This window comes from Iodobacter fluviatilis (assembly GCF_900451195.1).
In the GTDB taxonomy this organism is placed as follows: domain Bacteria; phylum Pseudomonadota; class Gammaproteobacteria; order Burkholderiales; family Chitinibacteraceae; genus Iodobacter; species Iodobacter fluviatilis.
This window is the reverse complement of the sequence record NZ_UGHR01000004.1, coordinates 57,408-115,078: the sequence shown is the minus strand read 5'-3', so window position 1 is coordinate 115,078 and position 57,671 is coordinate 57,408. Positions and strand designations below refer to the sequence as shown.

The following is a 57,671-nucleotide window of genomic DNA, read 5'->3' as shown; positions in this document are numbered from 1 at the left end:
CAAATGCATCAAGCACGCCTTGCTTTTCATCCGGGTGTAGGCGGCTGGCCCAGCTTTCCAGTACATCTGGAAACTCGTTCACCGAATGAAAACCCAATAAAGACCTGAATTGCTCTGACCACCAGAAAGCATTTTGCGGGTTAACCGGGTTATCCACATCGACTTCCATATCCCACAGGCCTTCAGACAGCATTGCGCTACTTAGCTCGAATCGGGTCAGAGTTTTATCAAGTTCGGCCTCGTGCTTTTTACGCAGGGAGATTCCCTCTAAAGAGCCAGCCACTCTGAGCGGTACGCCTTCGCTATTACGCTGAGTGGCCCCTCTGGCCCTAAACCAGCGATATTGCTTATCTTTGCATTGCAGGCGGTATTCAATATCGTAAGGAGTGCGTCCGCTTCTGTCATTTAAGTGATCGGCAAAGGCAGTTAGTGTGGTGTCTTTATCCTCAGGGTGCAAAAGGTTAGCCCAGCTCCCCAGCACATTGGGAAAATCCCGCTCATCGCTAAACCCCAGCAAATGCCTAAAGGTAGGCGACCACCAGAATACATTAGCGGGATTAACCGGATCACCCGCCACCACGCTCATATCCCAAAGGCCTTCACTTGATGCCCGGTTCACCAGATCAAAACGTGTTTCTAAAGCCGTGTACTGCGCTTGTTCCCTGGCTAATTCTTCCTGCAAAGCGCTTAATTCATCATGTAAAGCGCGTTTTTCATGCAGGGCAGCAGAAAGCTCTTCACTGGTTTTATGCCAGATGCGATGTAATTTATCGCCAATCGCTCGCAGCTTCTCGTCGCCATCCATGGTCCAACGTGGCATATCTCCACGCAAAGCCGCTTCGGCCGCGCTGTCTAATTGGCTAATCAGCCGACTTTGCTTAAAAAACATAGTGCACCTCAATCAATAGCCCGACCCAGACGGGATTTATATCAATCTAGTGCATTGCGGCTGTAGCTCTAAGAAAAAAACAAATATTTTTTACATAATTAGTAATTAATTAATTGCTTCAGTGTATTTTAAACATCAACCACTCGAAACAATTGTAAGTTAAAATCGTAAGCTAACGTCTAACCTCTGCCAGCGGAGTGGTAAATTGTGCGTGCACTTTACCCACCACGGCCCTAGCATCTGCTTCTGATGTGAGGCCCGCCAACACCACCCGATAGCGCCTAGCCTGGCTGCGAATTTTTACCGGATACCCCGCCTGCTGCAAGCGATCATAAAGCACCAAAGCCTCGTCTGCGCTGGCGTAATTGGCCCAGGTAATACGCCACGGTCCTTTTTCAGCAAGTACACCGGCATGGTTTTCTATTTCGGTTTCTGCCGCCCATTTTTTTAGTTTTTCTGGCTCTACTTTCCCAACGGGCAGAGGCTCCTGATCATGCGGGGCAATATAAAAACTTAAAGGCTCGTTCAGCTCCACCTGCGGCCTGCCCTCTGCTGCCACAGATATTTTGCCTTCCAGCAGGCACACCACGTCTTTATCACTATCGGCCTTGCCCCATAAATCGGTACCGCGTATCCCCGCTGTTACGGCGGCCACAGTGACTTTCACCTCACGCTGGCTGTTTTTATTCAATGCATTGGTCGTAAAGCGAAAAGCGCCGGTCACCATTTTTAGCGCAGCCTTAAAAACACTCCCCTCTTTGCCATTGGCTTCATTAAGTTGATCAAGGAATAAATGCGCATTTTCGCCCAGCTTCACCCGGCTCCCTTCGGGTAGCAGCAAGTAAACCCTTGCCCCTGCCCCGGTCGTGATCCGGTCTCCTGGTAAAAGCTGCATCTGGGGTGAGAGTGGTTTTTTTATCTCGCTGCGCTCCACCCATGCAGGCAGCTGCACGGATTCCACAATGGCGGGCCCAGCATGGGCAAGAGAGGCGAGTAATAAACCCATTAAAAGCACTAAACGCATATCAGCTTCCTTCTGAAACCCGAAATCCAGACATTCGGGATATAATCATCGGCTTTGTGTAAGTACAACGGGATTTCCGGCATGATCGAGCTCTATACACCGTCTGACATCGAGGCTGCGGCCCAGCAGCATTGGGAAAAAAATCAGGTTTTTGCGGCCATCGAAAAGGCCGGTCAGCCTAAATACTATTGTCTATCGATGTTCCCTTACCCAAGTGGCAAGCTCCACATGGGCCATGTGCGTAACTACACCATAGGCGATGTACTCTCACGCTTCCACGCTTTGAATGGTTTTAATGTGATGCAGCCTATGGGCTGGGACGCATTTGGCCTGCCTGCTGAAAACGCGGCCATGAAAAACAGCGTAGCGCCTGCAGAGTGGACTTATTCCAATATTGAATACATGAAAACCCAGCTCAAATCTTTGGGCCTGGCTGTCGATTGGAATCGTGAAATTGCCACCTGCAAGCCAGATTACTATCGCTGGGAGCAGTGGCTGTTTACCCGCCTATTTGAAAAAGGCGTGATTTATAAAAAGAGCGGCACCGTAAACTGGGATCCGGTAGATCAAACCGTGCTGGCGAACGAGCAAGTAGTGGATGGCCGCGGCTGGCGCTCTGGCGCTGTGGTTGAAAAGCGCGAAATCCCAATGTATTACTTCAAGATTACCGATTACGCCGAGCAATTGCTGCAAGACTTGGATCAGCTGGATGGCTGGCCAGAGCAGGTTAAAACCATGCAGCGCAATTGGATTGGCAAATCGCGCGGTATGGATGTGACCTTCCCGCTGGCAGAAGCATCAGACGAGATTGAATCACTCACCGTTTACACCACCCGCCCCGACACCCTGATGGGTGCAACTTATGTGGCCGTGGCTGCCGAGCACCCGCTGGCCACTTCAGCAGCCGTGGGCAATGCTGACTTGCAAGCCTTTATTGCCGAATGCAAAAGCGGCTCTGTGGCTGAAGCCGATATGGCAACCATGGAAAAGAAAGGCATGGATTCTGGCCATAAAGTACGCCATCCGCTAACAGGCGATTTACTGCCAGTGTGGGTAGCCAACTATGTGCTGATGAACTACGGCACCGGCGCGGTCATGGCCGTGCCTGCGCACGATGAGCGCGATTTTGCCTTTGCGCATAAATACAATCTGCCACTGAAAGCCGTAATCGAAACCTCTGCTGGCCGCGATGTGGCTGAGCCTTGGCAAGATGCCTACGGCGAGCACGGTATCTTGTTTAATTCCGGCGAGTTTGATGGCCTGAATTTCGAGCAGGCTTACGATGCTATGGCGGCTAAATTGTCCGCTCAAAATGCTGGCGCACCCAAAACTCAGTATCGCCTGCGCGACTGGGGTATTAGCCGTCAACGCTACTGGGGCTGCCCAATCCCTATTATTCATTGCGATGCCTGCGGTGATGTACCCGTACCAGAGCAAGATTTGCCGGTTGTACTGCCAGAAAATGTGATTCCAGATGGTGCTGGCTCGCCTTTGGCCCGTATGCCAGCGTTTTACGAAACAACATGCCCTAAGTGCGGCGCAGCTGCCAAGCGCGAAACCGACACCATGGATACCTTTGTTGAATCCTCATGGTATTACGCCCGCTACGCATCACCAAAATGCGAAACTGGCCTAGTAGACAAAGCCGCATCCGATCATTGGCTGCCGGTTGATCAGTATATCGGCGGAATTGAGCACGCCATTCTGCATCTTTTATATGCGCGCTTCTTCCACAAGCTGATGCGTGACGAAGGCCTAGTTTCTGGCGATGAGCCATTTAAAAAGCTGCTTACACAGGGCATGGTGGTGTGCGAAACGTTCTACCGCGATATGGATAACGGCGGCAAAGACTGGATTAACTTTGCCGATGTAGAAATCGAGCGCGATGCCAAGGGCAAAATGATTTCGGCCACCAGCAAGGCCGATGGCTTGCCAGTGATGGTAGCGGGCGTCGAAAAAATGTCCAAATCCAAAAACAACGGCGTTGATCCGCAAGAGCTAATCGAGCTGTACGGTGCAGATACCGCCCGCCTGTTTATGATGTTTGCCTCGCCACCAGAGCAATCTCTGGAATGGTCTGATGCCGGTGCCGAAGGCGCTCACCGCTTCCTGAAACGCTTCTGGAAGCTGTCGTTTGATCATGTCAGCTCTGGCGTGGTGGCTAAATATACAGCGGGTGAAATCAGCAAGGAGCAAAAAGCACTGCGCTTTGCCCTGCACACCGCCATAGCTAAAATCAGCGATGACTACAGCCGCCGTCAGCAATTTAACACCGTGATTGCAGCGGTCATGGAGCTGCTAAATACTTACTCCGGCATGCTTAATAAAGGCCAACTGGCAGATGCATCCGGCAAGGCAATCGCTCAGGAAGTACTGGAAGCCGCTGCTATTCTGCTTGCCCCTATCGTGCCGCATATTTGCGAAGCAATCTGGGCAGCGCTGGTGCCAGGCTCCAACTTACTGAACCAAAGTTGGCCAGTTGTTGACACCGCAGCGCTGGTGCAAGACGAAATTGAAATGATGATTCAGGTCAACGGTAAACTGCGTGGCAGCATTCGCGTTGCCAAGGACACGCCAAAAGAGCAAATTGAGGCGCTGGCGTTGAGCCATGAGCATGTGCAGAAGTTTATCGAAGGCACGCCGAAGAAAATCATCGTTGTACCTGGCCGTTTAGTCAGTATTGTGGTTTAAAAGGCCACAGCGGCATGGCCGTTGAAACCTGCGGGCAATTAATACGCGGGTTTCAACGGCCATGACCGGCTATTTATCCAACCCGCAGCTAACCATGGGCAAACCTATGCTTAAAGCCTTTATCTCTATGCTTCTGTTTGGCCTGCTGACAGGCTGCGGCTTTCATTTGCGCGGCACCGGGCCGGGCACCTTCCCTTACTCCACCGCCTTTGTGCTAGGGGAAACCAGTGTTGCATATCAGCTAAAACAAAGCCTGACCACTCTGCCGGGTGTCACCGTCACAAGCAGCAAAGCCGCCGTGGTGATCCATATCATCAATGAAAGCACCGAGCAAAAAGTGCTTACGGTAAATAATGCGGGCCGGGTTAGCGAATACCGTCTGTTTTATCGCGTTAATTACAGCGTGCAGGCCGGTGAGCAGCAGCTGATTGAAAATGGCAAATTGCAGCTCAACCGCGATTACAGCTACGACGAAAACAATAGCCTAGGTAAAGACGCGGAAGCAGGGCTTCTGATCACCGATATGCAGCAAGACGCAGCCCAGCAAATTTTGCGCCGCATCAGCGCACTGGCCAAATTGAAAGATGCGCCGTAAATCATCCTCATCCCATCAGCGTAAGGATTAAGCATGCGCCCTGATGATCTGCCCCGCCACCTGAGCAAAGGCCTCGCCGGACTTTACACCCTGCACGGCGATGAAACCCTGCTGGTGCTCGAAGCTGCGCAGCAAATCAGAGATGCAGCAAGAGCTGCTGGCTATGCAGAGCGTGAAGTGCTCACCGTAGAGCCCGGCTTTGCATGGTCTGAGCTGGAAATGCAGGGCAATTCTTTTTCGCTCTTTTCAGATAAAAAACTCATCGAGCTGCGCATCAGCACGGGCAAGCCCGGCATCGATGGCGGCAAAGCCATTGAAGCCTATTGCCAGCGCCTGCCGCCCGACACCATCACCTTAGTCACCTGCCCGCGGCTTGATAAAACGGGCCAGAACAGCAAATGGTTTCAAGCGCTGGCGGCCAAAGGCGAAGTGCTGGAAGCCAAAAATATCGAACACCGCCAGTTACCCGAATGGATAGCCGGTCGACTGGCCCGCCAGCAGCAAAAACTCTCCCCCGAAGCATTGCAATTTTTAGCAGACCGGGTTGAAGGCAATTTGCTGGCCGCTTTTCAAGAAATCCAAAAGCTGGCTCTGCTGCATCCAGAGGGTGAAATCAGCGTCAGCGATTTACAAGCCAGCGTTGCGAACGTGGCGCGCTACGATGTGTTTCAGCTGGGCGCAGCCTTACTTACAGGGGATGCCACCCGCTTTGCCCGTATGCTGGCAGGCCTGCGCGCCGAAGGTGAAGCCCCGCATTTAGTGCTATGGTCATTGGCGGAAGAAATCCGTACCCTCTATCGCCTAGGCCTTGGCAAACAACGCGGCACGCCCACCGCACAGTTATTTAAAGAATTACGTATTTGGGGCGAAAAACAAAAGCTAGTCGAGCCAGCGCTCGCCCGAGTAAAAGCCGCCCAACTAAAAACTGCCCTCGCCCACGCCGCCCTCATCGATCAGATGAATAAGGGCATAGGCAAAGGCGAAGTGTGGGACGAACTCATGGTGATGTGCTTGCCATTATTAAGGAAAAAATAATAACGTGGCAAAATGCCTCTGCTGGTCAAGAAATGAGCAAAATCTTGAACCACAGAGGAAAAGGAGAGCACAGAGTGCCACAGAGAAAATCAAAACAAGCTGTTTTTCTCTGTGAAACTCTGAGTCCTCTGTGCTCTCTTTGGTTCAAGATTTAGCAATCACTGTAAAAGCTTTCAAATCGGGTTTCTCCCGCCCTACACCAAACGCCACTACGACCGACCCAAGCAAATATAAAAAACAGGGCCTTCCCAATGAAAGAACAAATCCTCGTCAACATCACCCCACAAGAAACCCGCGTGGCCACCGTTGAAGATGGTGTGGTTCAGGATATTCATATAGAACGATCAGCCCACCGTGGCCTGGTTGGCAATATTTATTTGGGCGTGGTGAAGCGCGTCTTACCCGGCATGCAAAGCGCCTTTATTGAAATTGGCCTAGAGCGTGCCGCTTTTTTGCATATTGCCGATGTGATCGAGCAACGTCAGCATCCTAATGAAGTGCAAAGAATCGAGCGCATTGTGCACGAAGGCCAGCCGGTGCTGGTGCAAGTCGCCAAAGACCCGATCGGTAGCAAAGGCGCACGGCTCTCTACTCAGATCAGCATTGCAGGGCGCTTTTTAGTTTTTTTACCTCAAGAAAAACATATCGGCATCAGCCAGCGCATCGACAAAGATGGTGAACGCAGCCAGCTAAAAAAACGCCTTGAATTACTGCTGGCCGAATCAAAGCATCAGGGCTATATCATCCGCACCTCGGCCGAACACGCCACGGATGAGGAGCTGACCGCCGATATTCAGTATCTGGATAGAATCTGGGCAGATATCCAGCAAAAATCAGTCACCCTGCCCGCCAGATCGCTGTTATTTCAGGATTTATCGCTGCAATTGCGTGTGTTACGCGATATGGTCAACAGCGAAACCGAAGAAGTGCTGGTCGATTCACGCGAAAATTTTGCCAAAATGAGCGAATTTGCAGGCTCTTTTGTCTCTGATGTTTTGCCACGGGTAAAGCATTACGCTGGCGAGCGGCCCCTGTTTGAATTGTTTGCGGTAGAGGCAGAAATCGAACACGCCATGGTGCGACGGGTTGATCTTAAATTTGGCGGCTACCTGATCATCGATCAGACCGAAGCCATGACCACGGTAGATGTTAATACCGGCGGTTTTGTGGGCACCCGCTCCTTTGATGACACCATTTTCAAAACCAATCTGGAAGCCACACAGGTTATTGCCCGTCAGCTGCGCCTGCGCAATTTAGGCGGCATTATCATTGTCGATTTTATCGATATGGATAATGAAGAGCACAAAACGGCCGTAATGGATGAGCTAAAAAAAGCCATGAGCCGTGACCGTACCAAGGTGACCGTCAGCCCCTTTACCAGCCTTGGCTTAGTAGAAATTACCCGCAAACGCACGCGTGAATCGCTGGCGCATGTGCTTTGCCAAACCTGCCCAACCTGCCAGGGGCGTGGTGAAATCAAAACCGCACAAACCATTTGCTACGAAATTCTGCGTGAAATCCTGCGCGAAGCCCGTCAGTTCAACGCCAAAGAATACCGGATCCTTGCCTCGCAAAGCGTGATTGATATGTTTCTGGATGAAGAATCCGCCAATCTTGCCCAGCTGGCCGACTTTATTCAAAAACCTATCTATTTGCAGGTAGAAAACGCCTATTCCCAGGAAATATTTGACGTGGTTTTGGTGTGAGCAAAACCCAGGCCAATTGGGGCTGGATCATTCCCGCATTGATCGGGGCCGGTATGTTTTTTATTCTTTTTGAAAAAAACATTCTGGCCCCGGGCAATACCGAATGGTTATTACAGGGCGATCCTGCACAAAGCTATCTTGGATGGCTTTTTTTTCGCCAGGATAACACATGGCACTGGCCTTTAGGCTTAAATCCACAATACGGCGGGGTGATTTCCAGCTCAATTGTATTTACCGATTCGATTCCGCTATTTGCTCTATTTTTTAAATTATTATCACCGCTGCTTAGCGAGCATTTCCAATACCAGGGAATATGGATACTGCTCTGCTTTATATTGCAGGGCGCACTCGCCTGGCAATGCGCCAAATACACCACCCAATCATTTTATTACTGCCTTGCCAGCAGTCTTTTACTCTTAGCCAGTGCCCCCATGATGGCAAGAATAGGCGGGGTCGGGCACTTTGCCCTGTCTGCGCACTGGTTAATTCTGGGTGGATTTTGGGCTTATCTCAGCAAGCAAAACAAACTCTGGTATCTCTTTCTCGGGCTGGCAGCACTGATTCACGCCTATTTACTGGCCATGCTACTGCCCATCTGGCTGGCTTCTTTATGGGCTAATCCGCGCCACAGATATCAATCGCTATTATTTATGCCTATCTACATTTATGCACTTTTATATAGCAGCGGCTATTTTTGTATTACTGGCGGGCTGTCTGGCACAGGGCAAATATACTATAGCGCCAATTTGCTTTCTGTTATTGATTCAAAAAACTGGGGCTTATTACACAAGCTACCTTCAGCCTGGCCAGAGCAAAATGATGCGATGAATTATATGGGCACAGGCGCACTGTTTATCTATATCAATCTTATTTTAAACCGCCTTGCCAGATTAATAAAACCCACACAGAATCAATCTGAATCCGCCGATATTCAATGGTGGCCACTTGCAACAGCCTGCAGCCTGCTTGCCCTCTATGCCCTCAGCCCGCTGATAACCTTGGGCTCTTATCATTTAATTGAAATCAAAATGCCCGCAGCAATATCCGCTTTAACGGGTATATTCAGAGCGGTTGGCCGCTTTACCTGGCCCCTGAGCTATTTGCTGATTCTGCTCAGCACCGTATTACTATTAAAAAAATTTAAACCCCGGCACTCTGCCTTTATCTTAAGCCTCGCCTTATTATTACAATTTTCGGATATCTATTGCACCATTGCCACACTAAAACAGGAAGGCATCCCCTCTGGCCTGAGCGGCCCCTCGCCATTAAAATCGCCATTCTGGCAAATGCCCCCACAAGGGCTCAATGCACTTAAAATCTATCCACTGCAACATGCAGACCCGGATTATATTCATCTTGCCAATTGGGCTGCGCAGCATAAAATGAGCATTAACACCGCTTATTTTGCCCGCCATGACGCATCCAAAATACAGCCAGAAAATGAGACTGTATTAAAAGCGCTAAAAGAAGGCAGCATAGACAATAAAACATTGTTTATTATAAAAGACAATGCTTTAATTGAATCACTGAATAACAATAACTATTTCATTCAGAAAGAAGATCATTTTACTCTACTCAGAAAAAAACCTAAATAAAGCACAGTGTGATCCGTGTTCAAAAAAAATTACGACATTCCAATTTTCGCGGCTCAAATATTTCAGATTTTTTTTCAAGCGGCACATCTTTTAACAGAAAATATTTTATATAGTAAATACCTGCTTCAGATATGCTTATTGCTGGTGTATATCAGCTGAGGGTCATTCATGAAACAATGGTTTATTGTACCTGTACAATTACTTGCAGTGATCAGTCTCTGGGCTATCGCTTATTTATTGCTTTATGGCCAGATACAAAAACAAGTTGATACGCACGAAGGAATACCCTACCCCACATTCAGCTGGGCGGCCCCACAGCTTTTACTTAATCACTCGCATTCAATCCAGTCACTCAGCCTACAAGGCTATATTCCCAGCACACAAACATTAAGCATTTTATGCAATCAGGAGCCGCTGCAATCCCAGCTATTCAAGCAGGGCTATTTCACACTCAGCCATCGTTTTAAAAATAGCTGCCCTAATGGCCTATTATCCATTCAATCCAGCTACTCACATATTCCAGCCACAAAAACCGGCTCGCAAGACCAGCGCGTACTTTCCTACCAATTAGGATTGGTGCAAATGAATGGCAAAGATATTGCGTTAACAACATTCATTAAAGCAAGCAGCGGGTTGTATGGGCTGGAAGAAAACTTCAGCAGAATCAACACAACAGAAATATTAAGCCGCAGCCACGATGCAGGCTGGTATCACAAAATAGCCAGTAAAGATTATGCATTTAATGGCGACAGAACCATCCAGCAAACCGTAGCATGGCCTTTTCTTTATCCCTATTCTGTTAAAGCCATTCATGCCATCAGCGGGCTGGATATAGATAAAAGCATGTTGCGCTTTAATCTGATCTGCTCGCTGCTGGCAATGCTCAGCTTGTTTTACCTTGGTAAGCTATTAAACCTAAATACCAGCAGCGCCTTATTGGCTCCCGCATGGTTTGCATTTAACCCTTTTTCTTTCTTTGTTTTTGGCGGCTTTTCCGAATCGCTGTTTATGCTGCTTTTTTCTGCCGCATTAATTTTAACGATTAAAGAAAAATGGATCAGCGCGGCCTTCATGATCAGCGCGATGACTGCATCCCGCTTTATTGGGGGAATTGCTATCCTCTTACTGATGCTCTATTGGCTTTCAATTCATTATCAAAATCAGGGAATCAAAAAAAGCAGCATCATGATCATTAAAATGGGGCTGATTTCAACGCTGGGTATTTTGCTGGATATGGCCGTAAAAGCCCATGCCACGGGCGAACCTTTGGCGGCCTTTCTGGTTCGCTCAGCGTGGAAAATATCGCCTTTGCAATTAGTCACACGTATCTTTGATTTAAGGCTGATTCAGTCTGCGGAGTATCTGCCCGTTCTGCTGCTAGCTATGGGGCTGATGATCTATGCCATTTATATTTGTATATTGTGCATAAAAAATCATATGCATAAAGCGGCACTGATTGCAGGCAGCGGCGCATTAATCCTTGGCACCACGCTTTTAATGAATCCGGAAATCCATTCAGTCGGGCGCTATTCACTTTCACTTGCGCCATGCATTATTGGCATACTGAGTTATGATCGTTTAAAGCAGCAATCCACGGTACTTATTGCTTTAAGCTGCACAATCGGTGCAGCATTTTCCGGCCTGATTATCAGCAATATCTATTCAGGCCTCGCCCCGTTTTAGCCAGATTACAGCTGTTTATTTTTTTGAAATACCCAGATACGGCTGCCAAAATAACTCAGCAAAGGCACCAACAGCAAAGAAAAAAACAAAGCCATGGCTTCATTAAACAAAGCTATTTTTAATAAAAAAGTCAGCAAGATATTATTCGCCAGAAACCCCATGCTTGCGAGCAAAAAAGACTTTGCCAGCGTACTGGGGTGCCAAGAAGCCATCGCAAAAGTCCAATAATTATGCCCAATATATGACAGAACAAAAGCACCCAAAAAAGCACACAAATTTGCCAGATAGACATTCACACCCACGTAAAGCAGTATAAAAGCAATCAATAAATGCAGGCCGGTGGCCGCTAGGCCAACAATTCCAAATTTCATTAATTGCCTAATACTTTGCAGCCATTTTGTAAAAAAAATATTCATCATTTATCTTAATTAAGAAGATGCGGCATCAAATGCTCTGGGGTGATTGATATATTCACCCTTTAAGCGGGGAAGATAGAGCTTCCTCACAATATAGGGCGGGCGGCGTTTTGACTCGATATAAGCCCTGCCTAAATATTCCCCCATAATACCGAGGCCGATCAGCTGCAAACCAGAGAAAAACAAAAACAAGGTAATTAAAGAGGCATAGCCGGGCACATCAATCCCATACACTAAGGTGCGTAATACAATATAAAGTGCATAGATAAATGACACCGATGCCACCATAAACCCTAAATAGCTCCAGATTCGCAGTGGTGTAATAGACAGCGATGTAATTCCCTCTATGGCTAAATTCCAGAGTTTCCAAAGATTAAATTTACTGCTGCCAGAGTTTCTTTCGGCTCTTTTATAATTAAGCGTTGTGGTTTTAAAACCAACCCAGGCAAAAATCCCCTTCATAAAACGCCTGCTTTCCGGCAAAGACATCACCGTATCCACCACCAATCTGTCCATTAAACGAAAATCACCGACATTATCCGGCACATTCACCTCAGACATTTTATTAATAGCTTGATAAAACCAGCGGGCGCTGAGCCGCTTTGCCACGCTATCGCTTGATCTATCACTGCGTCTTGCTAAAACAACCTCATAGCCTTCTTCCCATTTACTGATCATAGGTGCAATCAGCTCAGGCGGATCTTGCAAATCTGCATCCATAGGGATAATGGCATCGCCACTTGCATGGGCAAGACCGGCAGTTAAAGCGGCCTCTTTGCCAAAATTACGAGATAAATCGACCACCAGCAGTTCGGGCATCAGCCTTTGCTGCTCCAGCAAAATAGCCAGTGTTTTATCCGTGCTGCCATCATTCACAGCCACAATCTCCCATGGGCGGGCTAGGCTGCGCAGCGTATCCGAGATGGTGGCCAAAGTATGCAACAGCCCCTCTTCCTCATTAAAAAACGGGATCACGATTGAAATCACAAACCACCCCCTCACCCTATTGAAGAACTATCTTTTTAAGTAAAACCAAGGATACGAGTGCATTTTTACAGGCGGAAATACAAAACAGGCAGCAACTAGATTACTGAAAGAATAGAAGAAAGCAAGAATACCGAAAGATCGTGGCAGGTTTGTGGAGCTTTGTGGACAAACATCCATTTGCCCACCACTGACACACTTCACTCAAAACCCCACTGTGCTGCGCTCAGAAACGAGGCCTGGCAAGGCCATGGCAAAGAAAGCTGGGTATTATTTTGCCAATCTGCCATTCATCCTTTCCGACGAACGTAGGGAAAAACTTCATATAGGCATTTCATATAGGAGAAAAATTTCCTAGATTGATGATTATGCCCAGCACATACTCTGTCCCTATTCTTACAAACGATGCACAGCGCCTCAGATTACAGGCACTGCAGGCAGAGTTTTGTAATGCGTGCAATTTAGTTGCGCCGATCTCGCAGCAACATCGCTGCTGGCATCGCGTGACGCTGCACCATCTGGCCTACAGAGTGCTGCGTGAACAGCACCCCGATTTAGGCGCGCAAATGGCCTGCAATGCTATTTATGCCGTATGCCGTGCCTATCGCACCCTGTATGAACATCCGCAAAGTAAATGGAAAAACCTTCCCGCCGAATCACCCCTGCCTAATTTGCTTTTTTTGGCTTCGGCTCCGGTTTATTTTGACCGCCATACCTTAAGCATTAAAGACAATATTTTATCGATGTTTACTTTAGAAGGGCGATTGAGATTTCAGCTGCAATTACCCGCCGAAGTGATCGAGCGCTTTGCTTCCCATCGCTTAAGAGAAATTGTTTTAACGCAGATTGATCTGCAATATGTACTTAATTTTATTTTTCTGGATATTGATGAAGAATCCCAATCCAGCACCGATGATGAATGGCCAGAGTATTTATTAACCTTAGAATCTCCTCAAACTAATACAGAAAATGTGTAACCTTTTTTAAAAGGAAATAACATGAAAAAGCAAATGCAGCCCCGCTCTGAACTGGCTATTGTATTACATAGTTTACGCCAGCATTTCTGGGTAGCAGGGTTATTCAGTTTCTTTATTAATTTGCTGATGCTGGTTCCTTCCATTTATATGCTACAGGTGTACGACCGAGTATTAGCCAGCAGAAATGAAACCACATTAATCATGATTACCATTATTACCCTTGGTCTGTATGGAATGATGTCTTTACTGGAAATGATACGCTCCAAATTATTGGTTCGCATCAGCAGTAAATTAGATTCACAGCTTAATTCAAGGGTATTTACTGCCGCCTTTGAGCGCAATTTAAAGCAAGGCAATGGTGATGCAGGATTAGCGCTGGCCGATTTAACCAATATCCGCCAGTTTTTAACCGGCCAGGGGCTGTTTGCTTTTTTTGATGCACCTTGGGCTCCTATCTATCTGGCTGTTTTATTTATGCTGGGTGCATTGCTGGGCTGGCTAGCGGTTGTCGGCGCAATTCTTTTAACTGCACTGGCCTATTTCACTGAAATGGTCAGCAAAAAGCCCCTTGCCGAGGCCTCAACCCATGCCAATTTAGCCACGCGCTTTGCCAATAATAATTTACGCAATGCCGAAGTGATTGAAGCCATGGGCATGTTAGACGGCTTAATGAAACGCTGGTATCGCCACCACGGTAAATTTCTGGCCCTGCAGGGGGAAGCCAGTGATAAAGCCGGGGGCATTTCTGCCGTCACTAAATTTACCCGTATCAGCCTGCAATCTCTTATTTTGGGTGCAGGTGCGCTGCTGGTGATTGAGGGCAGCACCACACCGGGCGCAATGATTGCAGGCTCTATTCTGATGGGCCGTGCACTGGCACCCATTGAGCTAGCCATTGGCTCATGGAAGCAATTTATTGGCGTGCGCACGGCCTATTCGCGGCTGCAAGATCTGCTTACTGCCTATCCGGCCCGCAATATCGGCATGAGCCTGCCCCGCCCCAGCGGCCAGCTGCTGGCCGATAATATTTCTGCTGCGATTCCTGGCACCCAAAATATGGTGATCAAGAATATGAATTTCGGCATGGCCGCCGGGCAAATTCTGGGCATTATCGGGCCAAGCGCCTGCGGCAAATCAACACTTGCCCGCCTGCTGGTCGGGGTGTGGCCTACCGTCATGGGCAAGGTCAGGCTGGATGGTGTGGATGTTTATACATGGAGTAAAGCCGAGCTTGGCCCCTATATTGGCTACCTGCCTCAGGATATCGAATTGTTCTCCGGCACGATCGCCGAAAACATTGCCCGCTTTGGTGAAATTGACAGCGAAAAAGTAGTGGCAGCCGCTCAGATGGCGGATGTGCATGAAATGATTTTGCGTCTGCCTCAGGGCTACGATACGGCCATTGGTGAAGGCGGCGCAGGCCTGTCTGGCGGGCAGCGCCAGCGAGTTGGGCTGGCCCGCGCCCTCTACGGCATGCCCAGCCTGATTGTCTTAGATGAGCCTAATGCCAATCTGGATGACAACGGCGAGCGGGCTTTAGTGCAGGCCATCCTAAGGGCCAAAGAAAGCGGCGCTACCGTCGTGCTGATCACTCACCGCACCCATGTTCTGGCCGTAGTAGACCTCTTGCTGGTGATGGCGGATGGCATGCTGAAATATTACGGGCCACGCGATCAGGTATTAGCCGCGCTGACCCCAGCAGTTGCCGCGCAGCCAGAGCAGCAAACCACAGCCTGATGCCTGAGCGCAGCCTGGATATCCCATTTATCCGGCTGCAGGCCTGAGCAAAAAATGATCACTTTATCTTTATTGATTAAAAGGGTTGAGCCATGTTGAAACTAGCCACAAAGAAATCACCCGAACCCATACTCGATGTGAATGATGCATTAACAGATACCAAATCAGTCACCCGTCTGGGCTTATTTATTCTTTTATTTGGCTTGGGTGGCTTTTTAATTTGGGCGATATTTGCCCCATTAGATGAAGGCGTGCCCACTAATGGCGTGGTTTCGGTTGAAAGTAAACGCAAAGCCATTCAGCATTTACAAGGCGGAGTGATTTCTAAAATACTGGTCAAAGAAGGCGCAGAAGTACAGGCTAATCAACCTTTAGTATTACTCGATCAAACCCAGATTAATGCCGTGCTATCCACAGTACAAAATAATTACTGGCAAACGCAGGCCCTTGCAGACCGGCTTTATGCAGAGCTGAAACACGCACCCAAAATCAACTTTAATGAAAAGCTGCTTAAAGCCACAAATCCGCAAGCTAAAGAAATCATGAATACGCAAATGCAATTATTTGATACCCGCCGCACGGTATTAGTAAATGAAGGCAATATTTTGCAGCAAAGCATTGCAGGAATTAACGAGCAAATCACCGGGCTTCGTGCATTAAAAGACGGCCGTAAACAACAAATGAGCTTGTTAGAAAAAGATATCGCCGGTTTAAGAGAGCTGGTCAATGATGGCTATGCCCCGCGCTCGCGCCTATTTGAAATGGAGCGCTTATTTGCCCAGCTTTCTGGCGAATATGGCGAAGGGCTTGGGCGGATCGAACAAGCCAGCCGGCAAAAAGGTGAGTTAAGCCTAAAAATCCTGCAGCGCACCCAGGAATTTGATAAAGAAGCCGAAACACAATACAGCCAGATCCAGGGTGATTTAAATCGCTGGAGCAATGAAATCAAAGCAAAAGAAGAAGATCTCTCACGCTCTGTATTGCGCTCCCCCGCTGCGGGCCGCGTGGTTGGGATGAATGTGCATACCGTTGGCGGGATTATCCGCCCAGGTGAAACACTGATGGAAATCGTGCCCGAAAACGATGAATTAGTAATTGAAATTCAACTTCCACCCCATCTGATTGATAAGGTTCATCCTGGCCTCTTGGCGGATATCCGCTTCTCATCCTTAGGTAATAAAGGCACGCCGCCTATTTTAGAAGGCGAGCTGACCAGCATCTCGGCCGACCGCATTGTTGATCCACGCGGCAATGCCTATTTCAGCGCCAAAGTAGTGGTAACTAAAAATGGGCTCGCCAAGCTGAGTAAGGAAAAACTCGCCATCCAGCCTGGTATGTCCACCGAAGTGATCATTAAAACAGGCGAGCGCAGCCTGCTGGATTACATCGTGCGCCCACTGCTTAACCGCCTTGCCTTTTCCTTCACAGAAAAATAAGGGGATCTCGATGCGAACCAAGATCTGCTTACTCTCACTCTTTATTTGCTCTGCGCTTCATGCGGCAGAATTAGCCAGCCTTTACCCAAAAGCGGTACAAAACGACAGCCGTTATGCCATCGCCAGGGCTCAAAATCTGGCGGCACAGGAAATTGTCCCCATCGCCAGAGCGGGACTGCTGCCCAATTTATCCATCTCGGCCCAAGGCAGCCGTGAATGGGTGAATACAGAGTTTGATGTTGAGGTGGGCAAAAGCACGCAAACCATTTCAAGAGACTATCTATATAACGGCCAGACTTATGCCGCCACGCTGGTACAGCCACTTTTTAAAATGGCCGCATGGGATAATTTATCTCAGGCCGAATTCCAGCAAAAAGAAGCCAACCACGCGCTGGAGCGCAGCCAGCAAGAGCTGATTATGCGCCTGGCCCAGCAATACCTGGATGTGCAGCTTGCCTTTGATAAGCTGCAGCTCTTGAACGAGCAGAAAAAGGCGTATCAGGAACAAAAAACCCAGGCCAGCAAATGGTTTGCAGCGGGCTATGGCACCATCACCGATGTCAATGAAGCGCAGAATCGTCTGGATTTTGTTGACGCCGATATTCTTTCGGCAGAGGCCGCACATAGCAATAAACTGCATGAGCTGAGCGTTACCGTAGGCGAGCCGATGAATTATCTGCCCCACCGTAAACCCAGCGCAATGCAGGCAGATCTGCATCTGCGCTATCCCCTGAACGAGTGGCTGGAGCAGGCAAAAAAATATAATCCAGTGCTGTTTGAGCGCCAAGCCTCTGTGGATGCGGCTCAGCTGGAAATCAGTAAAAGCAATGATCAGCACCTGCCTACAGTGGATTTGCGCTTACGCACCAGCTACGAAGAAAGCCCCAGCTACAGCACCGTCGATAATGTCATCAAATCCAATAGCATTATGGTTTACGCCAGTATCCCCATTTTTTCTGGCGGCGAAATCAATGCCCGCAGCAAGCGTGCCGTTGCCCAGCACACGGCCGCCAGTGAAGATCAGCGCAATATGCTGCAACAGGTAGAGCTTGGGCTGCGCCAGCAATACCTTGATCTCAGCTCTAATTCAGCGCAAATCAAAGCACTGCAAGAAGCCGTTCGCTCTGGTGATGTGCTGATTCAATCTACCCGTAAAGGCATTCAATCGGGCGTACGCAGCAATGTGGATTTACTCAACGCCCAAAGCCGCTTTTTTGAAGCACAGCAAAAACATACCGCAGCGCAGTACACCTACTTAAGCGGCTATATCCGGCTGAAGTTTTATGCCGGCACTTTGCAGGAAACTGACTTAAACACCTTGGATCTGGCCTTGCGCTAACAAAAAGCACCCGGCCATTGCCCCGGAGCAAAGGCGGTAGCAGGCATAACGGCAGTCAATCCGCTGATTGATTTTATCTAAATCACCTTGATTCACTCAAAAGAGAGATAAAGCATGAGTAACTGGACGGCAGGCTATGTTGCAGATATTGCTTACACCTATGGCTATTACGCTGAACTGAATCCTCACCGGGTGAAAATGGCGTTTTTAAGTGCCGGGCTGGCCTGCCCAGAAATAGGCACGGCATGCGAGCTGGGCTTTGGTCAGGGCGTCAGTGCCAATTTGCATGCCGCCGCCAGCACTATCCAGTGGTATGGCACCGATTTTAATCCATCGCAGGCGAGCTTTGCCCAAGAGCTGGCCAGGGCCTCTCATTCTGAAGCACGGCTGTTTGATGAGTCTTTTGCAGATTTTGCCGCGCGCAGTGATTTACCAGAATTTGATTTCATTGGCCTGCATGGCATCTGGAGCTGGATCTCGGATGAAAACCGCGCAGTGATTGTAGAATTTATTCGCCGCAAATTAAAAGTCGGCGGCGTGTTATATATCAGCTATAACACCCAGCCTGGCTGGGCCAATTTTGCCCCGATGCGGCACTTAATGACTCAGCACGCAGAAGTGGCAGGAGTTGAAGGCAATGGGATTGTCAGCCGCATCAATGGCGCACTGGATTTCACAGAAAAGCTGCTGGCTACCGAGCCGCTTTATGCCAGAGCCAACCCGCATGTGCACGAGCGGATCAAAAAACTGAAAGAGCAAAACCGCCATTATTTAGCGCATGAATACTTTAACCGCGACTGGCTGCCCATGCATTTTTCCACCATGGCCGAATGGCTGGAGCCTGCCAAGCTCAGCTTTGCCTGCTCCGCTCATTATTTAGACCAGATTGATTCCATTAATTTAAGTAATGAGCAACAACAGTTTTTAGAAAATATCCCCAACCCCATGTTCCGCGAAACAGTGCGCGATTTTATGGTGAACCAGCAGTTTCGCCGTGATTACTGGGTACGTGGCCCGCGCAAGCTGGGCAATATCAAGCAAACAGAATTACTGCGTCAGCAGCGGATTATCCTGATCCAACACCGGCCCGATGTGTCGCTCACCGCCACAGGCAGCTTGGGTGAGGCCAATATGCAAGAGGCCGTTTATGCCCCTATTTTAGATACGCTGGCAGATCATCAGATCATGACACTAGGGCAAATTGAGCAAATCACAGGCCAAAGCTTTGTGAAAATCTTGCAAGCCATCTATGTATTAATCGGCAGCGGCAGTCTGGTAACGGTTCAGAGTGACGATGAAATTGCCAAAGCCAAACCCCGGTGCGAACAGCTGAATCTGCACCTTTGCACACAAGCGCGGGCCAGCAACGAAGTAAGCTACTTGGCCAGCCCGGTATTGGGCGGCGGCGTGCCTGTTGGCCGCTTTCAGCAAATCTTTTTACTGGCCAGACAAGAGGGCAAGCATCAGCCCGAAGAATGGGCTCAATATGCTTGGCAGCTATTAGTGCGGCAAGAGCAAAGATTATTGCTGGAAGGTAAAACCATCAATTCAGAAGAAGACAATCTCAATCAGCTCAGAAAATGGGCCCATACCTTTGCAGATAAGGAATTAAAAATCCTAAAAGCACTGGGCGTTGCCTGATGACTTCAGGCGGCACTTCTGCTCTGTAGCTTGCCGCTTTGTAAAGGGGGGTGAGGGAAATACCTTTCACTCAAGGGTTTTGACCTTAGCTTCCCCCATAGTAAAAGGGGGATTGTGGGGTAATGCCGTTCACTTAAGGTATTGGTTTTGCTTCCCCCTTTGTAAAAGGGGGATTGAGGGGGATTTTCCTTTGGTTTTTTGCTTATTTAAGCTCAGCGTCAACTGCAAATCCCCCCTAGCCCCCCTTTTTCAAAGGGGGGAACTCAAGCAAAACGGCTTAAGTGAACGGCATTTGGGATTTGAGGGGGATTTGCTTTTAGTTTTTTGCTTATTTATGCCCAACATCAACTACAAATTCCCCCTGCTCCCCCCTTTTACAAAAGGGGGGAATAAGTCTACTGCTTCTTATTCTTCTTATCAATTTAACGAATCAAACGCTTTGCTCAAACACCTGCCGCGCCTTCAAGTAATACGCTTTGCGCTGCACCATCCCGGTGTATCCGCCATTAATGCTGATGCTAATAAACTCAACGGGTGATAAATCCAATACTTTGCCATGATATTTTTTCTTTAAAATATCCTGATCACCATGATTAGCCGCGTCATTTAAGCTACGGCCAGCCCAGTATTCACATGCACTCCAGACTGCGTATTCGGCTTGCTCCAGCAAATCAGGATGATTAATAAATAAATCCCTACGACCTTTTTTAATGCCTAATTGCAAATAATTAGCACGGCCTGTGGTTTGAAATATGCCGCGCCCTTTATATTTAATGCCGTCCCCCGCTTTGCAATTACCCAAATCTGCCCTGCCCTCATAAGCCGCCCCGCTTGCATATTCTTGCAGCGTTTTAAAGTGATCACTCTCAACGCAGGCTTGCGCTAAAAAATGGGCATATTCCTGAGCGCTGTCAATTTCATACTGCGGGCAAAGCTTATTGATCCATTCCAATAGACCGGGCATCAGTGGCGTGGCCTTGCCTGCAATGGCGCTTAAATGTGCGGCAGTAATCAACAAGCCCATGATTTTCCCCTTAAAAAGACTAAACCTTTATAGCAAAAAAAACCCCGCCACCTAAATAAGGGGCGGGGTTGTTGGGCTGGCAAGAATCTGCCCGCTGATTTGCCTAGATTAGAAAGTTAAAACTTCACCGGCAAAGTTAGAGCCAGTCAGATCAACCAGACCCGTGATTTTCACCACGATGTCGTTGGCATCAAGGGCTGTTTGCTGCAGTGCTGCACCTGTGCTGTTGACCATGGCCACCACATAGGTGTCACCACCATATTGGAACCAATCCACTTTACCTGTGTTAGCAGCTAAAGTTGATGCAGTTGGGTCTGTACCCTGCACGGTTGTTAGCAGAGTGTAATTAGCAGCAAGGTTTAAAGCATCGGTCAGAGAAGCTGCTGTGGCCACGTTGATTTGTGAAGCCGCAACAGAAGCACCCAATAAGGTGAAGGCATCTGCAGTGGTGCCAAAGCTGACCTGATGGCCCGTTACTGTAGAACCTGCAGCAAAGTTGAGTGTGGTGTTTGCGTAAGCGGCTGTTGTACCGCCTGTTACAGCACCTGTTACAACCACGGTTTCAGCACCCGCGTTAGCTACATTCACCGTACCAATATTCAGAGTAGCCCCGGTACCCACAGTCACCTGCGTTGTACCCGCACCCGAAGCGATATTAAATACATCGCCCGCGCCTGTGGCCACAATGGTATTAGAGCCTGTACCCACGGTGATCACATCACCTGCACCGTTGGCAACCAGCTGGTTAGCACCATTACCCAGAGTAAAGGTGTTGCTGCCGCCTGATGCCACCGCCTGAATCACACCCGTACCGACCGATGCAGCTTCTGTACCGGCAGTTGAATCTGTAGCCTGAATAAACTTCAGACCCGAGCCGCTGGTGTAAAGATCAGCCGCCTGCCCTGCTGCCAGATTGAAGGTCACATTATTATGTGCATCTGCAGCCGTTACAGTGAAGGTGGTGGTGTTAGTGAAGGTACCATTCCCAAAGATAAACTTCGCACCGGCCAGAGTGGAATCGATGGTATTCAAGGCAGTACCGGTTTCTTTCAGCAGGGTGAAGGCATTATTCCCTGTAACCTGAATGGTATTCACGGTATTGCTTGCATCGGCCAGCTCTTGCACGATATGCGCAGCGCCATTTGCAGCAAATTTCACTAAGGCATCACCTGTCACGGTCAGCTTATTCACTGTTGTGGCATTGGTTTGCATGGTAACAGTCAGGCTATTGCTGCCAGACGCGCCCACTTGCGTGGTTTCAAGCAAGCCAATATGCGTATTACCTGTCGCATTCAATACCAGCTCGGCTGAGGCGGCTAAGTTTGTAAACTTAGTGGTATTGGTATTGGCAGCCACTGTACCGGCAGCGGTTAATGTTGCTTTAGAGAAGCCGGTGTAATCCAGCGTGGAGGTTGTAGCCAGCGTTGTAATATCAGCAGAGCCAGTGATGCTTGTTACATTCGTGGCCACGACGGTAGCGTCACCGAAGGTAGAGCCAAAGCCCTTCACAGAAGCCACATCTTTCAGCTCAACAATCACGCTGTTGTTGTTAGTACCCGCTTGCAATGTATTGCCGTTATCAGACGCCACCACATAGCTGCGGCCGTTAGACGAGAAGGCCACCACTTTATTTGCGCCACCTGTGGTTGCACTGCTCACCAAGATAGACGCTGCGCTGATCAGCTCATTGGTGGTGAATTGGGAAAGGTTATTACCCCCTGTGGCACCGAAGGTAATCACGCCATTGCTGATGCTGTAGGTTAAGTTGGCCAGCTTGGTAAACAGCGCACCGGAAGAATCCAGTACCGTTGCCATTGTATTGGCACCCGTTACGTTATTCACCCCATTGGTGCCGGAATTCGCCAGAATAGTCTTGGCAAGGTCAGCATTATCTGCCGTATTACGGAAGGTAATGGTATCGCTGGCCGCTTGGCTGTTCACTGTAAACTTAGTCACGCCACCTTTACTACCATTGTCGGTGAGCGTTGCGCCTTCTTTCAGGATCAGCTTATCTACTTTGGCGGTGGAAGCAGTCAGATTCACTGTTTCACTACCTGAGGAGAACTTATGGCTAACCGCATTCCACGCGCCACCCAAGCCAGCCTTGTATTCACCACCGCCCGCACCTGAAGTAAACAGATTATCGACTGTGGCAAAGTTAGTGCTGTCTGTTGTTGCAACGCCTGCACCCACAAAGGCTGCTGTACCGCCCACTGACAGTTGTGAGATTTCGCCAGCTTGCACGGTAATCAACACTTTAGAGGAATCCACCACTACAGCCGAAGCAATACCTGGCTTATCGGTAGATGCTGCAGCGGTAATACCTGCAGCAATTTTGGTGGCAATTTGTGCAACTGTATCGTTATTAGCTACGGCGATAGTAATGGCACCCGCACCGCCGTTAAAGGTAACCGTGATATTACCGGCACCCGCACCACCCACTGCTGTAGCAGATTCAAGAACAATTTGCTGCTGTCCGCCCACAATCGCGTCTGCAATCGTTGCATTTGCAGCGCTTTTTGCTGTACCCACTTCAAACGCAGCGGCCTTAGTTAAGACAATGCTGCCGCCACTGGCAACAGCTGTGACTGCCGGGCTGCCCGCACCTGCTTTGACCACATTACCCAGTGCATTATTGGTAGTAGCATCATTGCTAATGGCTGCAGCCAGTAAACCTGCCACAGTCGCTGCACTATTGTTACCAATCGAGGTGTAGGTATAGGTTGCAAGGTTAATGGTTACGGTGGCTGTATCACCATTTTGCCAGTTGTTGGTTGCTGTACCTGTTAATGTCACCAAGGCTTTAAAGTTAGTGGTGTCATTAGAACCAGCGGCTTTCAGTACTGATGTACCCCCCGTAAAGGTTGTACCAGCATTCGATACCTTGGCAGCAGTGACATCAACCGATGTGGCAGAATTAACAAGGGTGCCGTCATTGGTTGTTGTGCCGGTATGTGTAGAGGCATTGATCGATGTAAAGCCCGCGTTAGAAGTTAACGCTAGGCCGCGATCGCCCCCTACAACCAGTGTTGCTGCGCCCGCTGTACCTGTATCTGTCAGAGTGACCGTATTCAGGCTAGTGGCATTGGCTGTAGAAACATAACCGCCTTTTGAATTGATGGTAACGGCTTCAAATGCGTTAGCTGTAATGGCACCTGTACCTAAGCCACCCCCTGCAGCAAGAATCGCCGAACCAGGGCTTGCAAGAGCAGTACCGCCTGTACCCACATTAATCGTCAGCGCATTATTTGTTGCAGTGGTGTTGCTACCTGCAAGGCTCACTGTTTTATCTGTGGTATTGGCTGTAACCGAGAATACGCCGCCAAGATTAGTCAGCGTGATATTGCCCGCCACAGCGCCCAGCTGAACATCAGTATTAAAGCCCGATGCATCGTAGCTGCCTGCTGCACTATTGGCCAGTGCACCCAGACGCAGAATTTCAAAACCTTTCACTGCGGTTGCGCTGCCTAAAGCCACATCTGTACCAGCAGCGGCATAGTTAGCCACCAATACATCGCTGGTGCCTGCGCCCCCATCAATGGCAACCAAATTACCCCAGCCCGATGCATTGGAATTGACAGTGAGCGTATCCACACCGCTACCACCCATATATTTCTGTGCAGTGGCTGCTGTAGTTGTGGCTTGCATTAAGGAGGTGACATTACCCGTAGCAGCAGAGGCATCTACCGTCATGGCTTTGCCCAGATTACCTGTACCGAATACATCTGCGGTATCAAAGGTTGTTGCACCCGCGCCTTTTAATGTCACTGTGGCAATGGCGGTAGAAACGTTACCCAGTTTCAGCGTAGCTGCTGCCGCATTGTTAACAGTAACAGCCGTTGCAGCTGCTGCATCCACTTGCAGAGTGGCGCTGGAAGCAGTGCCATTATCTGTAATGGTCAATGTGCCGGCTTTGCTATCGACTACCGTCACATCATTTGTAACTGCAGCACCGTTACCCCACACATTTTTATTATTTGCACCCTGAGTAATCGTCAGCGCATGTGCAGCGGTATTGTTGGTAATGGTAATGGTATTGGCACCGCCAGCAGTATTGAGTACCGACAGCGCTGTTAATGCATCTGATGCAATCGTCACACCATTTGCTGCTTGCAGGCCTGTCAGAGAAACATTGGCCAACTTGCTAACACCCACCGCTTTACCTGAATTGCCACCCCCCGTTGCCAGCGTTGCCTGAATGTCATTAATCGCCACCACATCGCCGCCACGAATAGAAACTGTGGCTGCACCATTGGTGTTCACATTAATCGCACCAGTACCGTAGTAGTTCAGGCTGCCTGCGGTTGTTACATCTGCAATCGTTACATCACCTGTAGGTGCCAGATTAGCGTCTTTCAACGCTGTACCTGCCGCATTAAGTGCCGCAGAAGCTGCACCCACGGTAATTGCACCAGAAGTTTTGGTAGTGGTAATGCCCACTGTAGAGCCACCAAGCACTGTTGTTGCATCTGCACCCGGGCCGCTAAAGGTGCGGGTAATCGCTACTGCACCGCTGGCTACGGTATTAACCCCGCTAATCACCTCACCCACGGTAACATTGCCACCAGTGGTATTCACAGTGACCGTTGTACCGCCATCCACAATCACATTACCTGCATTGGTACTTGCTAAATAAGCGCCTGTACCTGTAAGCAGATCAGACTGATTCACCAGCACCGCACCTGTAGGTGCGCTGGCAACAGACTGGCCAATTGTAACGTTCTGCCCTTTGGCATTCACTGTAACGTTAGAGCCACCATCAATCACCACAGCACGAGCAAAACCATTGCCATTGAGGGTTTCTGTAACCGTTACATTACCTGTTGGGTTGCTAACCTGATCTGCCACACCGGCATTGGCTGCACGACCAATCGTGACATTCGCACCTGTTGTGCTGACAGTAACGTCAGTACCCCCAGTAATGAGCACGGCACCAGTAGCACCCGCGTTATTCACAATACCGGTGTTGGTTACTTTGATGACGCCACTTGGGTTCAGTGTGTTTTCTTTGGCTGCGCCCAAATTACCAATATTTACCGCATTGGCAGCATTTGTTGTGATGGTGACGTTTTTACCGCCAGACACCCCAATCGCACCCGCGGCTGTATTGTTATTGGTAGAGCCAGCCAAGCCGTTGTAAGCAATTTGCGCCACTTCATTGATAGTGACATTGCCTGTAGGCAGGTTGCTTAAATCAACCCGTCCTGCATCACCTACAGTAATTGCGCCTGCGCCTTTTAAAGCCGTGTCGTTAATCGACACATCCACACCGCCAAATACAGTAATAGCGCCTGTGCCAGCGCTATTTACGGTGATATTGCCTGAGGCATTGGCTACTTTACCTGCGGTGTTGTTACCGGTGTTAGCTGCCGTATTACCAATTTCAATCACACCACTGTTTGAAGAAGAGCTGGTGGTGACATTTACGGTAGTACCGCCAAATACATTCACTTTACCTGTAGCGCTGTTGTTTTGATTAACAACAATTTTGCCTGTCGTCACTTCAGCAGCCAAAGGTACGCGTGCAAGACCAGGGCTACCCACCAGAATATCGCCGCCTACCGAGGTAGCGGTTACATCTGTACCGCCAACCACCGTTAAAGCACCTGCAAAACCATTGTGAGTCGCATCCACTACCGTGCCATTCACGCCATTTGCGGCTGTAAATACATCGGCAGCACCACCGTTGGTTGTGCCTTTCAGGCTGCGTACATCCGCGTAGCCAACAGTGCTGAACCCTGTACCCGCTGCGGTATTACCGGAGGAGTTCAAAATAATATTTTGAATATTGGTCAGCGTAACGCCGGCAGGAATATTGCCGTTGGTTGTGCCCGGGGACAAATCAGTAATCGTTAAGGTATTAGTGGTTTTGCCTGCAGTACCGAATAACTTATCACCAGTATTTAAGGTTGGGCCTTTGCCATCCACATTGAAAATCGTTTGTGAGGCAAAAAAGCTGTCTGCCGTTTGCAGATCTAAGCCAGGTGTTAAGGTAAATAAGGTAGCGGCGCTCAGTGTTGCAATATTTGCAGGGATTGCGGCAGTTTGAGCAGCTTGTGTGCTTGGTAAAACTGCGGCCAAGAAAATACGCGCGGTAGTGGCTGAAGATTCGCCCACGTATTTCAGGATACCTGCGTTATCAGAAAGTGCATCGGTATATGCGCCAGCAACGGCAAGCTTGGATGCCAGAGTGGTTGCATCTGTGCCTGTAGCACCATCCAGAATAGCCAGAGCCATTTTACCGATGGTTAAACGGCCAGCATTGATTTCATTGATGTAGTACTGCAGGCCGGTTGTTTCTGCTGCACGGCCAAATGCTGCTTTATATACAGCATCAATTTGCGCTTGTAAGGCTAAAGAGCCATAAAGCGAGACAGATTCAGGTGAGGTTGCAAAGGCATTTACAACATTAGAAACGCCTTCTTTATCGACACGGTCAGACCAATATTGTAAGCCAGCGTAATCTGCTGGACGTTGATAGTAAGCGATATACAGTTTCTGTACATAAGTCAGTGCTGCTGCAGTTGCCATTTTACGAACTCCTAAAAGTTTGTGTAAGCTATCGTCCAGCTTTAAGCCAGGGCTTTTCCATAATGGATCGTGCCACGGACAAATGCATTGTTCTCCTCCCCTAAATTTAAAAATGTGATAGCAATCACAAAATGAGGATTAGCCGCTCAGCACAGGGTGAACGGCTATTGAAAACCACAGCAATCGACTAAATCATTGATTTTATTTATAAAAATATTTAAACCTGTAAAAAAACATAAAATTTATCTTGATTTTTAGCAAACAAAGCAAGCTTTTAGATATTTCACCCCCAAAGACAAACAAGTTGACCCATTTTTATATTTGTGATTTTTATATGACACACCCCTGTAAATCGCTCTTTTTCGCCATTTTTATGGCTAAAAAATCCAATAAACGACTATAAAAACAACGTAATAATTCTTATTTACATAGATAGGCCCGATTTTCTGCCTGCTAAGGCAAGAAAATAGACCTGACTAAAAAATCAGGTATTTATCTTTTATGTAAGGATTGAAATAAGAGACGCTGGCCCGAAGCTCCATACAATCAAGCTTCGGGATCGCAGTGAAAAACACAGGAAGGAGAGTGCTGAATAAGCAGGATGCTGTTACTTTGCTTCTGCAGGCTTTTGCTTTTTTCCTGCCAAAAAATCATCTAAACCTTTTTGTACTAAATCGTAGGTTTTATCCACATTACTGGCAATGCTGCCATCAAGCACCTGCAAACTCTTAAGAATGTCTTTTGCCTCCTTAAAGCCCTGCTCAACCCCGCCACGAATCACCTTGGTAAATTCTTCAGCAATTTTATCTGGGTCTTGTCCGGGCCTTTGCTTGGCAAACGCATCGTAAAATCCCGTTGAAAGCGCAACAATTCGCCCGGCAGTGCCTTCAGGCGAATTATCCTGCCCCATCGCATTTTTAATTGCATCATCACCAAACTCTGGCTTGAGCACTTCATTTATTTTATCAATGGCCGTTCTAAATAAGAGCTGCATTGGCTTATCGCCACTGCTAATCGACACCTGCAAAGATGCTTGTAATATCTGCTGGTTTGTTTGTGCACGAATACTTGCCTCGCTCAGCTCAGGCTTTTTATCCGTATCTTTTACATCCTTGGTTTGGACAACGGCTGGCGATGAAGTGGAAACAGAGTTAATCACGATAAAGCTCCTTATCAATCTATCGCATAAAGGTATACGACAGATTATCGGCAGGAAACATACTTAACTTCAGGACTATCTTTCCTCCTCTGATCGACGGTTTGCTGCCAGGCGACTTGATTTAGCGCAAAACATGTAAAAATTGCGACATCCTTCCGTTTACCCGAATAGCATTCGTGGCTATGCTCCGCTCCTGATTGATCATTCTGCACCGGTTTTATATGCCCCAGCCCAAACACTCCCACACCCTGCTTGAAGACTTACAAGGATTAATGACCGGCGTATTACTAATGGCGCTGGCAATCCAGTTTTTTAAACAAGCAGGGCTACTCACAGGCGGGGCAACGGGTCTGGCATTTCTGTTGCACTACATCGCCCATTGGTCATATGGCACCGTATTGTTTCTTATTAATCTGCCGATCTATATTTTCTCTTACCGAATGCTGGGCAAAGAATTCACGCTTAAAACATTTGCCTGCGTTGGAGCACTCGCCCTGCTCTGCGGCTGGCTGCCAAACTGGATTAATATGGGAGATGTGGATCCTGTTTTTGCAGGTTTAATGGGCGGCTTACTGGCAGGCGTAGGTATTTTGATGCTGATCAGGCATAAAGCCAGCTTAGGTGGCGTAACCGTATTGGCTCTTTATTTACAAAAACGTTTTGGCTGGCGCACAGGCTATGTGCAGTTAGTGGTTGATCTATTTATTCTGTGTGTAGGTTTTGGCGTAGTTGATCACAAACAACTATTAATATCTGTATTAGGTGCTTTTGCTTTAAACCTTGCGATTGCAATTAATCACAGGCCAGACCGGTACATTGGCATGTAATGCATCAATAAAAAAGGCCATTATTAAATGGCCTTTTTTATTTTTAAACAATTAATTAAGCATTAACTTGCCTACGCCGATTAACCAGCAAGGCAATTAGTCCTAAACCCATTAATGCATATGTTTCTGGCTCTGGCACAGGAGCCGCCAGCATCCCTCGGCCTTGAATCCCCATTAAATCAAAACCAGGAGACCATCCCGCTACGTCTGTACCACGGATCATCACCTGGCTGACACCACTTAATCCCGTACCCGCTAAGCTCAAAAATGAAGAGACCGGATTATACGTTGTACCTAATGGTGCTCCTTCAGTTACCGAGCCAATTTTAGTCCAAGCATCCGCAATATTGAGCTTTCCCCAAACACTAACATTAGACAAAGCACCTGCATCCACATAATAGATATCCAGCCCATCAGTCGCTTTCTGACCATTAAAGCCATAAACAGCTGAGTAATCTGTAGGGATAGAAACCCATTGCGATACCGTAGGCGCACCAAGAATAATATTTGGATTAACAACTTCAGGAGGAGGTGCAGTTAGCGTGCCATTATTGCCATATGCCACTGCATTATTTCCTAATGCATCTTTGAAGCTGATAAATTGATCAACATAAGCGTTTACCGCATGTGCCGAACTAAATAAGCTGAACAATATAACAATTGCAGCCGCATTTTTCTTGATGTTCATATCTGTTCCTTGAATTTTTAAAACATATGATTTAAAAAACGGCTGCATAAACAGCAATAGATATAAATGCATTAGTTAAATTAAATATTAAATAATTAACCAAGAAAACAGACCAATTAAAATTCAAGTAATCTGTTTATCTGATGTGTATTTTTACCGGAAACAACTTTCCATTTCAATCCACAGAAAGATCAACATTCAGGCATCTGGTATTCAAGATATATAGAAATAATGAAGGAAAATTACCGCATATTGACTTAATAATAAAAACACAGGCTGCTACAGCGTAATTTCCAACGAAACAAAGCTATGCTTTCACCGATACAGCATAAAAACGGTTTTTAAAAAATATAGAGAAAGGAAATGTTTGAAATTTGAAAGATTGATTGGTATTAACTAAAAATTGGCTGGTGTGTTCCAGTTCACTAAGAAAGCATTCAATGATCTGCTCACACAAAGCACTGCCACGCACAGCCTAGCGCTCAGAGCAGGTAAAGAAAGCCGGCACGGTATATGGTGAAAGAAGCAGACGTAAAAAAACCGGCTTTTCCTGAGCAGAAAAACCGGCTTCTTATTTAATAATTATCTGAATCAGCTAGCAGCAGCCAGCTTCTGGGCTAAGGCAGATAAAGCAGCAGGGCGATTAGAACAGCAACTTAGCCGCCCTGCCGCTTCAGGAGCAAAATCCAGATCATAGGGCAGACGGCCCGCAATCAGCCAGAGCTTATCGTGTGGCAAAGAATCAATCAGCGTCTGCTGCTCTTTGGATAATACCGCGTTATAAGATACAAAAATAATTTGCTCTGCATGTGCAGCCCTGCTTAAAACCACAACCAGCTCAACCGCGGATGGCTGCAAGCCAATCCACTCTTCACTCACTGTAAATGCCAGTTCACGCAAAGGCGTCGCCAGTGAATTACGCGCTTCTGGCGTTTTCCCAAGAGCAACTTCATCAATCTCTGTATGAACGCGCACCTCAGCACTAATCAATAAAACGGCTTTATTTTTATCGAGTGCCCTTGCCTCGCCACTGATTGCAGCTTGATGAACGCGCTCTGATAATTGCAATGACTCTGGCGCCAATAACGATGGCACAAGGCTCGCCCAATCCGACATCTGATAGCGCTGTTTTAATGCAAGGATACGCAGCACTGATTCATCAATACGTGCCTCTGAAATCTCTCCGGCGTTGACCGCCCGTAAGACTTCAGCAAAAGCGGCTGCTTGCTTGGCTGGAGTATGTGAAATCAACACAATATCGGCTCCGGCAACAATCGCAGATACGGCCCCTTCAACCGTCCCTACACCCTTGCCAATTGCATCCATTTCCAGGCAGTCTGTAATCACAACACCCTGATAATTCAGCTCATGTCTTAATAAGCCAGTGAGAACAGCGTGGGAAATCGTTGCTGGCTTAGCCAAATCCGGCTCAATAGTTGGAAAAGCAACATGCGCCGTCATCACGGCATCCAGCCCGGCATCAAAAGCGGCACTAAACGGAGCCAGCTCTACAGCATCGAGGCGTGCTCGGTCATGGGCGACCACCGGCATACTATGATGGGAATCAACCGCTGTATCCCCATGCCCGGGGAAATGTTTCCCCGTTGCGGCCATACCCGCAGCCTGCATTCCCCGCAATGCAGCCAAACCATACTGGCAAACTTCGTTAACTGTTTCGCCATATGCCCGTACGCCAATCACCGGATTTTGCGGGTTATTATTAATATCCAGCACCGGTGCAAAATTGATATTTATTCCCAGCGATTTCAGCTCCGCATTACCCACCCTGGTCAGTGCTTCGCAATCCGCTTCGCAAGCTGTGTTTTTAAATGCCATAGCGGAAGGCAGCGGTGTGACGCCTGCTTCGATACGCATCACCATGCCACCTTCCTGATCCGTACCAATCATTAATGGCACAGGGCTATGTTCTGCATTGATTTGTTGTAAACGTAAATTCAGGGCGGCTAGCTGGCTAGGAGTTTCAACATTTCGCCGGAACAAAATAATGCCGCCAAGCTGATGCTTCCTCAACATCTCTTCAATATGCGAATTGGGCATCAGGCCATCAAACCCCACCATAAACAACTGGGCTACTTTCTGGCTAAGGGTAAGCGATTGTAAGAGTTCAGCGGCGTGCATGGGCAATACTCCAGGGGAATAAAATGGTGTGCCGCCATTATAGGGCGGTAAGCTTCACCCCAACTAAGTGCCTTGTAATGTTGACAAGATGAGCAAAGTTACTGCAAACGGCAGCAAGCGCATTACACATCTCCACACTGGCTGTTTAAATGATAAGCCCAGTAATCCGAGCGTTCATTTTTAGCGCCCTGCATCAGCCAGCCATTTTTTTGATATGCCCCCATCGCAGCATGATTTTCCCGCCCAAGCGCAAGCACTGCGACTGCACAATTCGCGTTTTCCAGCTGAGCCATGACAAACTGATTGAGTTGTTTAAAGTAACCTTTACCCCGATATTCGGGTGCAAGATAAAACAAATGCACATAACCCGTTTGCTCAAGATGTGAGTAGGTTTTGAACTCTATTTGCCCAATAATTTGCCCTTCAGAATGCACATGAAAATATCCCCAGCGCGGATCATCAATTCTGGAGAGAATTTTATGATGGTAATCTGCCCCATCCAACCCCACAAACTCAGTAAAGCCAGCCCAAGTTTGAAAGCTGCAAAAATAGGCGTCTTTTCTGAATTGCAGGCAAAGATCAAAATCATGCTGCGGATCAATTTTTTTAAACTCCACCCATATTTCCTTTTAAGCATAAAAAAACCGGGCCATTTAGCCCGGTTTTTTTATATGGCAATGCTTAAGCTAGGCGTTTTAATACTTCAGCCTTCCCCAGCAAAGCCAGCACCGCATCCACCGAGGGCGTATGCGTGGTGCCGCAGACTTTGGCGCGCAGTGGCATGCCCACCTGCCCCATCTTCACGCCCTGCGATTTGCAAAATTCTTTAATAAAGGCCGAGATGCCCGCGGTATCCCATGCTTCCAGTGCTGCAGCTTCGCTGGCAAAGGCGCTCAGGCGGGCCAGATCGTCGCTCGTTAAATGCTTGGCCACAATCTCATCAGAAGGCGTCAGCGGCTGGTAAAAGTATTCTGCTTCGGCTGCCAGCTCAACAATGGTTTGTACGCGCTCTTTTAAGAGGGCCACCACATCCACCAAGGCAGGGCCATGGCTTAGATCAAGTCCTTTTTCATCCAAGAAGCGCTTAGCCAGATCGGCCAGGCGGGCGGTATCGGCGGCCTTGATATGCTGTGCATTCAGCCACAGCAGCTTTTCTTTATCAAAGCGGCTTGGGCTGGCCGATACGTCTTTCAGATCAAACCATTCTACAAATTGCGCCATGGTGAAGCATTCGTCGTCACCGTGGCCCCAGCCTAAACGCGCCAGGTAGTTGAGCAGGGCTTCCGGCAGATAACCGGCCCGGTCGTAATCCACCACACTAACGGCATCGCGGCGCTTGGATAATTTCTGGCCCTGATCATTATGAATCATCGGCAGATGGGCAAATTGCGGCACGATCGCGCCCAGCGCGTTAAAGATATGAATCTGGCGGGGCGTGTTATTCACATGATCATCACCGCGAATTACTTGGGTGATGCCCATATCCCAGTCATCCACCACCACGCAGAAGTTATAGGTCGGCGTGCCATCGGGGCGGGCGATGATCAGATCGTCCAGCTCGATATTGCCAATCTCAATCCGGCCTTTCACCAGATCATCCCATGCTACTACGCCATCCAGTGGCGTTCTGAAGCGCAACACGGGCTGCACACCGGCAGGCGGCTCTGGCAGTACCTTGCCTTCTTCCGGCCGCCAGCGGCGATCGTACTTGGCTTTTAAGCCCAAAGCTTCTTGCTCTGCGCGCATGGCATCGAGCTCTTCTTTGGACATATAACAAGGGTAGGCGTGGCCACTGGCTAAGAGTTGCTTCACGGCTTCGCGGTAGCGATCCATACGCTGCATTTGGTAAAACGGGCCTTCATCGTAGTCGATACCGACCCAATGCATGCCATCCATGATGGCTTTCACAGATTCGGGTGTGGAACGCTCTAAATCGGTGTCTTCGATACGCAGCACAAATGCGCCGCCATTTTTGCGAGCATGCGCCCATGAAAACAGCGCGGTGCGTACACCGCCAATATGTAATAAGCCCGTAGGACTAGGGGCAAAACGAGTACGTACAGTCATAAAAAAGCTACCGGAAATAGTGCGTGGAAGGCGATATTGTAGCGCGTAAGAGCAAACTGCGCCGCAGGCGAAGCGGATCTCCCCCTATCCACAGCAACAAACCCCAAGGAATCCGATGCTTTTCATCGATGCTGCTGCTTAGCTGTAACAAGGTCATTCGCGGCAAAAACCGCTCTTTGCCCTTTTATGCTGAAGCTTGCAGCGCTTCTGATCAGAGCGCCGCAGTACGCACTTGCTTGGCCGCCAGCACGCGATTATTGATATTCAGCGGCAAATTATTGGGGTTTTGTACCACAACATTCTCGCTAAGCACCGGCATCGTGCTTTGCACTGGGCTCTCGAAGCGCACCAAAATATCGTAGTAAGTACGTAAACGCTCAACAAAAATCACGGGTTCGCCGCCTCGGGCATAACCGTATTTGGCCGATTTAAAATATTGCGGATTACGTAAAAGTGGCAGTGTGGTTTTCACGTCCACCCAGCTATCTGGGTTTTTGCCCAGCTTCACCGCCAATGCACGGGCGTCAAGCAGATGGCCCAAACCGACATTGTAGGCAGCTAAAGCCAACCAAGTGCGATCAGGCTCGGTAATATTCTCAGCCAAGCTATCTTTCATGGTCTGGATATAACGTGCGCCACCCTGAATACTTTGATAGGGGTCGAGGCGGTTCACGCCCAAACGTTCTGCCGTATCGTTGGTGAGCATCATCATGCCACGCACACCCGACATAGAAACCGCTTCCGGGTCCCACATCGATTCCTGATAAGACAATGCAGCCACCAAGCGCCAATCAAGGCCGGTCTTGGTTTCAGCCTCTTTAAACCACTTTTTATAACGTGGCAAAGTGGCTTTGCGCTTGTCTAAAAACGCCATGGCATCCAACTGACCGAGGCGATTCACATGGCCGTAATATCGGTCAAGCAAACTGCGCATCTCACCGCTTTGGGCCATTTTGCTGAAGAAGCCTTCAAACCGGGTAAAGAGCTCGCTATCGCCCTCAGGTGCAGCCCACGCCAGCTGTTGCACCGAGCCCATATCACGCGAAATTGCGATTTTAGGGAAGTAATTCTGGGCAACGTCAGCAGCATGCGAATCAACCATCGCATAGCTGAGCTGGCCATTGGCAACGCGCTCGATCAAGTCTTCGCTATCGCCATCTTCTACAACTTGCCAGTTCAGGCCAGGTTTGCTGACCTTTAGCTTATCCAGCGCCATGGTGTACTGAGGCAGGGTACTGATACTTGCCTCTCCAGCGCTCAGCTCTGCCAAAACACTGGCTGCCGTTTTATTACTGGGGTAAACCAGCACTGGCTCGATACTCTGATATGCAGGGCCAAATGCAAGCCCTTGGCTTTCAAAGCCTTTTTGCACACCAACAGCAAAGTGAGCTTCATTTCCCTTAAGCCTAGAAAGTAACTCGGCATAGCTGCTGGTTACGATAAAACGCACTTTCAGCCCATTTGCTACTGCAAAGCGAGTAACGAGGTCGTACTCCAAGCCTGCGTAATTGCCTTCAGCATCGACATAGAGTGTGGTCGGACCGTTTTGTACCAGTACGACGAGTTCTTGTGATTCTGCCCAAGGAAGAACCCGGTTGGAAGATTGTTCCGGCATATCGCCGCAACCCGTTAGAACAACTGTTGCCAGAGCCATGAGCCAATGTTTCATGCGCATCCCGTTTGTTGATACCGGCCGCATTCTGCACTAATTCTTCCTAAAATGACAAACACTGCTTTGCCTTAGGTAAAAATTGCGCTAGAATTCGTCTCCTCTTTGGAGAGGTGGCAGAGTGGTTGAATGTACCTGACTCGAAATCAGGCGTACTCGCAAGAGTATCGGGGGTTCGAATCCCCCTCTCTCCTCCAGATTGATCAAAAACGGCAAGCCTTCGGGCTTGCCGTTTTTGCGTTGGAGGAGCGCCAATATAAGGCCAAGCCCCTATCCCACGCTGTGACAAATTACCCTTTCGTCATATCCGGCTCATTCACAATCGCAAATTTTTCCTTTTGGCGCAACTGCTTAAGTGCTGCCGAGAGTAGTACTTGCGCGGGGTGAGGGGCAAAATGCTGTTCACATAAAGACGACACTGGCAATAATCCCATTACGCTATTTGTTAACCAAATTGCTTCTGCTTTTTTAATCTCATCCAGCTTCCAGACTCGTTTTTCCACCGTCCAGCCATGCTGCATTGCAGCATCAAAAACGGCCTCTCGCATCACCCCATTTACCCCACTTTGATCCAGTTTTGGGGTGCTTAAAATGCTGTCGCTTAAAACCAACACATTACTCATCACGCCTTCGACAATCTGATCATCTCTGTCCAGCATCAGGCCTTCAAAAATGTCCGGATCACTCCATTCCCGTCGTGCTAAAACATTTTCTATACGATTCAAATGCTTAACCCCCGCCAGAGCGGGCTGCCAGCTTGCACGCGTCGTGCAAACCCGTACTTTTACACCCTGCTGATAAAAATCATCGGGATACACGGGTAAAGCAGCCACTTGAACAATGCGATTAACCACCAGCGCCGGCGGCGAACCATAGCCCCGAGAGGTTTCTCCTCTTGTAATGATAATCTTAAGTACGGCGTCAATAGGCGTAAGCTTTCGAAAGTCCTCTAACAGCAAATCCTCAGCGGGGCACATTATTCCTAGTGCAGCACAATCTTGTTGTAAGCGTGCGTAATGTCTGGCCCAAAATTCAATCGACCCGCCGATGCAGCGCATGGTGCGAAACACCCCGTCACCAAATTGAAACGCCCGATCAGCCATACTAATCACATCTTGGGGCTGGCCATTAAGCAATCTCATTTTAAAACTCCATAAAAAAAGGGTGAACAAAACGATTTGCTTTGCCACCCGATATTCAGCTTATGCACAGGCACTAGAAACAAGCCCGCATTTGTAATGTGGCCTATCCTTCCACACCAATAGCACGCAATAAACCACGTGCTTTATGCCTTGTTTCTTGTAATTCACGCTCAGGATCTGAATCAATCACAATACCCGCACCTGCTCTGAAATAAAGCTGGTTTTGTCTTTGTAAGAAAGTACGAATCAGGATATTGAGATCCATTGATCCATCCAAATTGATATAACCCAAACTACCCGTGTAAGCATATCGTGGTCTATCTTCCAGCTCCCTGATAATTTGCATACAGCGCACCTTAGGGCAACCTGTAATGGTCCCTCCGGGAAACAGCGCTCTAAGAATATCTGCAGGAGTTTGCCCAGTGCTTAGCAGCCCGCGAACATTGGATTCAATATGATGCACAAAAGCATAGGTTGCCACAGCCATCAGCTCGTCCACCTGCACCGTGCCGGGACGACAAATACGCCCCAGATCATTACGCTCTAAATCAACCAGCATGATGTGCTCTGCACGCTCTTTAGGTGTGGCTAAAAGCCGCTCTTTAAGCTTGGCATCTTCAGCTGCATCCAGCGATCTTGGGTGAGTACCTGCAATAGGCCGAGTTTCAACACAATCCCCTTTTACTTTAACCAAGCGTTCCGGTGAAGAGCTGACCACCGCACCATAGCAGCCTAAATCAAGCAGGGTAGAAAACGGCGCAGGATTGCGAACCCGCAAGCTGGCAAAAAGCTCGGCAGGGCTTAAAGTGTGTGCCAAGTGTACATCCCAGCCACGGGATAAATTCACCTGAAAAACATCCCCTTCTCTTATATATATAAGAGCCTGCTCTGCCCCTTGTAAAAAGGCTTCAGGATCATCCTCGGTAATGGACGCAACCTGAGGCAGCGACGGATTAAATTCGGGCGTATCAGCAACCCGCCCGGCGAGCATTTCTAACTCTTCCAGTGTTTCGGCGACCAGCCATGCTTGTCCGGATGGGCGCTCAAGTAAAACAGCGGCTGGAATGCGTAATAAGGCAGCGACAGGAAAATCGGCCTCAGCGCGTTGCGGAACATGTGGCTCAAAGACAGAAAGCAGCTCATAGCCCGCGTAAGTGAACCAGCCCCCCGCAAAAGGTGCATCAAGCGGCAGCTCTTCCGGACGGGGCAGCAAGGGATTCAAAGGCAAGCTGCGCAGATCACTAACGAAAGCCTCGCCCTCACCTGCAGCATAAACACGCACTTCCCGTGGTAAGGCAAAGAGAATATCCCACCCTGCATGACCGCCACCTGTTTCAGCAAGGGCAGGAAAACGGGCAGGATCGCTGGCGTGCAGCGCTAATAAGTCTGGAGTTTGGGAAAGAGATAGACAGAACATAATCAGTATTTTAACAGGGCAAGTGCAGCCTTATACCTTATCACTTAAACAAACGATAGCGTTGCATTAAATCCCTTGCGTTTACTTATCAGTAAGTCACCAGAGAAATAAAGCTTTGCACAGGCAGAGAAAGTATACAAATAAGCATGGACAATGCATTTGCTGTTTTACTGCGGATCAATTCACAAAGCCCATTTCATGCCATGAATGCGATCGCGTCTGCCGGGCAAGCTGCTAGAATATATAAAATACCGCTAAAAAAAGAAGGCAAATATGCGCATATCAGCCTTACTTCTCAGCCTGATGATCAGCGGCACCGCCTGTGCCGAACCCGTGACTATTGCCTCACTGGATTTAGACCGTTATTTAGGCCGCTGGTACGAAATCGCCAGTTTCCCCATGTATTTTCAACGCATGTGCGTTGCGGATACCACAGCGGAATACACTAAGCAGGGGGACGATAAAATTGGTGTGCTCAATCGCTGCCGTAAACAAGACGGCAGCTTTGCAGAGGCGGGCGGGCACGCAAGCGTGGTACCCAACAGCGGTAATGCCAAATTAAAAGTCAGCTTCTTCTGGCCATTCTCTGCGGATTATTGGGTCTTTGGCCTCGGTGATGATTACCAATGGGCACTGGTAGGCAACCCAAATCACAAATATCTGTGGCTGCTTTCGCGCAGCCAGACCATCAGCAGGCAAGATTTAAATGCCGCCCTAGACATTGCTAAAGAGCAGGGCTTTGATATCAGCCAGCTGAATTACACATTACAGCGCGAGGATTAGCCCCCAACCTCGCTAGGGCATATTCTGCGAATGATCTGTTTGCTGGTTCCTAAAACTTTGCCCAAATCCATAATAGCTTGCTGTATTACCTGTCTTTACCTTGTAAAAACACTATCTATATATACTGCAATTTACAGACATAAAAAAGGCTGCCGAAGCAGCCTTTTTTGTTACTGCTTTCCACGTTAAATTTTGCGGAAAACCAGCGTACCGTTTGTGCCGCCAAAGCCAAAAGAGTTAGAAATTGCAACGCCAATCTTCATATCTCTCGCGGTATTAGCCACATAATCCAGATCACAACCACCCGCAATATCTTGCTCGAAGATATTGATGGTAGGCGGGGATACCTGATGATGCAGAGCCAAAATGGAGTAAATCGCTTCCACACCACCCGCGCCGCCCAATAAATGGCCCGTCATGGATTTAGTAGAATTTACCACCAGCTTTTTAGCATGATCACCAAAGGCAATTTTCAGCGCATTGGTTTCATTTGCATCACCCACTGGCGTTGATGTGCCGTGAGCGTTCACGTAATCCACTTCATCCGGATTAATGCCGGCATCACGCAAGGCATTGCTTACGCCACGAGCCGGGCCTTCTGCCGTTGGTGAAGTGATATGGTAAGCGTCCGAGCTCATACCAAAACCGATCAGTTCAGCGTAGATGGTTGCGCCACGTTTTTTGGCATGCTCGTACTCTTCCAGTACCAGTACACCCGCGCCTTCACCCATAACAAAGCCATCGCGGCCCGTATCCCAAGGGCGGGATGCCGTAGCCGGATCATCATTACGGGTAGACAGCGCTTTCATGGCGGCAAAGCCGCCCATGCCAAGGCGGGAAATCGCGCCTTCTGCACCGCCTGCAACCATCACATCGGCATCACCGTATTGAATAATACGGGCCGCATCGCCAATGCTATGCGCACCGGTAGTACATGCAGAAACGATGCCATAACTTGGTCCCTGATAGCCCTTCAAAATGGTTACATGACCTGCAACCAGATTAATCAAGCAACCCGGAATAAAGAACGGGCCAATTTTACGCGGGCCACTTTCAAGCATCGCCGCGCTGGTCTGCTCGATAGACCAAAGGCCACCGATACCAGAACCAATATTTACGCCAACGCGTGTTTTATCTAAATCCGCAACATCATCGAGACCTGCATCTTTAATCGCTTGCAGGGCTGCGGCGATACCGTAATGGATAAACACATCCATACGGCGTGCGTCTTTTGCCGAGATGTACTCGGTAATATCGAAACCTTTGACTTCACCAGCAATGGTGCAGGCCAGGTCGCTGGCGTCGAAACGGGTAATTTGGGTGATGCCAGACTGACCAGCGAGCAAATTTGCCCAACCGGTAGCCACATCATTGCCTACCGGCGAGACATGTCCCAAGCCGGTGACAACTACTCTGCGTTTAGACACGGGGCAGTCTCCGTGAGATGGCCCTATAAAGGACCAGATGGAACAAGACCTCCACAATAAACGCTTACACGCTTATCGCAGAGGCCTCGAGAAAAACTAATTACTTGTTCAGGTTAGCATTGACGAAGTCAATAGCTTGCTGAACGGTAGTAATCTTTTCGGCTTCTTCGTCAGGAATTTCGCACTCGAATTCTTCTTCCAGTGCCATGACGAGTTCAACGGTATCGAGAGAATCGGCACCGAGGTCGTTTACAAACGATGAGTCAATCTTAACGTCTGTTTCCGGCACGCCAAGTTGCTCGGCAACGATCTTCTTAACACGCTGTTCGATGTTTTCCATGAATTTATGTCCCAAGCCTTGTCTTAATTACTAAAAAAAACGTCGGCATTCTACCAAAAAAACAGTCACAGCAAACGTTTGTCGAGTGACTTCGGTCAAATGCACAACCAAAAAACCACGCTGAGCGGCAAATTAAATCTGCGATCAGCGTGGATACCGCCTTAATTCATATACATTCCGCCGTTTACATGCAGGGTATTGCCTGTAATGTAAGCAGCTTTATCTGACGCCAAAAAACTCACCGCATCTGCAATGTCCTGCGGATTACCTAAGCGTCCTAAGGCAATTTGTTCGACTAGTTTAGCCTTTTGTTCATCAGGCAGCGACTTTGTCATGTCGGTATCGATAAAACCGGGAGCCACTGCATTCACAGTTACCCCTCTGGAGCCGATCTCACGCGCCAGCGATTTAGTAAAACCAAATAAAGCCGCTTTGGCTGAACAGTAGTTAGCTTGCCCAGGATTACCTGTAGCCCCAACCACCGACGCAATATTAATAATCCGGCCCCAACGCGCTTTCATCATGCCGCGCATGACGGCCTTGGAGAGCTTATACACCGGACGCAGATTGGTGGCCATCACCTCATCCCATTCTTCGTCCTTCATGCGCATCAGGAGATTATCACGGGTAATCCCTGCATTATTCACAAGAATGGTCACCGGGCCAAATTGTTGGGTAATTGAGTCAATAATCGCATCACAAGCGCCCTCTTCGGTTACTTGCAAGCGTAAGCCACAGCCTGCATTACCTGCTTCTTTTAAGTAAGCGGTAATGGCTTCTGCGCCCGCATCTGAGGTTGCGGTACCAATCACCAGTGCCCCTGCACGAGCAAGCTCAAGTGCAATCGACTGACCAATACCCCGGGATGCCCCCGTTACCAGTGCTACTTTACCTTCAAAACTCATGCAAAATCTCCAGATTATTCAAGCAGCCTGCCAGAGGCTTACAGCATTGCTTTTAATGTTTGCAGTGCTGCAGCATCAACCAGCGCCACTTGCTGCGCTTCAGTTGCAATTCGCTTATTCAAGCCTGCCAGTACTTTACCCGGGCCGCATTCTGCAATCACGGTGATGCCGTCATTTGCCATCTTAGTGATGGTTTCCACCCAACGTACTGGCTCATAAAGCTGACGAACCAATGCATCTTTAATTTGTGCTGCATCGCTATATGCGGCCACATCGGCATTATGCAAGACAGGAATCACAGGCGTATTGATGACGATTGTATCTAACTTTTGTTGCAGCTTTTCTGCAGCAGGCCGCATTAAAGCGCAATGTGACGGTACAGACACTGGTAATAACATCGCCCGCTTAGCACCACGCGCTTTACAAGCCTCGCAAGCGCGCTCAACTGCAGCCTTGCTGCCCGCAATCACCACTTGGCCTGGTGAATTAAAATTCACAGCAGCAACAACCTCACCCTGCGCGACTTCTTCACACGCCGCAATAATCTGATCATCAGCAAGGCCAAGAATAGCCGCCATTGCGCCTGTGCCTGCGGGCACAGCATCCTGCATCGCCGTTGCACGCAAACGGACTAATTGCAGCGCATCGCCAAACGATAATGCCTCTGCCGCCACAAGTGCGGTGTATTCGCCTAGGCTGTGTCCTGCCAGTACTTCTGGCTGTACGCCCCCCTGTGCCTGCCATGCGCGCCATACGGCCACACCCGCAGTCAGCATCAAAGGCTGGGTATTAATGGTTGCATTTAACAGCTCTGCAGGGCCATCAGCGACCATTTGCCATAAGTCTTCACCCAGAATCGCCGAAGCTTCGTCAAACGTTGCTTTTACTACTGCCAAATCAGCCCAGCCATTCATCATGCCGATCGATTGTGAGCCTTGGCCCGGGAATACAAATGCTAATGCCATTTTTTTCTCCTCTCACGCCGCTAAAGCACATGTCTTCAGCAAAATTCAAACAGTTATTTTAATGCCGGATAGTCAAACGGCGCATTGCTGCGCCGTTAATATTAAAACTGAGCGATGACTGCGCCCCAGGCAAAACCACCACCAATCCCTTCCATTAATATTTTCTGGCCCGGTTTAATCCGCCCATCACGCACTGCAACGTCCAGTGCTAAAGGAATAGATGCCGCAGAAGTATTGCCATGCTCAGCCACCGTCACCACTACTTTATCCATACTTAAACCAAGATGCTTTGCGGTGGATTCAATAATACGAATATTGGCCTGGTGCGGAACCAGCCAATCAATCTCTGATTGAGCAAGACCAGCAGCCTCAAGTGTTTCTACAGCCACATCAGCAAGCGCTCTGACTGCAAACTTAAATACTGCATTACCTTCCATATACAGCCAGGGGCTGCCTGTAAGGCTACCGTATTTCACCTTTGCATCTGCTTTCAGAATATGGCGGTAACGGCCATCTGCACGCAAATTAGTGGCCAGAATACCGGTTTCAGCGGAAGGCTTCAGGACAACTGCACCCGCACCATCACCAAATAAGATGCATGTGCCGCGATCTTCCCAGTTAATTAAATGGGAAACCGTTTCTGCACCCACCACAACAGCGCATTTTGCAGCACCCGTTTTCACAAATTTTTCAGCCGTACTCAGCGCGTAAATAAATCCCGCACATACCGCCTGCACATCAAACGCCGGGAAACCATGCAAGCCTAATTTATCCTGCACGATACAAGCCGTTGACGGAAAAATCTGATCACCCGTGGTTGTGGCCACAATCAATAAATCAATTTCTTCTTTGCTTACACCCGCAGCGGCAATGGCCGCCTCAACGGCTTTCAGCGCCAAATCAGATGTCAGCTCGCCTTCAGCTGCAATATGACGCTCACGGATACCCGTACGCGAAACAATCCATTCATCACTGGTTTCAACGCGCGCAGCGATTTCCTGATTTGAAAGAATACGAGACGGTAAATATGAACCAGTGCCAACAATGCGAGCGTACATGCCAAACCCCTTATTCGACGGCAGTCTCTTGAGCTGCCAATTCTGCGAGCTGATCCTGAACTTGTTCAGTGATGCGCTGAATCACGCCTGAGCGTGCCTCATCCATCGCCTGCCGTAAAGCCCAGTAAAAAGCCACTTTATCTGCACTACCATGGCTCTTCACCACGATGCCTTTCAAGCCAAGCAAGGACGCACCGTTATAACGGCGCGGATCAACTCTGGCTTTGAAGCGTGCCAATACCGGCCACGCAAGGAGTGCGATAATGCGCGTCCACCAGCTGCGGGTAAACTCTTGTTTTAAGAAATCGGCCAGCATTTTTGCTAGGCCTTCCGAGGCTTTTAAAGCCACATTACCGGTAAAACCATCGCAGGTAACCACATCGACCGAACCGCGGTAGATATCATTTCCCTCAACATTACCCTGAAAATTAAGCCGGGATGCCTTCAGTAATTCTGAGGCCTCTTTAACCGTCTCATTGCCTTTCTGGTCTTCAGAACCAATATTGAGCAAGCCCACAGTCGGATTTTCAATATGGCGGGTTGCCGCCACCAGCGAAGAACCCATAATGGCAAACTGCAAAATATTATGCGGCGTGCATACCGCATTAGCCCCAAGATCCAGTACGCAAGTCTCATTGCGGCTGGATGGCATCATTTTGGCAATCGCGGGGCGATCAATTCCCGGAATGGTTTTAAGTACAAAGCGTGCAGTGGCCATCAGCGCGCCCGTATTGCCTGCAGAAACGCAAGCATTAGCTTCGCCGGATTTAACCAGATTAATCGCCACACGCATTGAAGAATCTTTTTTATTCTTCATCGCCGACTGGGGTGATTCATCCATGGTCACCACTTCACTTGCGGCATGAACACGCAAACGAGGGCCTACCGTGGCATGGCAAGCTTTTAATTCAACCGCAAGAACATCGGGCAAACCAACCAGCACGACGTTTACATGAGGAAATTCTTTTAGGAAGCGAAGCACTGCAGGCACTGTAACGTGCGTGCCGTGATCGCCGCCCATTGCATCAACGGCAACGGTGATATCCATCGGGGGCAACAAGTCCTGTAAGGAGCCAGAGAGTATTTATCAGCCACTCAGTACGCGGCCGGAAAAACGCTGCAATCAGAGCTCCAAAAAAGGCACAGACTGGGGAATCCAGAACGGCGAACGGCGCAAGGGTTGCCCGCTTGCGCCGCATATTACAACCCTGAGGTTGTAAAAGGGATTACTCGCCCTTAGCTTTGATAACGCGACGACCGCGGTAAAAGCCATTTGGGGAGATGTGGTGACGCAAATGTGCTTCACCAGTCGTAGCTTCAACTGCCAGCGCCGGAGCGGTAAGGAAGTCGTGTGCACGACGCATGCCACGCTTGGACGGGGACTTTTTATTCTGTTGAACAGCCATGATTGTAGCTCCTTGAAAACCAGTTTAATTGACAGTTTATTCCGCTTCCCTGGTTTTCAACTGAGCCAGGACAGCAAACGGATTCGGTTTTGAATCTTTTAAAACAATGCGATCTGCACCACAGTCTTCGTGTCGGGACGCGAAGGGCAAGGCAAGCAGAATTTCATCTTCTATCAACGCAATAACGTCGAGCTCGGGATCGATAACGATACCTTCGAGATCTTCGTCAGCGTTTTCTGCCTCATCAAGATGGGCCTCGTCTGGAAACTGTACGAGAGTGCTACCCACATTAACAAAAAAGGGCATGGGCTTTAAGCAACGCTGGCAAACGAGTTGAACTTCGCCTTCCACATCAACAAATAACCACGGCCGCTCTAACTTATCAATGCCGCTAGACAACTTCCAGACCATGCTGCCCTCAGTACTAGCAAGCAGATCATGTAAGCGGCCTAACTCAGACAGCGGGATCGTACCTTCAATCTTTTCGCCTTCAAGCGCGAATTGACCGCTGTGAATAACAGTCATAAGGAACCAGAACGAATACAAGAAACCGCGCATGATACAATCTCTTAACTAACCCTGTCAAAGTCATTTACGTAAGAGTCTAACAAATCCATGCACTTACCTCGATTAGTCCTCGCATCGACCTCGCCCTATCGCAAAGAATTGCTGGAGCGGCTAGGTATTCCATTTGTAACTGCAGCGCCCGATCTGGACGAAAGCGCCCTGCCCGGCGAAACAGCGGGCGACACCAGCCTGCGCCTCGCCATTGCCAAAGCCCGCGTACTGGCTGATCAATACCCGGACAGCCTGATTATTGGCTCCGATCAAGTGGCACTGTTAAATGGTGAACAGCTGGGTAAGCCTGGAAACCATGAGCGCGCCGTTCATCAGTTAAGTAAAATGCGCGGCCACACACTGGCATTTCATACCGCACTTTGCCTTTACAACACCGCCACGGGCCAAGAACAGCATTGTGTAGATATTACCCGCGTAACAATGCGTGACTACAGCGATGCCGAGATCGAATCCTACTTGCAGCGCGAAAAACCCTATAACTGCGCGGGCAGCGCCAAAACCGAAGGCTTGGGCATTGTGATGATTGCCGCCATCGAGGGTAAAGATCCTGCCGCCATTATTGGCCTGCCGCTGATTGAATTAATTACCATGTTAAAAAATGAAGGATTTCCACTGCTATGAGCGGCACCCTGTATTTGATTCCTGTCCCGCTGGGTACAGACACACTGGCCAGCGTGATTCCGGCTGACGTACTCGCCACAGCGCAGCGCTTAACACACTTTATTGTTGAAGCGCCTAAAACCGCTCGGGCCTTCTTAAAAGAATTTGGCACGCCACACGAGCTGCGCAGCCTGTGGATGGAAGAACTGAACGAGCACACCAAAGAAGACGCGCTCAGCGCCCTGCTCAAGCCGCTGCTAGATGGTCACGATGTTGGTTTAATGAGCGAAGCGGGCTGCCCTGGCGTCGCCGATCCAGGTGCTAACCTGATCCGTTTAGCGCATCGTAAGGGCATTAAAGTCGCGCCACTGGTTGGGCCATCGTCAATCTTGCTTGCCCTGATGGGGGCGGGTGCCAACGGCCAGAAGTTCCGATTTAACGGCTATATTCCCTCGCAGGATCCGGCCCGCCTTGAAGCCATCCGCCAGCTGGAAAACGACTCGTTCCGCAATAAACAAGCCGAGCTGATGATAGAAACACCTTACCGCAACGGCGCTTTATTTGATGCTCTCTTGCTCGGTTTAAAAGGCAGTACCCAACTCACTGTCGCTTGCGACTTAACCACGCCAAATGAGTTTATTGTGAGTAAAACCGCCGCAGACTGGAAAAGCGGCCCTAAACCCGATCTACACAAACGCCCGACGGTGTTTGTGATTTACGCGGCTTAATGCTGATTACATCAAAACCCACATCTTGAAACGCGGAGAAAAAAGAGAACACGGAAAAAAAACAAAAGAAACTTAAGAACAATTTAAGTGCTTTTTAAAAAATGCCTTAAAGTTTTTTTCGTGGAACTCCGTGTCCTCTGTGCTCTCCATATTTCAAGGTGTGGGCTTAAAGATTTACCTCTCCAAGCTTCTGCAATTTATGCCCCTGCTTTTTGAATTCTTTCTGAATCAGCTTAAATACATCCAGTTCAAATTTACGTGGCTTGGCCATTAAGGTGGCTAACTCGTCAATGTGATTGATCGCCCCCAGATAGCACCATTGATCAAACACCTGCAGCACAGGCGCCCATTCTGGGCCTTCTGCCAGCGCAACGGCCCCCTTGTAGGGCCACACCGGAAAACGATAGCGCTCCATTGCCGCAGAAAAACGAGCGTTGTGCGTCATATCGCGGCCCACACAGGCACCACGACAGCGGCCTTCTAAAAACGCCGAGCAAGGGGTCATCGATTTAGGCTTAGGCTCCAGCCCCAAAACCTGCCTGCATAAGCCATGACCATCGATCATTTTATTTAATACATTGGCCGCTTCACGGCGGGAGCGGAATGGGCCAAACACCGGCTCACTTCCCACTTCGGCCCACGGCGTCCAATAGGGCTGCAGTACGTCGTCTTTAGCTGCTAAGCGCCAAGCACCCAGCTCTTTAATCCGTCGCTGCGGCGGGTTGTAACTTGGCTCTAATTGGGAAACCAAGCTGGTTTCAAGCAACACAGCCCCCAGCTCGCCCGATGTTTCATGCCAGGCCAGCCTTTGTGTGCGTTTCGCCAACTGCACTTCTTTAGGATTAGCATCGCCAAAATGGGCCAGCACACGCTTTCTGATATTGTGATTTTTACCAATATAAAGGGCCACATCATCTGAGCCATAAAAGATGTAAACGCCAGACGACTCTGGCAATTCATCAATCTGGGCCGGGTCCAGCGCAGGAGGCAGGGCAGGCTGGCGTAATAATTCGGCAATCGCCTGATGCAGCACCTCAGAGCCATGATCTTTCAGCGCTACATCCAGAAACTGCTGCAATAACTCGGCATCGGTAAGGGCGCGGTGACGGCCGCCAGAGAAAGTCAGCCCGTAGCGGGCAATCAGGGCATCTAAGCTGTGTTTATGCTCGGCCGGATAAAGCTTACGTGACAGCTTTACGGTGCACAGCACCTGCGCCTGTAAACGCATATCGAGGCGTTTGAATTCCTGTTTTAAAAACCCGTAATCAAAGCGCGCGTTATGCGCCACAAACACCCGCCCCTGCAACAGCTCCAGCACCTGCTCCGCTATATCGGCAAATGGCGGCGCATCGGCCACCATTTCATTACTGATGCCGGTCAGCTCCTGAATAAAAGCAGGAATCTCTTTCCCCGGATTCACCAGCTGCGACCAACTGCGGCTGCCCTGCTCGTCGATCTGCACAATACCCACTTCAGTAATACGATCTGTATTCGGATTTGCACCAGTGGTTTCTAAATCAATCAGAACGAGAGGGAAAGAAAAATAGGGGTTATTCATGAACGGGGTAATCCAAACAAACGGGCATCAATATGATCTGGCTAAGCCAAATCTTTAACCACAGAGAAAAGGAGAGCACAGAGAGCCACAGAGAACACCAACAACACCTTCTTTCTCTATGAACTTCTGTGCTCTCTGTGACCTCGGTGGTTCAAGGTTTAGCCATGCTTAAAGTTAAGCTTTTACAAACCTGAAACACTGATGGATTTTGCGGTTGCGGAAGTCTTCCGGTACAGATTGCCCAGAGATATCGGTGCACATGGGCTTTAGCCAGTCATCCAGCGTAAAGGTACGCAGATTATTGGAGAAGTACAGCACGCCGCCCGGTTTCAGCAGGGCTAGTACGCTTTCTAACAGCCAAGAATGGTCACGCTGGATATCCAGAATACCATTCATTTTTTTGGAATTAGAAAACGAGGGCGGGTCCATCACGATCAGATCATAGCGGGTGCTTTCGCTTAAGGCTTCGGATAAAAATTCAAACACATCGGCACGTACGCGCTGATGGCGGGATGGATCCATGCCATTTAAAGCAAAATTACGCTCGGCCCATTCTAGGTAGGTATTCGACATATCCACGGTAGTGGTATGTGTGGCACCACCGGCAGCAGCGTAAACGCTGAAGGAGCCGGTATAGCTAAACAGATTCAGGAAGCGTTTGCCTTTGGCTTCTTCCATCACCCGTTTGCGGGTATTGCGGTGATCCAGAAATAAGCCGGTATCAAGGTAGGCACCTAAATTCACCCAGAATTGATTGCCGCCTTCCTGCACCACAAAGTCTTCAGACAGCTCGCCTTCCAGCTTTTCATACTGCTGCAGGCCTTTTTGCCGCTGGCGCAATTTCAGCACCACGGCGGATTCATCAATATCCAGCACCTCAGCACAGGCATTGCGAATCGCTTCCAGCCAATCGGCGTGGTCTTCATCGCTTTCCATCCAGCCGGTGGCCACTTCCTGCAAGTGCACACGGCCTTCATAGAAATCAACGATTACAGGGAATTCAGGTACATCTCTATCGTATACACGGTAGCAAGTAATGCCCTGCCGGCGGGCCCATTTGCCCCAATGTTTAACGTTTTTGGCAAAGCGGTTACGAAAGCTAGCGATATCAGCCATTTTTATAAAATCTTGAGCACATAAAAGCAGAAGTGTAACAGGCAGAGCCAAAACCAGCCTGCACTAATCGACTGCCGCTCCGATATCAGGCCACGCCGCGCTTAAAACACAGGATCAAGCCTCAGGCTGAGCCTGGCTCGCCCTCAGCGCAAGAAAGCGATTAAACACCGGCTCGGGCACGTATTGCCGCACTACGCCCTGCCAGCCTGCAGGGCCGACAAGGCCCTTCACCATGGTAGAGCTCACCTCTGCAATTTCACGCGGCGGCATCAAAAACACGGTATCAATATGCGGGGCAAGATCGGCGTTTACATAGCGCATTTTGCGCTCGAACTCGTAATCGGCCGCTTCACGAATGCCGCGCAAAATAAAATTAGCCCCTTGCTCGCGGGCATAATTCACCAGAAATGAATTTTCAAAAGACTCCACCCGCAAAGAAGGCAAATGTGCGGTGGTTTCTCTGAGCATGGCCAAACGCTCAGCCAGGCTAAAGGTGTATGTTTTGTCCGGATTATCGCCAATCGCAACAATCATTTCATCAAACATACCCACGCCATGTTCGATCATCCACAGATGACCATTCGTGACCGGATCAAAGCTACCTGCATATACCCCTTTACGCATGGGGATCACTTCCTATTTAAAAGATTGTGCTCAATACCGCCAGCAAGCCCATATTCGGGACAAAAAAAACGGCGCTCCCTGACTGCCCGCCGGGCAGCCAGAGTATCACGCCGTTTGACTTACATCTGCGCCTTGCGCCTTAACAAATGGTGTTAAGCCTGCGGAGTGTCGATTTTTACAATTTGCAGGGTGTTTGCACCCAGACCGGCTTGCGAACCCCAAGTCATTGCGAAGCAATCACCAGCAACAACACGCTCATCACGCACCAAGGCCATCTTCACATGAGCAATTTGTGCATCGCGCTCATTACCTACGGATTCTGGCATAAGCATTGGCTGAACATGGCGATATAAAGCAAGTTTACGGTAAGTTGCCAAGTTTTGTGTAACGGCCATAATAGGCACAGCGCTGATATAGCGTGACAGCCACAGTACCGAAGTACCTGAATCAGTCAGGGCCACGATCGCCTTCATCGGCAAATGGCTGGCAGCATAAACTGCCGCCATTGAAATACCCTGATCGATACGCTCAACCACTGCATCACTGATAAAATCATTATCGCTTTGCATATCTGCGTGTTTTTCTACTTCCTGGCAAACACGCAACATGGCTTCTACTGATTCTACAGGGTACTTACCCGCAGCTGATTCAGCCGACAACATCACCGCATCAGTACCATCGAGCACCGCATTGGCCACATCAGACACTTCAGCGCGTGTAGGCACCGGGCTGCTGATCATGGATTCCATCATTTGCGTCGCCGTAATCGACAATTTGCGCATCTGACGCGCCATCTTAATCATGCGCTTTTGCAAGGCAGGTACAGCCGCATCGCCCACTTCAACGGCCAGATCACCACGCGCCACCATAATACCGTCGGACGCTTCCAGGATTTCTACCAGATTGGTGATGGCTTCGGTACGCTCAATTTTGGCGATCAAACCTGCATGGCTGCCTTCTGCCAGCAAAAGAGTACGCGCCAGGTGCATATCGCTGCCACTCTTAGGGAATGAAACAGCCACATAATCAGCATGCAATGCAGCCGCTGTTTTGATATCGGCCATGTCTTTTTCGGTCAGCGCGGGCGCTGTTAAGCCGCCGCCTTGGCGATTGATACCCTTATTATTAGATAAGGTGCCGCCCACAAGAACTTTCGTTAAAACTTTAACGCCCGTTACCGAAATAACTTCCAGCTTAATTTTGCCGTCATCCAGCAATAAAATATCGCCCGACACCACATCATTAGGCAATTCTTTGTAATCTAGGCCCACATAATCCTGATTACCCAGCTCACAAGCCGCATCCAGAATAAACTCAGTGCCTTTTACTAGCTCAATTTTGCCGTTTTCAAACTTACCAACGCGAATCTTGGGGCCTTGCAAATCAGCCAGAACCGCAACAGATTGCCCGAGGCGCTCTGCAATAGAACGCACTAAATTAGCGCGATCGGTATGGTCTTGTGCGGTGCCATGGGAGAAGTTCAGCCTAACCATATTCACCCCGGCCTGAATCAGCTGCTCCAAGACCTTAGGGTCGTTGGAAGCGGGGCCGAGGGTTGCAACAATCTTTGTGCCTCTGATCATTAGGTCTTACTCCTGAATAAGGTGGAATCTTCAAATCAAAAATATCTTGGATAATTTTCTTTCTGATTTCTTGATTTTGTTCGCGATCATACCTACAAAATGCTTACTTTGTGCAAGCATACATTTTCGTCTTAGCCTATTGCGATTATCCCATCCGCATGAATAAGTTTCGACCCCGCCGGCTTTTATGCCAGAAGTGAAGATATTTCATCGCTAAAAAGTACGGATCTCTTACTCAAATTATCTACATTCAAGACTTGGGGCAGTATCAATCTGCCAGGCAAATCGCATGCACAGATCATCCTGTTGCATGTGGCAAGCAGAATACGCCTTCCGAATAAGAATTCTTAGATGTAAATCAGTAAGTGTTTAGTCAAACGAAGTAACACCGCAAAATCGCAAATCCTAGCGGCTCAGAGCGTTGAACAAGTGCCAGGTTCCCCTTATGCTCCCTTACCCGCTCTGAGCATGGCCTTTTTTTCTGCAGGCGGTGCTTACTTCCCTATCCTTGCCATCAGCTCAGCATTTTTAGCTTTACGCTCTTCCTTTGTCATGGCGGGTTTGGGCTTGTCCCCTGCCAAGCGGCCACTGATGATCACATCTTCGGGCGGTAATTCTTTTAAAAAGCGGCTTGGCTCGGTAATTTGCCATTCCCCAGCACGGCGACGCTTGCCGCAATAGCTAATGGTCAGTGTGCGCTGGGCGCGGGTAATGCCCACATACATCAGCCGCCGCTCTTCTTCCACCATATTGCTTTCAATCGAATTCTGATGCGGCAAGATGTTTTCTTCACAGCCGATCAAAAACACATGCGGATATTCCAGCCCTTTGGATGCATGCAAGGTAGATAGCTTTACCGCATCCACCTCTTCTTCATCACGCCCTTCCAACATGGTGATCAGCGCGATGGTTTGCACGATATCGATCAGGCTTTTATCGTCTTCCTCGCCTTTTTTGCTAATCCAGGCCACTAAATCTTGTATGTTTTTCCACTTGGCCTCGGCCGGGCGAGGCTCGTCGTTTTCGTATAGCCAAGTTTCAAAATCAATCCCCAGCAGCAGCTCATTTAATAAAGGCCCGGCGGGCTCTTTAACTGCACGGTCTTGCATGCGATTGATAAAATCACAAAAGAGGCGCAAAGGCTCGTACTGGGCGGCTTGCACCTGATGAATAAAGCCTTCTTCATATACTGCCGTAAAGAAAGACACATTACGGGTGGCGGCATAGCTGCCCAACTTTTCCAGCGTAACATTGCCCACGCCACGCTTAGGTGTCGTCACAGAGCGAATAAACGCCGGATCGTCGTCCTGATTGGCAATCAGCCGCAAATACGCCAGTACGTCTTTAATTTCGGCCTTATCGTAAAACGATTGCCCGCCCGAAATCACATAGGGAATACGGCGCCCCCACATTTGCTGCTCGATAATCCGTGCCTGATGATTACCACGGTACAAAATGGCATAGTTGGAATACTTGCCATTGCTTAAAAAACGACTCGACTCCAGATGATCCAGCACCATAGCCGCTTCTTCTTCCTCGGTTTTGGTTTCGATCACCATAATCGGATCGCCCACCCCCAGATCAGACCAAAGCTTTTTCTCGAATAATTTAGGATTATTGCCAATCACCGCATTAGCGCAGCGCAAAATACGCGCCATAGAGCGATAATTTTGCTCCAGCTTAATCACCTGCAGCTTAGGAAAATCCTCTTGCAAGAGGCGCAAATTATCCACATTCGCACCACGCCAGGCATAGATAGACTGGTCGTCGTCCCCCACAGCAGTAAACAAACCTGTCACACCCGCCAGCAGCTTAACCAATTGATATTGGGTGGTATTGGTATCTTGGTATTCATCGACCAGCAAATAACGCAGGCGGTTTTGCCATTTTTCCAAAACTTCGGGATTAGCCTCGAATAAATCGACAGGCAGGCGGATCAGATCGTCAAAATCAAGCGCCTGATAAGCAAACAAAGTGTCCTGGTAAGAGGTGTACAGCTTGGCCAGCTGCAATTCGCCCTCTGATTGCGCCATAGCCAGCGCTTTTTCTGGCGAAATGCGATCGTTCTTCAGCATAGAAATCTGGCTCATGCTGGTTCGAATCAGGGCTTTGTCGGTGGTAACCAGTTGCTCGCTGATAATTTTGGCAGCGTCTGCCGAATCCAGAATAGAAAACTGCGGCTTATAGCCCAGATGACGCGCTTCTTCGCGCAGCATTTTCAGCCCGAGGGAGTGAAAGGTAGAAACCGTTAGCCCCTTGAGCATTTCCTTAGGCAGCAGCGCGCCCACCCGCTCCTGCATCTCGCGCGCGGCCTTATTGGTAAAGGTGATTGCCGCGATGTTTTTGGCATTCATGCCCGCCTTCTCAATTAAATACGCAATCTTCTGCGTAATCACCCGCGTCTTGCCGGAGCCAGCGCCCGCCAGAACGAGGCAAGGCCCGCCCAGATAAACAACAGCCTCGCGTTGGGGAGTATTTAAGAGATGCAGCATGAGAAACCCTGGTAGTGAAACAGCGGCCGAAGTTTAGCATGGGCAGGCCTGCCGCTGATCGGAGCATTCAGACAGAGAACTAAGACCCGATTTGTATTTCTCAAATCTCTTTTTTTGATCATAACCAATACCTTCAGCCTCAAAATCATCCACTGAATAGTATTTTAGTAAAAATGCTTAATACTCCCCCAGACATTGAGTCCTTGCTGCCTGTCACCGGCAAAAAAAACAGCGCATTATCCAAATGAAAATCATTCATACAAGGCCATGGCTTTTAATAAGCTAGGTGTAAATTAAAAACAACAAAACTTATAAATAACGATAAAAATCATTGTTTTTATTTACATAAAAACCCCGCAAATCTTACAATGCCAACACAGAATATTCACTTATCATAATCACAACCTAGAGAATATAAATGAAAATACGTACACTAATCAGCTCATTACTCGCCCTGACTCTCGTTGCTTGTGGGGGTGACGATGCTTCACCAACAAATACAACTGGAACACAAAGCACAGCTCCTATACCGACTGCTATACCAACTCCTGTCCCCACTCCTGTACCAACTCCAACGCCAACAAACACCGCCAATCAATGGCCTGTAAGCTCTTATAAAGTTCATCAATTCGGCAACAAAGAGCTTACCTCCACAGTTAACAGCTCAACACTAAGTAGTGGTTTATTATCTTTAGGAAATACTCAAATAACGTTAAATGGCACAGTTGCTTTGGACAACTTAACGATTAGCAATTGGCGAGGATCTTGGAAGCATAAAGTGGATTTTCGCGCCATCATGCTCTGCGATGAACAAAAAAAAGCAAAATACGTTTTGCTTGAAAATAGCAGCCCAGCCCTATCCTTTGGCGATATTAAGGGCCAAGCATTCGAATATATCGAAGACTGTGGCAATGCCAGTTCAAATATTAAAATCGACGCAAATGGCTCAATAATCTTCACAAAAATTAGCACAGGTGGCACTCAAATTATTAGCCAAAACGATGCAGCAGCCGCTTTCTCTGCTTCAGGTTTAAATACAGGAACTGAAACCATTTATCTTAAGGCTTATAAAGTTTTTTACCCAGATGGCAACTTCTGGAATTTTGTAGTTGAACACTCTGTCTCCAATAGCAACCTAGCCAATAGCTATATGGCTTGGTGGAAACAAACATCCAAATAGAAGATAAATTCAATATTAAATACAAAAAATAACCGCCCCTGAATAAGGCTAATGCCGTTCACTTAAGGTATTGGTTTTGCTTCCCCCTTTGTAAAAGGGGGATTGAGGGGGATTTTCCTTTGGTTTTTTGCTTATTTAAGCTCAGCGTCAACTGCAAATCCCCCCTGGCCCCCCTTTTTCAAAGGGGGGAACTCAAGCAAAACGGCTTAAGTGAACGGCATTTCCCTAAATAAGGCGGTTATTTTTTATAATCCATATATTTTCTAATCACTCATTGCTTTAAAAAAGCTTCACCAAAGCCTCACAAAGCTGCGCCAGATACCTGGCATCAATATCATCAAACGTCGCCAGCTCAGCCGAATCAACATCCAACACCGCCAGCACCACACCATCGCGATTAATCAGCGGCAAGACAATTTCTGAGCGGGCAAGTGACGAGCAGGCGATATGCCCAGCAAAGGCGTCCACATCCGGCACCACCAGCGTTTGCGCCTGAGCCCAAGCGCTACCGCAAACGCCACGCCCTTTTTGAATGCGGGTGCAGGCAATCGGCCCCTGAAATGGCCCAAGTACCAGCTCATGCTGCTTCACAATATAAAAACCAGTCCACAGCCAGCCAAAAGTGTGATGCATGGCGGCGCAGACATTAGCCATTGCAGCAATCAAATCACTCTCGCCTTCAATTAAAGCCAAAGCTTGCGGAATCAGGTTTTGATACAGCTCTTCTTTGCTACTACCTTGAATCAGTAAATTTTCTGCCATTTTTTATTCCAATTAATATTGATGATTAGTTGGGCGGGTGAAACCCGCCATTTTTCACGGACTTATACCTTAATTTGGCGGGTTTCACCCCATATCAGCTAACCAATTAAGTGTTCATTAGCAAACAGCGAAAAAACATAGTGACCACTCTCTCTGCACAGGGCTTTTTGAGTCCCCTTGAAACACGCCGAAGCGAGGAACAAGCGGGCGGGGTTTCTTTGATGCCTGTTTGAGCGAGCCTGCGAGCGAGTTCCGCAGCCGCCGCTGTCCGCAGATGAGGGGCCTTCGTGTTTTTGAGTTTGCGGTTTGGCTTCGTTTCTTGGCCGTTCAAGAAAGGAAGGCCCTGCGGTGGCTAACCGCTCCAAAATCAACGTGCCGAAGGCACTAAAAAGGTCTTTTTGATTTTGGTTAGCTCATATGAGGTTTCACCTACCCTGCGATAATTGCACACATCCTAACAATAATTCTCTGTCTGCATCCAGTATGATGCTGTCAAATCTAGTCAGATCAACGAGACTTCTATGATCCAAATTTCTGGCCTTACCTTTGATTACCCCGGCCATCGGGCGTTGAATCAATTGAATCTGAGTGTAGAGCGTGGCAGCGTGACGGCCTTAGTCGGAGCCAATGGCGCGGGTAAAACCACCCTGATGCGCTGCATCGCCGGCCTTGAAACACCGCTTTCCGGCTCGATTGCTGTGGCGGGCTTAGATGTGCAGGAAGAGCCACGCGCGGTACACCGGCAGATGGGCTATTTATCAGATTTCTTTGGCCTCTACCAAGACCTAACCGTGGCGCAGTGCCTAGAATATGCAGCGGCATCGCAAGGCTTGGCTAAAGAGGCCATTGCAGCCGCAATCCATGACACGGCGCAGCGCTTGTCTTTGCAAGATCGCTTAAAACAAAAAACCAGCAGCTTGTCACGGGGCTTGCGCCAGCGCGTAGCCATCGGGCAGGCCATTATTCATTCTCCGCAAGTATTGCTGCTGGACGAGCCCGCATCGGGCCTCGATCCGGAAGCGCGTAATGAGCTGGCAATCTTATTCAGGCAACTGCAAACCAGCGGCATGACCTTGTTGGTTTCATCGCATATTTTGGCCGAGCTGGAAGCCTATTCCAGCCATATGCTGGTACTGAAAGACGGCAAAATCCTT

Annotated in this window: 45 protein-coding genes and 1 tRNA gene (2 of these 46 cut by a window edge); 18 read left to right on the top strand and 28 right to left on the bottom strand. The window is 48.8% G+C overall.

Annotation, left to right across the window (positions count from 1 at the left end):
* Positions 1-889, bottom strand: the 5' portion of a protein-coding gene (locus tag DYD62_RS24325; RefSeq protein WP_115229159.1) for a methyl-accepting chemotaxis protein. 431 nt of this gene lie to the left of the window's left edge; 889 of the gene's 1,320 nt are visible here — the first part of the coding sequence; it begins with the start codon at positions 887-889; its stop codon lies beyond the left edge, outside the window.
* A gap of 172 nt (positions 890-1,061) precedes the next feature.
* Positions 1,062-1,913 (bottom strand): FecR domain-containing protein, encoded by an 852-nt coding sequence (locus DYD62_RS19275; protein ID WP_115229157.1) that lies wholly within the window; start codon positions 1,911-1,913, stop codon positions 1,062-1,064.
* Positions 1,914-1,994: 81 nt separating this feature from the next.
* On the opposite strand from DYD62_RS19275, the gene leuS reads away from it, so the two are divergent.
* The 6 genes from leuS to DYD62_RS19245 all read left to right on the top strand — a co-directional run bounded on the left by leuS (position 1,995) and on the right by DYD62_RS19245 (position 11,218).
* Complete coding sequence (gene leuS / locus DYD62_RS19270; protein WP_115229155.1) at positions 1,995-4,604, top strand: leucine--tRNA ligase; 2,610 nt, start codon at positions 1,995-1,997, stop codon at positions 4,602-4,604.
* 61 nt (positions 4,605-4,665) lie between these two features.
* A complete protein-coding gene (locus DYD62_RS19265) occupies positions 4,666-5,199 on the top strand; it encodes an LPS-assembly lipoprotein LptE (RefSeq protein ID WP_115229153.1) in 534 nt (177 codons plus the stop codon).
* Positions 5,200-5,232: 33 nt separating this feature from the next.
* On the top strand, positions 5,233-6,234 hold the full coding sequence (gene holA / locus DYD62_RS19260; protein ID WP_115229151.1) for a DNA polymerase III subunit delta: 1,002 nt from the start codon (positions 5,233-5,235) through the stop codon (positions 6,232-6,234).
* A 251-nt stretch (positions 6,235-6,485) separates the two neighbouring features.
* A complete protein-coding gene (gene rng, locus DYD62_RS19255) occupies positions 6,486-7,940 on the top strand; it encodes a ribonuclease G (protein ID WP_115229149.1) in 1,455 nt (484 codons plus the stop codon).
* The gene (locus DYD62_RS19250; RefSeq protein ID WP_115229147.1) at positions 7,937-9,535 is read left to right on the top strand and encodes a DUF6311 domain-containing protein; all 1,599 of its coding nucleotides are present in this window, start codon (positions 7,937-7,939) and stop codon (positions 9,533-9,535) included. The genes rng and DYD62_RS19250 overlap by 4 nt, the downstream gene beginning before the upstream one ends.
* Positions 9,536-9,703: 168 nt before the next feature.
* Positions 9,704-11,218, top strand: coding sequence for a hypothetical protein (locus tag DYD62_RS19245; RefSeq protein WP_115229144.1), 1,515 nt, complete (start codon positions 9,704-9,706; stop codon positions 11,216-11,218).
* 5 nt (positions 11,219-11,223) lie between these two features.
* On the opposite strand, the gene DYD62_RS19240 is transcribed toward DYD62_RS19245, so the two are convergent.
* A complete protein-coding gene (locus tag DYD62_RS19240) occupies positions 11,224-11,589 on the bottom strand; it encodes a GtrA family protein (RefSeq protein ID WP_165928716.1) in 366 nt (121 codons plus the stop codon).
* 57 nt (positions 11,590-11,646) lie between these two features.
* On the bottom strand, positions 11,647-12,621 hold the full coding sequence (locus DYD62_RS19235; protein ID WP_115229139.1) for a glycosyltransferase family 2 protein: 975 nt from the start codon (positions 12,619-12,621) through the stop codon (positions 11,647-11,649).
* Positions 12,622-12,986: 365 nt separating this feature from the next.
* On the opposite strand from DYD62_RS19235, the gene DYD62_RS19230 reads away from it, so the two are divergent.
* The 5 genes from DYD62_RS19230 to DYD62_RS19210 all read left to right on the top strand — a co-directional run bounded on the left by DYD62_RS19230 (position 12,987) and on the right by DYD62_RS19210 (position 19,748).
* A complete protein-coding gene (locus DYD62_RS19230) occupies positions 12,987-13,595 on the top strand; it encodes a hypothetical protein (RefSeq protein WP_115229980.1) in 609 nt (202 codons plus the stop codon).
* Positions 13,596-13,616: 21 nt separating this feature from the next.
* Positions 13,617-15,332, top strand: coding sequence for a type I secretion system permease/ATPase (locus DYD62_RS19225; RefSeq protein ID WP_115229136.1), 1,716 nt, complete (start codon positions 13,617-13,619; stop codon positions 15,330-15,332).
* A 92-nt stretch (positions 15,333-15,424) separates the two neighbouring features.
* Complete coding sequence (locus tag DYD62_RS19220) at positions 15,425-16,768, top strand: HlyD family type I secretion periplasmic adaptor subunit (RefSeq protein WP_115229134.1); 1,344 nt, start codon at positions 15,425-15,427, stop codon at positions 16,766-16,768.
* A gap of 10 nt (positions 16,769-16,778) precedes the next feature.
* Positions 16,779-18,107 (top strand): TolC family outer membrane protein, encoded by a 1,329-nt coding sequence (locus DYD62_RS19215; protein WP_115229131.1) that lies wholly within the window; start codon positions 16,779-16,781, stop codon positions 18,105-18,107.
* Between the two features lie 114 nt (positions 18,108-18,221).
* Positions 18,222-19,748 carry a class I SAM-dependent methyltransferase gene (locus tag DYD62_RS19210; protein ID WP_115229129.1) on the top strand — a complete coding sequence of 509 codons (1,527 nt, stop codon included), beginning with the start codon at positions 18,222-18,224 and terminating at the stop codon, positions 19,746-19,748.
* 430 nt (positions 19,749-20,178) lie between these two features.
* Here DYD62_RS19210 and DYD62_RS19205 read toward each other — a convergent pair whose 3' ends face one another.
* The 3 genes from DYD62_RS19205 to DYD62_RS19195 form a co-directional block, all read right to left on the bottom strand.
* Complete coding sequence (locus DYD62_RS19205) at positions 20,179-20,772, bottom strand: glycoside hydrolase family 19 protein (RefSeq protein ID WP_115229127.1); 594 nt, start codon at positions 20,770-20,772, stop codon at positions 20,179-20,181.
* A 108-nt stretch (positions 20,773-20,880) separates the two neighbouring features.
* On the bottom strand, positions 20,881-27,303 hold the full coding sequence (locus DYD62_RS19200) for a DUF4214 domain-containing protein (protein ID WP_115229124.1): 6,423 nt from the start codon (positions 27,301-27,303) through the stop codon (positions 20,881-20,883).
* Positions 27,304-27,910: 607 nt separating this feature from the next.
* Positions 27,911-28,462, bottom strand: a complete 552-nt coding sequence (locus DYD62_RS19195) for a DUF5610 domain-containing protein (protein WP_115229121.1) — start codon at positions 28,460-28,462, stop codon at positions 27,911-27,913.
* 221 nt (positions 28,463-28,683) lie between these two features.
* Here DYD62_RS19195 and DYD62_RS19190 point away from each other — a divergent pair, with 221 nt between their 5' ends.
* Positions 28,684-29,289, top strand: coding sequence for a YitT family protein (locus DYD62_RS19190; protein ID WP_115229119.1), 606 nt, complete (start codon positions 28,684-28,686; stop codon positions 29,287-29,289).
* Positions 29,290-29,344: 55 nt separating this feature from the next.
* On the opposite strand, the gene DYD62_RS23850 is transcribed toward DYD62_RS19190, so the two are convergent.
* The 5 genes from DYD62_RS23850 to mltF form a co-directional block, all read right to left on the bottom strand.
* On the bottom strand, positions 29,345-29,977 hold the full coding sequence (locus DYD62_RS23850) for a PEP-CTERM sorting domain-containing protein (RefSeq protein WP_207916639.1): 633 nt from the start codon (positions 29,975-29,977) through the stop codon (positions 29,345-29,347).
* 591 nt (positions 29,978-30,568) lie between these two features.
* A complete protein-coding gene (nagZ, locus tag DYD62_RS19180) occupies positions 30,569-32,116 on the bottom strand; it encodes a beta-N-acetylhexosaminidase (RefSeq protein WP_115229116.1) in 1,548 nt (515 codons plus the stop codon).
* A 122-nt stretch (positions 32,117-32,238) separates the two neighbouring features.
* Positions 32,239-32,733 (bottom strand): GNAT family N-acetyltransferase, encoded by a 495-nt coding sequence (locus DYD62_RS19175; protein WP_165928717.1) that lies wholly within the window; start codon positions 32,731-32,733, stop codon positions 32,239-32,241.
* Between the two features lie 64 nt (positions 32,734-32,797).
* Positions 32,798-34,183: a glutamate--tRNA ligase gene (gltX, locus tag DYD62_RS19170; RefSeq protein WP_115229111.1), complete on the bottom strand. Its 1,386-nt coding sequence runs from the start codon at positions 34,181-34,183 to the stop codon at positions 32,798-32,800.
* A gap of 211 nt (positions 34,184-34,394) precedes the next feature.
* Positions 34,395-35,852 carry a membrane-bound lytic murein transglycosylase MltF gene (gene mltF, locus DYD62_RS19165; protein ID WP_165928718.1) on the bottom strand — a complete coding sequence of 486 codons (1,458 nt, stop codon included), beginning with the start codon at positions 35,850-35,852 and terminating at the stop codon, positions 34,395-34,397.
* 107 nt (positions 35,853-35,959) lie between these two features.
* Here mltF and DYD62_RS19160 point away from each other — a divergent pair.
* Positions 35,960-36,049: transfer RNA gene (locus DYD62_RS19160), tRNA-Ser, on the top strand.
* A gap of 93 nt (positions 36,050-36,142) precedes the next feature.
* Here the strand turns inward: DYD62_RS19160 and pabC are convergent.
* Together pabC and DYD62_RS19150 are read right to left on the bottom strand one after the other, a co-directional pair.
* Positions 36,143-36,994, bottom strand: coding sequence for an aminodeoxychorismate lyase (gene pabC / locus DYD62_RS19155; RefSeq protein WP_115229106.1), 852 nt, complete (start codon positions 36,992-36,994; stop codon positions 36,143-36,145).
* A 103-nt stretch (positions 36,995-37,097) separates the two neighbouring features.
* Complete coding sequence (locus DYD62_RS19150) at positions 37,098-38,411, bottom strand: aminodeoxychorismate synthase component I (RefSeq protein WP_115229103.1); 1,314 nt, start codon at positions 38,409-38,411, stop codon at positions 37,098-37,100.
* A 273-nt stretch (positions 38,412-38,684) separates the two neighbouring features.
* Here DYD62_RS19150 and DYD62_RS19145 point away from each other — a divergent pair, with 273 nt between their 5' ends.
* Positions 38,685-39,194: a lipocalin family protein gene (locus DYD62_RS19145; RefSeq protein ID WP_115229101.1), complete on the top strand. Its 510-nt coding sequence runs from the start codon at positions 38,685-38,687 to the stop codon at positions 39,192-39,194.
* A gap of 185 nt (positions 39,195-39,379) precedes the next feature.
* On the opposite strand, the gene fabF is transcribed toward DYD62_RS19145, so the two are convergent.
* The 8 genes from fabF to DYD62_RS19105 all read right to left on the bottom strand — a co-directional run bounded on the left by fabF (position 39,380) and on the right by DYD62_RS19105 (position 45,853).
* Positions 39,380-40,621, bottom strand: coding sequence for a beta-ketoacyl-ACP synthase II (gene fabF, locus DYD62_RS19140; RefSeq protein WP_115229098.1), 1,242 nt, complete (start codon positions 40,619-40,621; stop codon positions 39,380-39,382).
* Positions 40,622-40,721: 100 nt separating this feature from the next.
* Positions 40,722-40,961 (bottom strand): acyl carrier protein, encoded by a 240-nt coding sequence (gene acpP, locus DYD62_RS19135; RefSeq protein WP_115229095.1) that lies wholly within the window; start codon positions 40,959-40,961, stop codon positions 40,722-40,724.
* Positions 40,962-41,122: 161 nt separating this feature from the next.
* Positions 41,123-41,866 (bottom strand): 3-oxoacyl-ACP reductase FabG, encoded by a 744-nt coding sequence (gene fabG, locus DYD62_RS19130; protein ID WP_099399089.1) that lies wholly within the window; start codon positions 41,864-41,866, stop codon positions 41,123-41,125.
* Positions 41,867-41,904: 38 nt separating this feature from the next.
* Positions 41,905-42,831, bottom strand: a complete 927-nt coding sequence (gene fabD / locus DYD62_RS19125) for an ACP S-malonyltransferase (RefSeq protein WP_115229093.1) — start codon at positions 42,829-42,831, stop codon at positions 41,905-41,907.
* 101 nt (positions 42,832-42,932) lie between these two features.
* A complete protein-coding gene (locus tag DYD62_RS19120) occupies positions 42,933-43,889 on the bottom strand; it encodes a beta-ketoacyl-ACP synthase III (protein WP_115229090.1) in 957 nt (318 codons plus the stop codon).
* Between the two features lie 10 nt (positions 43,890-43,899).
* Complete coding sequence (gene plsX, locus DYD62_RS19115; protein WP_115229088.1) at positions 43,900-44,937, bottom strand: phosphate acyltransferase PlsX; 1,038 nt, start codon at positions 44,935-44,937, stop codon at positions 43,900-43,902.
* Positions 44,938-45,115: 178 nt separating this feature from the next.
* Entirely contained in the window at positions 45,116-45,295 is a 180-nt protein-coding gene (gene rpmF, locus DYD62_RS19110) for a 50S ribosomal protein L32 (RefSeq protein ID WP_046351409.1), read from the bottom strand.
* Between the two features lie 36 nt (positions 45,296-45,331).
* A complete protein-coding gene (locus tag DYD62_RS19105) occupies positions 45,332-45,853 on the bottom strand; it encodes a YceD family protein (RefSeq protein ID WP_233702982.1) in 522 nt (173 codons plus the stop codon).
* 57 nt (positions 45,854-45,910) lie between these two features.
* Here DYD62_RS19105 and DYD62_RS19100 point away from each other — a divergent pair, with 57 nt between their 5' ends.
* On the top strand, positions 45,911-46,495 hold the full coding sequence (locus tag DYD62_RS19100; RefSeq protein WP_115229085.1) for a Maf family protein: 585 nt from the start codon (positions 45,911-45,913) through the stop codon (positions 46,493-46,495).
* Positions 46,492-47,202: an SAM-dependent methyltransferase gene (locus tag DYD62_RS19095; protein ID WP_115229083.1), complete on the top strand. Its 711-nt coding sequence runs from the start codon at positions 46,492-46,494 to the stop codon at positions 47,200-47,202. Before DYD62_RS19100 ends, DYD62_RS19095 begins: the two co-directional genes overlap by 4 nt.
* Positions 47,203-47,368: 166 nt before the next feature.
* On the opposite strand, the gene DYD62_RS19090 is transcribed toward DYD62_RS19095, so the two are convergent.
* From DYD62_RS19090 to DYD62_RS19070, 5 genes are all read right to left on the bottom strand, one after another.
* Positions 47,369-48,760 (bottom strand): exonuclease domain-containing protein, encoded by a 1,392-nt coding sequence (locus tag DYD62_RS19090; RefSeq protein WP_115229080.1) that lies wholly within the window; start codon positions 48,758-48,760, stop codon positions 47,369-47,371.
* A gap of 174 nt (positions 48,761-48,934) precedes the next feature.
* Entirely contained in the window at positions 48,935-49,876 is a 942-nt protein-coding gene (locus DYD62_RS19085) for a class I SAM-dependent methyltransferase (protein WP_115229978.1), read from the bottom strand.
* A gap of 114 nt (positions 49,877-49,990) precedes the next feature.
* Entirely contained in the window at positions 49,991-50,500 is a 510-nt protein-coding gene (coaD, locus tag DYD62_RS19080; protein ID WP_115229077.1) for a pantetheine-phosphate adenylyltransferase, read from the bottom strand.
* 152 nt (positions 50,501-50,652) lie between these two features.
* The gene (gene pyk / locus DYD62_RS19075) at positions 50,653-52,083 is read right to left on the bottom strand and encodes a pyruvate kinase (protein ID WP_115229075.1); all 1,431 of its coding nucleotides are present in this window, start codon (positions 52,081-52,083) and stop codon (positions 50,653-50,655) included.
* A gap of 494 nt (positions 52,084-52,577) precedes the next feature.
* Complete coding sequence (locus tag DYD62_RS19070; RefSeq protein ID WP_115229072.1) at positions 52,578-54,575, bottom strand: UvrD-helicase domain-containing protein; 1,998 nt, start codon at positions 54,573-54,575, stop codon at positions 52,578-52,580.
* 418 nt (positions 54,576-54,993) lie between these two features.
* Here DYD62_RS19070 and DYD62_RS23500 point away from each other — a divergent pair, with 418 nt between their 5' ends.
* Positions 54,994-55,755, top strand: coding sequence for a hypothetical protein (locus tag DYD62_RS23500; protein ID WP_132038684.1), 762 nt, complete (start codon positions 54,994-54,996; stop codon positions 55,753-55,755).
* A gap of 279 nt (positions 55,756-56,034) precedes the next feature.
* Here the strand turns inward: DYD62_RS23500 and msrC are convergent, their stop codons facing one another.
* Positions 56,035-56,517, bottom strand: coding sequence for a free L-methionine (R)-S-oxide reductase MsrC (gene msrC / locus DYD62_RS19055; RefSeq protein ID WP_115229065.1), 483 nt, complete (start codon positions 56,515-56,517; stop codon positions 56,035-56,037).
* Positions 56,518-57,038: 521 nt separating this feature from the next.
* Between msrC and DYD62_RS19050 the strand changes: the two genes are divergently transcribed.
* Positions 57,039-57,671, top strand: partial view of an ABC transporter ATP-binding protein gene (locus DYD62_RS19050; protein WP_115229063.1) — the 5' portion only. 282 nt of this gene lie beyond the right edge of the window; only the first 633 of its 915 coding nucleotides appear in the window; the start codon lies at positions 57,039-57,041; its stop codon lies off the right edge, out of view.

Coding starts and splice junctions, on each gene's coding strand:
- pyk (WP_115229075.1), bottom strand. CDS start 52,083: ATGATCAGAGGCACAAAGATTGTTGCAACCCTCGGCCCCGCTTCCAAC.
- msrC (WP_115229065.1), bottom strand. CDS start 56,517: ATGGCAGAAAATTTACTGATTCAAGGTAGTAGCAAAGAAGAGCTGTAT.
- coaD (WP_115229077.1), bottom strand. CDS start 50,500: ATGCGTAAAGGGGTATATGCAGGTAGCTTTGATCCGGTCACGAATGGT.
- DYD62_RS19230 (WP_115229980.1), top strand. CDS start 12,987: ATGCCCAGCACATACTCTGTCCCTATTCTTACAAACGATGCACAGCGC.
- DYD62_RS19225 (WP_115229136.1), top strand. CDS start 13,617: ATGAAAAAGCAAATGCAGCCCCGCTCTGAACTGGCTATTGTATTACAT.
- leuS (WP_115229155.1), top strand. CDS start 1,995: ATGATCGAGCTCTATACACCGTCTGACATCGAGGCTGCGGCCCAGCAG.
- nagZ (WP_115229116.1), bottom strand. CDS start 32,116: ATGCACGCCGCTGAACTCTTACAATCGCTTACCCTTAGCCAGAAAGTA.
- DYD62_RS19145 (WP_115229101.1), top strand. CDS start 38,685: ATGCGCATATCAGCCTTACTTCTCAGCCTGATGATCAGCGGCACCGCC.
- DYD62_RS19275 (WP_115229157.1), bottom strand. CDS start 1,913: ATGCGTTTAGTGCTTTTAATGGGTTTATTACTCGCCTCTCTTGCCCAT.
- DYD62_RS19210 (WP_115229129.1), top strand. CDS start 18,222: ATGAGTAACTGGACGGCAGGCTATGTTGCAGATATTGCTTACACCTAT.
- DYD62_RS19120 (WP_115229090.1), bottom strand. CDS start 43,889: ATGTACGCTCGCATTGTTGGCACTGGTTCATATTTACCGTCTCGTATT.
- DYD62_RS19095 (WP_115229083.1), top strand. CDS start 46,492: ATGAGCGGCACCCTGTATTTGATTCCTGTCCCGCTGGGTACAGACACA.
- pabC (WP_115229106.1), bottom strand. CDS start 36,994: ATGAGATTGCTTAATGGCCAGCCCCAAGATGTGATTAGTATGGCTGAT.
- DYD62_RS19085 (WP_115229978.1), bottom strand. CDS start 49,876: ATGGCTGATATCGCTAGCTTTCGTAACCGCTTTGCCAAAAACGTTAAA.
- acpP (WP_115229095.1), bottom strand. CDS start 40,961: ATGGAAAACATCGAACAGCGTGTTAAGAAGATCGTTGCCGAGCAACTT.
- DYD62_RS19090 (WP_115229080.1), bottom strand. CDS start 48,760: ATGAATAACCCCTATTTTTCTTTCCCTCTCGTTCTGATTGATTTAGAA.
- plsX (WP_115229088.1), bottom strand. CDS start 44,937: ATGGATATCACCGTTGCCGTTGATGCAATGGGCGGCGATCACGGCACG.
- DYD62_RS23500 (WP_132038684.1), top strand. CDS start 54,994: ATGAAAATACGTACACTAATCAGCTCATTACTCGCCCTGACTCTCGTT.
- fabD (WP_115229093.1), bottom strand. CDS start 42,831: ATGGCATTAGCATTTGTATTCCCGGGCCAAGGCTCACAATCGATCGGC.
- fabG (WP_099399089.1), bottom strand. CDS start 41,866: ATGAGTTTTGAAGGTAAAGTAGCACTGGTAACGGGGGCATCCCGGGGT.
- DYD62_RS19200 (WP_115229124.1), bottom strand. CDS start 27,303: ATGGCAACTGCAGCAGCACTGACTTATGTACAGAAACTGTATATCGCT.
- DYD62_RS23850 (WP_207916639.1), bottom strand. CDS start 29,977: ATGAACATCAAGAAAAATGCGGCTGCAATTGTTATATTGTTCAGCTTA.
- DYD62_RS19265 (WP_115229153.1), top strand. CDS start 4,666: ATGACCGGCTATTTATCCAACCCGCAGCTAACCATGGGCAAACCTATG.
- mltF (WP_165928718.1), bottom strand. CDS start 35,852: ATGAAACATTGGCTCATGGCTCTGGCAACAGTTGTTCTAACGGGTTGC.
- DYD62_RS19100 (WP_115229085.1), top strand. CDS start 45,911: ATGCACTTACCTCGATTAGTCCTCGCATCGACCTCGCCCTATCGCAAA.
- DYD62_RS19245 (WP_115229144.1), top strand. CDS start 9,704: ATGAAACAATGGTTTATTGTACCTGTACAATTACTTGCAGTGATCAGT.
- DYD62_RS19220 (WP_115229134.1), top strand. CDS start 15,425: ATGTTGAAACTAGCCACAAAGAAATCACCCGAACCCATACTCGATGTG.
- DYD62_RS19215 (WP_115229131.1), top strand. CDS start 16,779: ATGCGAACCAAGATCTGCTTACTCTCACTCTTTATTTGCTCTGCGCTT.
- rpmF (WP_046351409.1), bottom strand. CDS start 45,295: ATGGCTGTTCAACAGAATAAAAAGTCCCCGTCCAAGCGTGGCATGCGT.
- DYD62_RS19205 (WP_115229127.1), bottom strand. CDS start 20,772: ATGGGCTTGTTGATTACTGCCGCACATTTAAGCGCCATTGCAGGCAAG.
- DYD62_RS19105 (WP_233702982.1), bottom strand. CDS start 45,853: ATGCGCGGTTTCTTGTATTCGTTCTGGTTCCTTATGACTGTTATTCAC.
- DYD62_RS19150 (WP_115229103.1), bottom strand. CDS start 38,411: ATGTTCTGTCTATCTCTTTCCCAAACTCCAGACTTATTAGCGCTGCAC.
- holA (WP_115229151.1), top strand. CDS start 5,233: ATGCGCCCTGATGATCTGCCCCGCCACCTGAGCAAAGGCCTCGCCGGA.
- DYD62_RS19240 (WP_165928716.1), bottom strand. CDS start 11,589: ATGAAATTTGGAATTGTTGGCCTAGCGGCCACCGGCCTGCATTTATTG.
- gltX (WP_115229111.1), bottom strand. CDS start 34,183: ATGACTGTACGTACTCGTTTTGCCCCTAGTCCTACGGGCTTATTACAT.
- DYD62_RS19190 (WP_115229119.1), top strand. CDS start 28,684: ATGCCCCAGCCCAAACACTCCCACACCCTGCTTGAAGACTTACAAGGA.
- rng (WP_115229149.1), top strand. CDS start 6,486: ATGAAAGAACAAATCCTCGTCAACATCACCCCACAAGAAACCCGCGTG.
- DYD62_RS19070 (WP_115229072.1), bottom strand. CDS start 54,575: ATGCTGCATCTCTTAAATACTCCCCAACGCGAGGCTGTTGTTTATCTG.